The 54996-nt window shown below is 71.8% G+C and carries 48 protein-coding genes; 20 read left to right on the top strand and 28 right to left on the bottom strand.

Going from position 1 to position 54996, the window contains the following annotated elements:
• Positions 1-64: 64 nt before the first annotated feature.
• The 5 genes from IO29_RS23005 to IO29_RS23025 form a co-directional block, all read right to left on the bottom strand.
• Positions 65-988, bottom strand: a complete 924-nt coding sequence (locus IO29_RS23005) for an SCO1860 family LAETG-anchored protein (protein WP_030378982.1) — start codon at positions 986-988, stop codon at positions 65-67.
• A 133-nt stretch (positions 989-1121) separates the two neighbouring features.
• A complete protein-coding gene (locus IO29_RS23010) occupies positions 1122-2225 on the bottom strand; it encodes an amidohydrolase family protein (protein WP_030378983.1) in 1104 nt (367 codons plus the stop codon).
• A 47-nt stretch (positions 2226-2272) separates the two neighbouring features.
• Positions 2273-3148, bottom strand: a complete 876-nt coding sequence (locus IO29_RS23015) for an amino acid ABC transporter ATP-binding protein (protein WP_051707574.1) — start codon at positions 3146-3148, stop codon at positions 2273-2275.
• A gap of 31 nt (positions 3149-3179) precedes the next feature.
• Positions 3180-4019, bottom strand: coding sequence for an amino acid ABC transporter permease (locus tag IO29_RS23020; protein WP_030378985.1), 840 nt, complete (start codon positions 4017-4019; stop codon positions 3180-3182).
• Entirely contained in the window at positions 4016-4885 is an 870-nt protein-coding gene (locus tag IO29_RS23025; RefSeq protein WP_030378986.1) for a transporter substrate-binding domain-containing protein, read from the bottom strand. Before IO29_RS23025 ends, IO29_RS23020 begins: the two co-directional genes overlap by 4 nt.
• Before the next feature lie 318 nt (positions 4886-5203).
• Here IO29_RS23025 and IO29_RS23030 point away from each other — a divergent pair, with 318 nt between their 5' ends.
• The 5 genes from IO29_RS23030 (at position 5204) to thpD (ending at position 10163) form a co-directional block, all read left to right on the top strand.
• Positions 5204-6298 carry a pyridoxal-phosphate-dependent aminotransferase family protein gene (locus IO29_RS23030; RefSeq protein ID WP_030378987.1) on the top strand — a complete coding sequence of 365 codons (1095 nt, stop codon included), beginning with the start codon at positions 5204-5206 and terminating at the stop codon, positions 6296-6298.
• Between the two features lie 514 nt (positions 6299-6812).
• Positions 6813-7346 carry a diaminobutyrate acetyltransferase gene (ectA, locus tag IO29_RS23035; protein ID WP_030378988.1) on the top strand — a complete coding sequence of 178 codons (534 nt, stop codon included), beginning with the start codon at positions 6813-6815 and terminating at the stop codon, positions 7344-7346.
• A gap of 104 nt (positions 7347-7450) precedes the next feature.
• Positions 7451-8722, top strand: a complete 1272-nt coding sequence (gene ectB, locus IO29_RS23040; protein ID WP_030378989.1) for a diaminobutyrate--2-oxoglutarate transaminase — start codon at positions 7451-7453, stop codon at positions 8720-8722.
• 114 nt (positions 8723-8836) lie between these two features.
• Positions 8837-9238, top strand: a complete 402-nt coding sequence (locus IO29_RS23045; RefSeq protein WP_030378990.1) for an ectoine synthase — start codon at positions 8837-8839, stop codon at positions 9236-9238.
• Between the two features lie 7 nt (positions 9239-9245).
• The gene (gene thpD, locus IO29_RS23050) at positions 9246-10163 is read left to right on the top strand and encodes an ectoine hydroxylase (protein WP_030378991.1); all 918 of its coding nucleotides are present in this window, start codon (positions 9246-9248) and stop codon (positions 10161-10163) included.
• A gap of 63 nt (positions 10164-10226) precedes the next feature.
• Here thpD and IO29_RS23055 read toward each other — a convergent pair whose 3' ends face one another.
• The 4 genes from IO29_RS23055 to IO29_RS23070 form a co-directional block, all read right to left on the bottom strand.
• Positions 10227-11348 (bottom strand): aminotransferase class V-fold PLP-dependent enzyme, encoded by a 1122-nt coding sequence (locus tag IO29_RS23055; RefSeq protein WP_030378992.1) that lies wholly within the window; start codon positions 11346-11348, stop codon positions 10227-10229.
• Positions 11349-11409: 61 nt separating this feature from the next.
• Complete coding sequence (locus IO29_RS23060) at positions 11410-12135, bottom strand: DsbA family oxidoreductase (RefSeq protein WP_030378993.1); 726 nt, start codon at positions 12133-12135, stop codon at positions 11410-11412.
• Between the two features lie 101 nt (positions 12136-12236).
• Entirely contained in the window at positions 12237-12710 is a 474-nt protein-coding gene (locus IO29_RS23065) for a GNAT family N-acetyltransferase (RefSeq protein ID WP_030378994.1), read from the bottom strand.
• A 215-nt stretch (positions 12711-12925) separates the two neighbouring features.
• Entirely contained in the window at positions 12926-14455 is a 1530-nt protein-coding gene (locus tag IO29_RS23070) for an aldehyde dehydrogenase (NADP(+)) (protein WP_078618195.1), read from the bottom strand.
• 99 nt (positions 14456-14554) lie between these two features.
• Here IO29_RS23070 and IO29_RS23075 point away from each other — a divergent pair, with 99 nt between their 5' ends.
• Together IO29_RS23075 and IO29_RS23080 are read left to right on the top strand one after the other, a co-directional pair.
• Positions 14555-15328 carry an IclR family transcriptional regulator gene (locus tag IO29_RS23075; protein WP_030378996.1) on the top strand — a complete coding sequence of 258 codons (774 nt, stop codon included), beginning with the start codon at positions 14555-14557 and terminating at the stop codon, positions 15326-15328.
• A gap of 126 nt (positions 15329-15454) precedes the next feature.
• Positions 15455-16909: a peptidoglycan D,D-transpeptidase FtsI family protein gene (locus tag IO29_RS23080; protein ID WP_030378997.1), complete on the top strand. Its 1455-nt coding sequence runs from the start codon at positions 15455-15457 to the stop codon at positions 16907-16909.
• Between the two features lie 143 nt (positions 16910-17052).
• On the opposite strand, the gene IO29_RS23085 is transcribed toward IO29_RS23080, so the two are convergent.
• From IO29_RS23085 to IO29_RS23160, 16 genes are all read right to left on the bottom strand, one after another.
• Positions 17053-17847, bottom strand: coding sequence for an HAD family acid phosphatase (locus tag IO29_RS23085; RefSeq protein ID WP_030378998.1), 795 nt, complete (start codon positions 17845-17847; stop codon positions 17053-17055).
• Positions 17848-18021: 174 nt separating this feature from the next.
• Complete coding sequence (locus IO29_RS23090; protein ID WP_030378999.1) at positions 18022-19158, bottom strand: pectinesterase family protein; 1137 nt, start codon at positions 19156-19158, stop codon at positions 18022-18024.
• 2 nt (positions 19159-19160) lie between these two features.
• A complete protein-coding gene (locus IO29_RS23095) occupies positions 19161-20486 on the bottom strand; it encodes a pectate lyase family protein (RefSeq protein WP_030379000.1) in 1326 nt (441 codons plus the stop codon).
• 60 nt (positions 20487-20546) lie between these two features.
• Positions 20547-21350 (bottom strand): rhamnogalacturonan acetylesterase, encoded by an 804-nt coding sequence (locus tag IO29_RS23100; RefSeq protein WP_030379001.1) that lies wholly within the window; start codon positions 21348-21350, stop codon positions 20547-20549.
• 138 nt (positions 21351-21488) lie between these two features.
• A complete protein-coding gene (locus IO29_RS23105; RefSeq protein ID WP_030379002.1) occupies positions 21489-22823 on the bottom strand; it encodes an ABC transporter substrate-binding protein in 1335 nt (444 codons plus the stop codon).
• Positions 22824-22864: 41 nt separating this feature from the next.
• Positions 22865-24409, bottom strand: coding sequence for a glycoside hydrolase family 43 protein (locus tag IO29_RS23110; RefSeq protein WP_030379003.1), 1545 nt, complete (start codon positions 24407-24409; stop codon positions 22865-22867).
• Complete coding sequence (locus IO29_RS23115; protein WP_030379004.1) at positions 24406-25281, bottom strand: DUF6807 domain-containing protein; 876 nt, start codon at positions 25279-25281, stop codon at positions 24406-24408. The genes IO29_RS23110 and IO29_RS23115 overlap by 4 nt, the downstream gene beginning before the upstream one ends.
• Entirely contained in the window at positions 25281-26573 is a 1293-nt protein-coding gene (locus tag IO29_RS23120) for a Gfo/Idh/MocA family protein (RefSeq protein WP_078618196.1), read from the bottom strand. Before IO29_RS23120 ends, IO29_RS23115 begins: the two co-directional genes overlap by 1 nt.
• A gap of 1 nt (position 26574) precedes the next feature.
• Positions 26575-27456 carry a carbohydrate ABC transporter permease gene (locus IO29_RS23125; protein WP_030379006.1) on the bottom strand — a complete coding sequence of 294 codons (882 nt, stop codon included), beginning with the start codon at positions 27454-27456 and terminating at the stop codon, positions 26575-26577.
• A 41-nt stretch (positions 27457-27497) separates the two neighbouring features.
• Entirely contained in the window at positions 27498-28433 is a 936-nt protein-coding gene (locus IO29_RS23130) for a carbohydrate ABC transporter permease (RefSeq protein ID WP_030379007.1), read from the bottom strand.
• 113 nt (positions 28434-28546) lie between these two features.
• Positions 28547-30283: an L-arabinonate dehydratase gene (gene araD, locus IO29_RS23135; RefSeq protein WP_030379008.1), complete on the bottom strand. Its 1737-nt coding sequence runs from the start codon at positions 30281-30283 to the stop codon at positions 28547-28549.
• On the bottom strand, positions 30280-31197 hold the full coding sequence (locus IO29_RS23140; RefSeq protein WP_030379009.1) for a dihydrodipicolinate synthase family protein: 918 nt from the start codon (positions 31195-31197) through the stop codon (positions 30280-30282). The genes araD and IO29_RS23140 overlap by 4 nt, the downstream gene beginning before the upstream one ends.
• Positions 31194-31895 (bottom strand): GntR family transcriptional regulator, encoded by a 702-nt coding sequence (locus tag IO29_RS23145; protein ID WP_030993917.1) that lies wholly within the window; start codon positions 31893-31895, stop codon positions 31194-31196. The genes IO29_RS23140 and IO29_RS23145 overlap by 4 nt, the downstream gene beginning before the upstream one ends.
• Positions 31896-32022: 127 nt before the next feature.
• Positions 32023-32610, bottom strand: coding sequence for a TIGR03086 family metal-binding protein (locus tag IO29_RS23150; protein WP_030379011.1), 588 nt, complete (start codon positions 32608-32610; stop codon positions 32023-32025).
• Between the two features lie 358 nt (positions 32611-32968).
• Complete coding sequence (locus IO29_RS23155) at positions 32969-34132, bottom strand: hypothetical protein (protein ID WP_030379012.1); 1164 nt, start codon at positions 34130-34132, stop codon at positions 32969-32971.
• Positions 34129-35070 carry a 5-dehydro-4-deoxyglucarate dehydratase gene (locus tag IO29_RS23160; protein ID WP_030379013.1) on the bottom strand — a complete coding sequence of 314 codons (942 nt, stop codon included), beginning with the start codon at positions 35068-35070 and terminating at the stop codon, positions 34129-34131. Before IO29_RS23160 ends, IO29_RS23155 begins: the two co-directional genes overlap by 4 nt.
• A gap of 268 nt (positions 35071-35338) precedes the next feature.
• On the opposite strand from IO29_RS23160, the gene IO29_RS23165 reads away from it, so the two are divergent.
• Positions 35339-36136 (top strand): NAD-dependent epimerase/dehydratase family protein, encoded by a 798-nt coding sequence (locus IO29_RS23165; protein WP_030379014.1) that lies wholly within the window; start codon positions 35339-35341, stop codon positions 36134-36136.
• 73 nt (positions 36137-36209) lie between these two features.
• Here the strand turns inward: IO29_RS23165 and IO29_RS23170 are convergent, their stop codons facing one another.
• Positions 36210-37253, bottom strand: coding sequence for an NAD(P)-dependent alcohol dehydrogenase (locus tag IO29_RS23170; RefSeq protein ID WP_030379015.1), 1044 nt, complete (start codon positions 37251-37253; stop codon positions 36210-36212).
• Between the two features lie 86 nt (positions 37254-37339).
• Here IO29_RS23170 and IO29_RS23175 point away from each other — a divergent pair, with 86 nt between their 5' ends.
• The 11 genes from IO29_RS23175 to IO29_RS23225 all read left to right on the top strand — a co-directional run bounded on the left by IO29_RS23175 (position 37340) and on the right by IO29_RS23225 (position 49397).
• The gene (locus IO29_RS23175) at positions 37340-37918 is read left to right on the top strand and encodes a TetR/AcrR family transcriptional regulator (protein WP_030379016.1); all 579 of its coding nucleotides are present in this window, start codon (positions 37340-37342) and stop codon (positions 37916-37918) included.
• A gap of 388 nt (positions 37919-38306) precedes the next feature.
• Complete coding sequence (locus tag IO29_RS23180) at positions 38307-39077, top strand: DeoR/GlpR family DNA-binding transcription regulator (RefSeq protein ID WP_030379017.1); 771 nt, start codon at positions 38307-38309, stop codon at positions 39075-39077.
• Between the two features lie 107 nt (positions 39078-39184).
• Complete coding sequence (locus IO29_RS23185; RefSeq protein ID WP_030379018.1) at positions 39185-40555, top strand: ABC transporter substrate-binding protein; 1371 nt, start codon at positions 39185-39187, stop codon at positions 40553-40555.
• Positions 40552-41490: a carbohydrate ABC transporter permease gene (locus tag IO29_RS23190; protein WP_030379019.1), complete on the top strand. Its 939-nt coding sequence runs from the start codon at positions 40552-40554 to the stop codon at positions 41488-41490. Before IO29_RS23185 ends, IO29_RS23190 begins: the two co-directional genes overlap by 4 nt.
• Positions 41487-42377 carry a carbohydrate ABC transporter permease gene (locus IO29_RS23195; RefSeq protein WP_030379020.1) on the top strand — a complete coding sequence of 297 codons (891 nt, stop codon included), beginning with the start codon at positions 41487-41489 and terminating at the stop codon, positions 42375-42377. The genes IO29_RS23190 and IO29_RS23195 overlap by 4 nt, the downstream gene beginning before the upstream one ends.
• Positions 42374-43363 (top strand): zinc-dependent alcohol dehydrogenase family protein, encoded by a 990-nt coding sequence (locus tag IO29_RS23200; protein WP_030379021.1) that lies wholly within the window; start codon positions 42374-42376, stop codon positions 43361-43363. The genes IO29_RS23195 and IO29_RS23200 overlap by 4 nt, the downstream gene beginning before the upstream one ends.
• Positions 43364-43745: 382 nt before the next feature.
• Entirely contained in the window at positions 43746-44447 is a 702-nt protein-coding gene (locus IO29_RS23205; protein WP_158709326.1) for a class I SAM-dependent methyltransferase, read from the top strand.
• A gap of 2 nt (positions 44448-44449) precedes the next feature.
• The gene (locus tag IO29_RS23210; protein WP_158709327.1) at positions 44450-45592 is read left to right on the top strand and encodes a PLP-dependent transferase; all 1143 of its coding nucleotides are present in this window, start codon (positions 44450-44452) and stop codon (positions 45590-45592) included.
• A 70-nt stretch (positions 45593-45662) separates the two neighbouring features.
• Positions 45663-46889, top strand: coding sequence for an ATP-grasp domain-containing protein (locus IO29_RS23215; RefSeq protein ID WP_051707577.1), 1227 nt, complete (start codon positions 45663-45665; stop codon positions 46887-46889).
• On the top strand, positions 46886-48190 hold the full coding sequence (locus tag IO29_RS23220) for an MFS transporter (RefSeq protein WP_051707578.1): 1305 nt from the start codon (positions 46886-46888) through the stop codon (positions 48188-48190). The genes IO29_RS23215 and IO29_RS23220 overlap by 4 nt, the downstream gene beginning before the upstream one ends.
• 34 nt (positions 48191-48224) lie before the next feature.
• The gene (locus IO29_RS23225) at positions 48225-49397 is read left to right on the top strand and encodes a TerD family protein (protein WP_030379026.1); all 1173 of its coding nucleotides are present in this window, start codon (positions 48225-48227) and stop codon (positions 49395-49397) included.
• A 72-nt stretch (positions 49398-49469) separates the two neighbouring features.
• On the opposite strand, the gene IO29_RS23230 is transcribed toward IO29_RS23225, so the two are convergent.
• Together IO29_RS23230 and IO29_RS23235 are read right to left on the bottom strand one after the other, a co-directional pair.
• Positions 49470-50900, bottom strand: a complete 1431-nt coding sequence (locus tag IO29_RS23230; protein ID WP_030379027.1) for an alkaline phosphatase PhoX — start codon at positions 50898-50900, stop codon at positions 49470-49472.
• Positions 50901-51177: 277 nt separating this feature from the next.
• Positions 51178-52656 carry a hypothetical protein gene (locus tag IO29_RS23235; RefSeq protein WP_030379028.1) on the bottom strand — a complete coding sequence of 493 codons (1479 nt, stop codon included), beginning with the start codon at positions 52654-52656 and terminating at the stop codon, positions 51178-51180.
• Between the two features lie 313 nt (positions 52657-52969).
• Here IO29_RS23235 and IO29_RS23240 point away from each other — a divergent pair, with 313 nt between their 5' ends.
• Complete coding sequence (locus IO29_RS23240; RefSeq protein WP_030379029.1) at positions 52970-54796, top strand: endonuclease/exonuclease/phosphatase family protein; 1827 nt, start codon at positions 52970-52972, stop codon at positions 54794-54796.
• Positions 54797-54996: the final 200 nt, after the last annotated feature.

Below are 54996 nucleotides of genomic sequence, written 5' to 3' on the forward strand. Positions count from 1 at the left end.
GTTCCTGGCGGCGCTGCGGAAGGTACGGGGCGGGGGGTAGGGCATTTTCTCCGCCCCCGAACCGTCAGCTTCTCCTCCGCCGCACCGCGAACACACCCCCGCCCACCACCATCAGCACGACCGACCCGCCCGCGAGATACGGCGTCATCGAACCCCCGCCCGTCTCCGCGAGCCCCTCCTCCGCCCGCTCCCCCTGCGCCCGCACGTCCTCCGGGGCCCCCGCCCCACCACCACCCGCCGGCTCCGCGCCCCCCGGCGCCCCGCACTCCGCCGACGCCAGCGTCACCGTCCCCTCCACCTCGGCCACGTTCAGCTTCAGCGGATTGACGGACACCGTCAGTTCGAGCGCGGTCGCCGCGGCCGTACGGGAGGTGGTCGTCCGCTTGGAGAGATCCAGCCGCACCTCCCCCACCCCCGGCACCTTCACCTCGGTCGGCCCGCCCGCGCTCACGGTCACCTTCTTGCCGAGCACGGTCACCGGCCCGAGGACGTCGGCCGAGGCGACCGGCTCCTTCCCGGCCTCGCAGGTCGCCGTGGACGTGACCTGGGTCAGCTCGACCAGGGACAGCAGCGGCAGCCCGGGCACGTGCAGCCGGGCGTGCGCGAGCTCCGTGCGCGCCTCGGCCGTGCCCCCGGACACGGTCGCCTTCGCGCTCGCGGCATCGGCGTGCAGCACGTTGAACGGACGGCCGTGGTCGACGCCGTCGAGCCGTGCGGTGAGCGCGGTCTTCTCCGCGCTCCGCGGCGCCCGCACCTCGTTGAGCGTGACCGCGAGCGGCACGTTCACGGTCCTGGCGGCGAGCGAGACGTCGAGTCCGGTGCGCAGGACGACGGCGTGCGCACTGCCGGCCTCGCGCCCGTGCCCGGGCCCGCCGGTCGCGGCGGCGGACCCGGCCCCCGCGAGGACGACGGACCCCGCGACCAGCACCGTGGCGGCGGCGACGGCGCCGGGACGGCGTACGGGCAGGCGGAAAGTGATGCCGTTCACGGCGTGGGACCCCCATGGGAGACGTGGGACAGGTGGTGGGACCCGGTAAGAATTACCTACTGTCAGTGAACGGTCAGCAATCCTGGGTCACTTCACTCCATCGAGGGGTTTCCGCGAACGAGTTCGAATGTGCTCAGCCGACGACCCGCCCACCCAGCACGATCCGCCGGGGCGCCGCCAGGACCCGTACGTCCTGCCGCGGATCCGTCTCGTAGACGACCAGGTCGGCGGGGGCGCCCTCCTCCAGGCCGGGGCGGCCGAGCCACCGCCGGGCGCCCCAGGCCGTCGCGGAGAGGGCCTGGACCGGGGGGATGCCGGCGGTGACCAGCTCCGCGACCTCCGCCGCGACCAGACCGTGCGGGAGCGAGCCGCCCGCGTCCGTGCCGACGTAGACGGGGATGCCGGCGTCGTAGGCCGCGCGGACCGTGTCGTAGCGGCGTTCGTGCAGCCGGCGCATGTGCGCGGACCAGCGCGGGAACTTGGCCTCGCCGCCCTCGGCGAGCCGGGGGAACGTGGCGATGTTGACCAGCGTGGGGACGATCGCCACCCCGCGCGAGGCGAACAGGGGGATCGTCTCCTCGGTCAGCCCCGTGGCGTGCTCGACGCAGTCGATGCCCGCCTCGACCAGGTCGCGCAGAGAGTCCTCGGCGAAGCAGTGCGCGGTGACACGGGCGCCGAGCCGGTGGGCCTCGGCGATGGCCGACTCGACGGCGCCGCGCGGCCAGCACGCGGTCAGATCACCGGCGTCCCGGTCGATCCAGTCGCCGACCAGCTTGACCCAGCCGTCGCCGCGCCGTGCCTCCTGGGCGACGTAGGCGGCCAGGTCCTCCGGCTCGACCTCCCAGGCGTAGTTGCGGATGTAGCGGCGAGTGCGGGCGATGTGCCGGCCGGCCCGGACGATCCGCGGCAGGTCGTCGCGGTCGTCGATCCAGCGGGTGTCGGACGGCGAGCCCGCGTCCCGCAGCAGCAGCGCCCCGGCGTCGCGGTCGGCCAGCGCCTGCTTCTCGGAGACGTCGTCGGGCACCGGCCCGTGCGCGTCGAGCCCGACATGGCAGTGCGCGTCGACGAGCCCGGGCAGCGCCCAGCCCTCCACGGTACGGACGTCACGGCCCGCGGCGCCGGCCGGCCGGTCGTAGGTGATCCGCCCGCCGACCACCCACAACTCGTCCCGCACCTGCCCGTCGTCCGCCCCGACGAGTACCCGTCCCCTCACGTGCAGCACCACGTCATCGCTCATGCACGGCACCCTAGAGGGTGGCCCGGTCGCGGTGTGCGGTGCCTGTTTCAGGCCCCCCGCCCCGGCGGGGTCGGCGGGTGGTCCCGCTTGGTGACCGGCGGGGCCGGGGCGGCGTGGACCTGGTCCGACGTCTCCTCCTCCACCTCGGCCATCGCGGGGTCGAGGAGACGGGAGAGGAAGTGGCGGGTGCGGGTGTGCTGCGGGTCGGTGATGACCTGGTCGGGGGGGCCGTCCTCGACGATCACTCCGCCGTCCATGAAGACGACCCGGTCGGCGACCTCACGGGCGAACGTCATCTCATGGGTGACGACCATCATCGTCATGCCCTCGTGGGCGAGGCGGCGCATGACGGCGAGGACGTCGCCGACCAGCTCCGGGTCGAGCGCGGAGGTGGGCTCGTCGAAGAGCATCACCTCCGGGCCCATGGCCAGCGCGCGGGCGATGGCCACGCGCTGCTGCTGGCCGCCGGAAAGGGAGGACGGGTAGGCGTCCGCCTTCTCGGCGAGCCCCACCCGCTCCAGGTTCTCCGCCGCCACCCGGGCCGCCGTCGCCTTGTCCCGGCCGAGCACCCGGCGCTGCGGCAAGGTGAGGTTCTCGGTCACCGTCACGTGCGGGAACAGGTTGAACTGCTGGAAGACCATGCCGATCCGGCGGCGCACGGCGTCGATGTCGACGTCCGGGTCGGTCAGTTCGGTGCCGCCGACGAAGACCTGGCCCTTGGTGGGCTCCTCCAGCAGGTTCACGCAGCGCAGCAGCGTGGACTTGCCGGAGCCGGAGGGGCCGATGACGCAGACGACCTCGCCCTGGTGGATCTCCAGGTCGATGCCGCGCAGCACCTCGTTGTCCCCGAAGGACTTGTGCAGCGCGCGGACGCTGATCTCGGGCGCGCCGGACCCCGGGGCGCTGGTTTCGGGTGCGCTCACTGGACTGCCTCTTCGCTGCTCGCTCGGGTGCTCACTTGGTGGCCTCCCCGGCCTTGGCCTCGAGACGCCGGACGACGAAGCCGAGCGGCACGGTGACCAGCAGATAGCACAGGCCGGCGACCAGGATCGGCGTGGAGTTGGCGGTCTGGCTCGCCAGGTCTCGGCCGAACTTCGCCAGTTCGCGCTCCTCCAGCGTGACCCCGAGGAACAGCACCAGTGAGGAGTCCTTGAAGAGGAGGACCAGCTCGTTGGTGAGCGGCGGGATCACGATGCGGAACGCCTGCGGGATGATCACGGAGACCATCGCGCGGGCGTGCGAGAAGCCCAGCGAGCGGGCCGCCTCCATCTGTCCCTTGGGCACCGCCTGGATGCCGGCCCGGATCGTCTCCGCCATGTACGCGGCGGAGACCAGGCCGAGCGCGATGGCGACCTTGCCGTACGTGCCGCCGGGGATCTCCGTGCCGGGGAAGGCCAGCGGGACGGCCACCCCGACGAAGATGAAGATCAGCAGGGCGGGCAGGCCGCGGAAGATCTCGATGTAGATGCCGGAGACCCAGCGGTACGGACCCACGGACGACAGCCGCATCAGCGCGATCACCATGCCGAGCACGAGGCCGACGACGAAGCCGGACAGCGTGTAGAGCACGGTGTTCTTCAGGGCCAGCGTGATGATGTCCGGGAACAGCTGCTTGGCCAGGTCCGCCTGGGCGAACTGGTTCCGCAGCCGCCCCCAGTCGGCGCCCACCGCGAGCGCGACCACGGCGGCGACGAAGACGACGTACTGCGCACCGCGCGAGAGCGCGCGCTTCTGCCGCCGGGTCAGTCCGGATCTGCGGGGCTTCAGGGCGGTGTCGGTACCGGTGTCCGTCATGAGGCGGAGGCCGAGGCGGACGCGGCGGCCGACGGGGACGCGGCCGACTCGTCGTACGGGCCGATCCACTTCTCGTACAGCTTCTTGTACGTGCCGTCGGACTTGGCCTCGGCGAGCGCCTTGTTGATGGCGGCGAGCAGCTTGCTGTTGCCCTTCTTCACCGTGAAGCCGTACTGCTCACCGGTGTTGATGTTGTCGGCGACCTCGAAGGCGTCGGCGTTGGCCTTGTCCTTCAGCCAGCCCTGGACGACCGGGTAGTCGATGACGACGGCCTGGACCTGGCCGGTGCGCAGGCCGTTGAGGACGGCGTCGGAGGACTCGAAGGAGACCGCGTCGAAGCCCTTCTTCCGGGCGTAGTCCTCGCCGGTGGTCTGCGCCTGGGCGCCGAGCTTCTTGCCCTTGGCCTTGACGTCGGCGAGCGAGGTGAGGCCGCTCTTCTTGCTCACCAGGACGGCCTGGGTGGCCTCGAAGTACGGGTCGGAGAAGTCGACGTTCTTCTTGCGCTCGTCGGTGATCGTCATACCGGCGGCGGCGAGGTCGCACTGGCCGGAGTTGAGGAAGGCGCCGGTCTTGAAGTTCTCGAACGGCGTGTCGACGATCGCCTGCTTCACTCCGAGGTCGTCCGCGACCAGGTCGATGAGGGAGACGTCGAAGCCCTGCACCTTGCCGTCGATCTCGGACTGGAACGGGGGGTACGGCAGATGGGTGCAGGTGGTGATCTGGCCGGCCTTGACCAGCGGCACGCCCTTGGCGGTGGCCTTCTTCCCGCCGTCGTCGCCGGAGGAACAGCCGGCCGCGAGCAGCAGTCCGGCAACCGCGGCGGTGGCGGTCAGCACGCGGGTCCGGCGTCCGGGGACCGTGTTCACGACGGGGCCTCCTGTGGGGGCGTGTGGGGCGGTTGTGGTGCGGGGGCCGCGGGGTTGCTGCGGCTGTGGTCTGCCTGTGGGGCACGGACAGACTTCCGATTATAAGGAGATGTTTGGGGTTCTCAAACCAAACCGATGGTCGAAGCGGTTGTGCGACCTGCGGTTCGGAAGGGAGCGGCATGCGGTTCGGGCGGAGCGGGAGGGGTCGCGGGGGTGGGATTAGGCTCGTCGGGCGGAGCGATACGTGGGTGACACCGGTGTTCCCTACCCGTGTCGGCACCCGTTAAGTGACCTGTTGGAGAGAGAAGAGAGCGCGTCGTGACCCACCCCCTGCTGGACCTGCCCCCGCTGACCGCCGCGCGCTTCGCCGCCGTCGAGGACCGGGTGGCCCGGCTGCTCGGCACGCGGAACGACGTGGTGATCATGCAGGGCGAGGCGCTGCTGCCGCTGGAGGGCGCGATCCGCGGCTGCGCCGGGCCGGGCACCACCGCGCTGAACGTGATCACCGGTCCGTACGGGCAGACGTTCGGGGACTGGCTGCGCGACTGCGGGGCAACGGTGATCGATCTCGCGGTGCCGTTCCACACGGCGGTGACCGCGGAGCAGGTGCGGGCGGCGTTCGAGGAGCACCCGGAGATCGACTTCGTCTCGCTGGTGCACGCGGAGGCGGCCACCGGCAACACCAACCCGGTCGCGGAGATCGGCGAGGTCGTACGGGAGCGGGGTGCCCTGCTCTACCTGGACGCGGTGGCCTCGGTCGCGGCGGAGCCGGTGCGGGTGGACGCGTGGGGCGTCGATCTGTGCGTGATCGGCGGTCAGAAGGCGATGGGCGGCCCGGCGGGCGTGTCGGCGGTGTCGGTCAGCGAGCGGGCGTGGGCGCGGATGACGGCGAATCCGCGCGCGCCGCGGCGGTCGTATCTGTCGCTCCTCGACTGGAAGGAGCGGTGGATCGACGGGGGCCGGGTCGCGCTGCCGCACGCTCCGGCGCAGCTGGAGATGCTGGCGCTGGAGGCGTGTCTGGAGCGGATCGAGGAGCGGGGGCTCGATGCGGTGATGGCCGCGCACGCCGCCGCCGCGGCGGCGGTGCGGGCGGGGGTGCGGGCGCTGGGGGGCGGGCTGGAGCCGTATGTGCACGAGGCGCGGGAGGCGGCGCCGGTGGCGACGACTTTGCGGGTGCCGAGGGATGTGGACGCCTCGGAGCTCGTCGCGCGAGCGGTGGCGGTGGACGCGGGGGTGCCGTTGGTGGCCGGCGGGGGTGTGCTGGCGCGGGAGATGGTGCGGGTGAACCACTACGGCGCGGACGCGGAGGCGGATGTCGTGCGGCGGTGCCTTGTCGCGCTGGGCGCGGCGTTGGGGGAACTGGGTGTGGACGGGGTGGATGTGGAGGGGGCGGCGCGGGTGGTGGAGGGCTGAGGCCGAGGGGGTCCGCCCCCGCCGTCCCTGCCCTTCCCGTCCCCGGGGGCCGCGCCCCCGGGGCCCCTAGAAAGATTGCGCCCGCTCGGCGGAGCCGCACAGTGACACAGCGCCACACATCGACACAGCCCCGCGCCCCTTATCAGCCGGGATATTGCCGGTGACATTCCGGTGGCATTCTTCTCCTTATTGCCGAGCAGTTTCCCATATTCTCCTGCCCGCTTCTTCTTGGTCTAAACGCAACGATTTCGCGAACCCGTACCGGCATAATTCGGACGCCCGTCGCAAGGGTTACACGGTTGTGATGCGTTCCACAGGGTGAGTGTTTCGCCCGCCTTTGTACCCCGCTTACCAGGACATTTCGCCGCCGACTCGCCCGGACGCCCGCGCCCGCGTGATAACACACGGGACTTCCGCGCGTAACCCCGATCGGCGATGCAATTTTCAATTTACCTGGGTAAGTTCATTCTGCATGACCGCCGCACAAGCCGACCTGTCAGCGGAATTCACGGGAATGACCGGAAACACCGGAGAACCACGTACAGACCGTCCGGACGTGGCGGACGGCGCCGCACTCTGGCGCATCGCCAAGGACTCCGGAACCCTCGACCTCAACTCGTCCTACAGCTACCTGCTGTGGTGCCGTGACTTCGCCGGCACCTCGGTGGTGGCCCGTGCCGCCGACGGCACCCCCGTCGGATTCGTGACCGCCTATCTGCGCCCCGACCGCCCCAGCACCCTGCTGGTCTGGCAGGTCGCCGTCGACGCCTCCTACCGCGGCCGCGGCCTCGCCGCCCGGCTGCTCGACGACCTGGCCGCCCATGTCGTCGCCGAGTACGGCGTGACCGGACTCGAGACGACCATCAGCCCCGGCAACACCGCCTCCGAGCGCCTGTTCGCCTCGTTCGCCCGCCGCCACGGTGCGACCGTCGAGCGCGAGGTGCTGTTCGAGACGGAGCGGTTCCCCGACGGTCCGCACGACCCCGAGGTGCTGCACCGCATAGGCCCGCTGTCCGCCGACAGCGCCCCGGCCGTCCCCGCCGCCTGAGCCGTCCGCCGCCCCCTGCCCTTCCCTCTCGCCCCACCCGCACCAGGACTTCAGCCCGCTGCGTCCGAGTCCCACTCCCACCCCACCACCGAGGAGCGATTCGCGTGACCATCACCCAGCCCGACCTCAGCGTCTTCGAGACCCTCGAATCCGAGGTACGCAGTTACTGCCGCGGCTGGCCCGCCGTCTTCGACCGCGCCCGGGGCAGCCGTATGTACGACGAGGACGGCCACGGCTACCTCGACTTCTTCGCCGGCGCCGGCTCGCTCAACTACGGCCACAACAACCCCGTACTGAAACGCGCGCTGATCGACTACCTGGAGCGGGACGGCGTCACGCACGGGCTCGACATGTCGACCACCGCCAAGCGGCAGTTCCTGCAAACCTTCCAGGACCTGGTGCTGCGCCCGCGCGACCTGCCGTTCAAGGTGATGTTCCCCGGCCCGACCGGCACCAACGCCGTGGAGTCGGCGCTGAAGCTGGCCCGCAAGGTCAAGGGCCGCGAGGCGATCGTGTCGTTCACCAACGCCTTCCACGGCATGTCGCTGGGCTCGCTCGCCGTCACCGGCAACGCGTTCAAGCGGGCCGGCGCCGGGGTCCCGCTGGTGCACGGCACGCCGATGCCGTTCGACAACTACTTCGACGGCACGGTCGAGGACTTCCTCTGGTTCGAGCGGCTGCTCGAGGACCAGGGCTCCGGCCTCAACAAGCCCGCCGCCGTGATCGTCGAGACGGTGCAGGGCGAGGGCGGCATCAACGTCGCACGGCCCGAGTGGCTGCGTGCGCTGGCCGAGCTGTGCGAGCGGCAGGACATGCTGCTGATCGTCGACGACATCCAGATGGGCTGCGGCCGTACCGGCGCGTTCTTCTCCTTCGAGGAGGCCGGCATCACGCCCGACATCGTCACCGTCTCCAAGTCCATCAGCGGCTACGGGCTGCCGATGTCGCTGTGCCTGTTCAAGCCCGAGCTCGACGTGTGGGAGCCGGGCGAGCACAACGGGACCTTCCGCGGCAACAACCCGGCGTTCGTCACCGCCACCGCCGCGCTGGAGACGTACTGGACCGACGGCTCCGCCATGGAGAAGCAGACCCGCGCCCGCGGGGAGCAGGTCGAGCAGGCGCTCATCTCCATCACCGAGGAGAACCTGGCCGACGTCAAGGAGTACCGCGGCCGCGGCCTGGTGTGGGGCATGGAGTTCCACGACAAGGAGCGGGCCGGGCGCATCGCCCGCCGCGCCTTCGACCTCGGCCTGCTGATCGAGACCTCCGGTCCCCAGAGCGAGGTCGTCAAGCTGCTGCCCGCGCTCACCACGACCGGCGAGGAGCTGGACGAGGGTCTGCGGATCCTCGCCCGCGCGGTCCGCGAGACGGCCTGAGCCGCCGTCGCCGAAGCGGCACCGCGCCCACGGGGCGACAACTGAACACCGACACACAAACACACCGGCACACAGACACACCGGAGAACACCGAGAAGGAGGCGTCACCCCACCGTGATCGTCCGATCGTTCAAGGAAGTCGAAGGCACCGACCGGCACATCAAGTCCGAGTCCGGTACCTGGGAGAGCAAGCGCATCGTCCTCGCCAAGGAGAAGGTCGGCTTCTCCGTGCACGAGACGATTCTCTACGCGAACACGGAGACGTCGATGTGGTACGCCAACCACATCGAGGCCGTCGTCTGCACCGAGGGCGAGGCGGAGCTCACCGACCGCGAGACCGGGCAGACGTACACGATCACCCCCGGCACGATGTACCTCCTCAACGGCCACGAGCGGCACACGCTCAAGGTCAAGGAGAAGGACTTCCACTGCATCTGCGTGTTCAACCCGCCCGTGACCGGACGGGAGGACCACGACGAGAACGGCGTCTACCCCCTGATCACCGAGGAGGTGTGAGGAACCCATGACCGCTCCCACCACCACATCCGCCGCCGGCTCCGGCGTCACCGACCTCTACCCCACCCGCGGCGCCACCGAGGTGACCGTGGACCGGCAGGACCCGGTCGTCTGGGGCTCCCCGGACACGCCCGGACCGGTCTCCGCGGGCGATCTGCAAAGCCTCGACCGCGACGGCTTCCTCGCCATCGACCAGCTGATCAGCGAGGACGAGGCCGGGGCGTACCGCGCGGAGCTGGAGCGGCTGGTCGCCGACCCGGCGATCCGGGCCGACGAGCGGTCGATCGTCGAGCCGAAGTCGCAGGAAATCCGTTCCGTCTTCGAGGTGCACCGGATCAGCGAGGTGTTCGCCAACCTGGTGCGCGACGAGCGCGTCGTCGGCCGGGCGCGGCAGATCCTCGGCTCGGACGTGTACGTCCACCAGTCGCGGATCAACGTCAAGCCGGGGTTCGGCGCCAGCGGTTTCTACTGGCACTCGGACTTCGAGACCTGGCACGCCGAGGACGGTCTGCCGAACATGCGGACGGTGTCCGTCTCGATCGCGCTGACCGAGAACTACGACACCAACGGCGGCCTCATGATCATGCCGGGGTCGCACAAGACGTTCCTCGGGTGTGCGGGGGCCACGCCGAAGGACAACTACAAGAAGTCGCTTCAGATGCAGGACGCGGGCACGCCGTCGGACGAGGCGCTGACCTCGATGGCGAGCGAGTACGGCATCAAGCTGTTCACGGGCAGGCCGGGCTCGGCGACGTGGTTCGACTGCAACTGCATGCACGGTTCGGGCGACAACATCACGCCGTACCCGCGCAGCAACGTGTTCATCGTGTTCAACAGCGTGGAGAACGCGGCGGTGGAGCCGTTCGCGGCGCCGGTGCGCCGGCCGTCGTTCATCGGCGCGCAGGACTTCACGCCGGTGAAGTGAGCGCGCGGTAGCCCGTTTCCGGGGCCGTTCCCCACCTGTGGGGAACGGCCCCGGACGCGCGTACTACGCGGCCAGCGCGTCGAGGAGCCGGTCCACGTCCGCCGGGGTGTTGTAGAGGTGGAACGCGGCGCGCAGATTGCCCGCGCGGTCGGAGACCTCGATGCCGGCCTCGCTCAGCGCCGGCTGCCGGCTGCCGAGTCCGGGCACGGAGACGATCGGGGAGCCCGGCGCGGGTACCGGCTCGTGCCCGAGGGCGGCCAGTCCGGTGCGGAACCGCTCGGCGAGGGCCAGGTCGTGCGCGCGTACGGTGTCCACGCCCAGTTCCTCCAGGAGGGCGAGGGAGTGGCGGGCGCCGACGTAGGAGTAGAGGGCGGGGCTCTCGTCGAACCGCCGTGCGGAGTGGGCGAGTTCCTCGACGGGGCCGTAGCAGCTGTCCCACGGGCGCTCCCCCGCGACCCAGCCGGCGAACACCGGTTCGAGGCCGGCGGGCTCCTCCGGGACCACCAGGAACGCCGCGCCGCGCGGGCAGAGCAGCCACTTGAAGGCGACGGCGGAGACGTAGTCGTACGCGCCCGCGTCGAGGTCGAGCCAGCCGGCGGCCTGGGAGGCGTCGACGTAGGTGCGGGCGCCGTGCGCGTGGGCGGCGGCGCGGATCGCGGGGAGGTCGGCGATGCGGCCGTCCGCGGACTGGGCGGCGCTGACGGCGACGAGCGCGGTGCCGGGGCGCACGGAATCCGCGACCGCCTCCAGCGGCACCGCGCGGACCTTCAGGTCGCGGCGTACGTGGAAGGGGTTGACCACGGAGCTGAAGTCGCCCTCGACGGTGAGGACTTCCGCGCCCTCGGGGAGCGAGGCGGCGATCAGCCCGGTGTACGTGGCGACCGACGCCCCGGTGGCGACCCGGATGACGGGGACGCCGACGAGACGCGCGAAGGAGGCGCGGGCCGCCTCGACGTCCGCGAACATGTCGGTGGGCCGGCCCGCGGCCGCCGCCTCCAGGGCGGTGCGCATGGCGGCGATCGTGCGGGCCGGGGGCAGCGAGGTGCTCGCGGTGTTCAGATAGGTGGTGCCCGGCGCGAACTCGGCGCGGACGAGGTCGTCGAAGGTCCGGGGGCTCTCTGCGCTCTCGATGCTCTCGGTGGTCTCCATGGGACAACTGTGCGACCCGGCGGCCGCCCCGTCCATTGCCGGTTTCTGCGCGATACCCCCAAGAGACGCTTATGAGACGCCTCCGGCCTGCGGTTTCTCAGTTCTGCGGCACCGCGCAGCCGTCCGGGCCACAGGCGTCGGCACCGTCGCTGTCGGTGCCGTCGAGCAGCCGCAGCGGGGTGTGCGCCTCCCAGGCCTGGCTGAGGGCGCGGGTGAAGACCTCGGCGGGCTGGGCGCCGGAGACGCCGTACTTCCGGTCGAGGACGAAGAAGGGCACGCCGGTCGCGCCGAGCTCGGCCGCCTCGCGCTCGTCGGCGCGCACGGCGTCGGCGTACGCGTCCGGGTCGGCGAGGACCGTCCGTACGGCCGCCTCGTCGAGACCGGCCTCGACGGCCAGCGCGACGAGCCGTTCGTCGCCCTCGGAGAACACGGAGCGCTCCTCGGCGAAGTTGGCCCGGTACAGGATGCCCAGCAGCTCGGCCTGCCTGCCGTGCTCCTTGGCGAGGTGGAGCAGGCGGTGCATGTCGAAGGTGTTGCCGTTGTCGCGGTCCCGGGTGCGGTACGCCAGCCCCTCGGCGGCGGCCTGCGCGCCCAGGTTCTCCTCACCGGCCTGCGCCTGCGCCTCGCTCATCCCGTACTTCCGGGTGAGCATGGTCAGCACGGGCTCCACGTCCCCCTTGGCCCGCCCGGGGTCCAGCTCGAACGAGCGGTGCACGACCTCGACCCGCTCCCGCTGCGGAAACCCGGCCAGCGCCTTCTCGAACCGCGCCTTGCCCACGTAGCACCACGGGCAGGCCACGTCGCTCCAGATCTCCACACGCATGCTCGGCTCACTCCACTGCTCGTACCGGTACGGGGGCGGGACCGCTCCCCGCGGATCCCGTCCGGTACGTGAACCTTCAACAGCGCGCCTTCATTCCCTCTTCATTCCCCCGGTACCGCATACCGCAGATACAGATGGTGATCGCCTTCGGCGGGCGGGTTCTCCGGATCGGGGACCCAGCCCTGACGTGCGTAGAAGGCCTGCGCCCGCGCGTTGTCGACATGCACGTCGAGCACGGCGGTCCGCTTCCCCGCGGCTCGCCACTCCTCGACGCACGCCGCGTGCAGCGCGGTCCCGCGACCGCCGCGCCAGTGCCCGGGATCGACGTGGAACTGGAACAGCTTGACGGTGTCGCCGGGGGCGCCCTCCGGGGTACGGAAGGAGGCGAGGGCGACGAGCCGCTCCCCCTCGACCATGCCCAGGACCCGCCCGTCCTGCCGCGCGATGGCCTCCCGCCAGACGGCGCCCCAGTCGGTCCCGTCCTCGGGAATCCCGTCCGGGTAATAGGTCTCCCGCGCCCGCCGATGCAACGCGGCCACGACCGCGCTCTCCTCAACCGACACCTCACGAATCACACGCTCACCCGTCACACGGTCAGTGACGCCCACGTTCGACCACCGGTTCCGGGAACGCCCCGTAAGGGGCGCGGGGCTGTGACATGTGCGGCTCCGCCGCGCGCGAGCAGCCACAGCCCACCCGCGCCCGCCGACGAACCCGCCCCAGCGGCGAACAGGCGAAGGGGGCGCGGGGCCCCGGGCCCCGCGCCCCCCACCGCGACCCAGCGGCAGCGCTACCGCTCCAGGCGCCCGTCATACCGTCGCGGCACACCCAGCTCGTTCGCGTCCCGCAACTCCACCGGAAGCAACGCCTCCGGCACCCCCTGGTACGCCACCGGTCGCAGCCACCGCTCGATCGCCGTCCCACCCACCGACGTGGACGTCGACGTCGTGGCCGGGTACGGCCCGCCGTGGTGCTGGGACGGCGCCACGGCGACCCCCGTCGGCCAGCCGTTCACCAGCACGCGCCCCGCCAGCGGCGTCAGCTCCGCGAGGAGCTCGGCGCCCCGGCCCTCGCCGGCCCCCTCCCCCTCGGAGAGGTGCAGCGTGGCGGTGAGGTTGCCCGGGAGCCGGGACAGCACCGCGGTGACCTCGTCCGCGCTCTCGTAGCGCGCGACGACCGTCACCGGCCCGAAGCACTCCTCGATCAGCACGTCGTACTCGCCCCCGGCCGCCAGCCGGCTCGCCGGCACCGTGAGGAACCCGGCGCTGACCGTGTGCTCGCCGCCCGCGCCCGGCGTCACGGGGCTCTCCACGCCGTCGAGCCGTGTGCGCTCCTCGATGCCGGCGAGGAAGTGGTCCCGCATCCGGTGGTCGAGCAGCACCCCGGCATCCGTGTCGCTGACGCCCGCGACGAGCGACTTCAGCAGCCGGTCGCCCGCCTCGCCGGCCGGGGCGAGGACGAACCCCGGCTTGGTGCAGAACTGGCCCACGCCCATCGTCATCGAGCCGGCCAGCCCGGTGCCGATCGCCTCGGCCCGCTCCTCGGCCGCCGCCTCGGTGACGACGACGGGGTTGAGGGAGCCGAGCTCGCCGTGGAACGGGATCGGCACGGGGCGCGCGGCCGCCGCGTCGAACAGGGCCCGCCCACCGCGTACGGAACCGGTGAACCCGGCGGCGGCGACCAGCGGGTGCTTGACCAGCTCGACGCCGGCCTCGAAGCCGTGCACCAGGCCGAGCACGCCCTCGGGGACGCCGTGCTCGCCGGCGGCCCGGCGCAGCACCTTGGCGACCAGCTCGGACAGGGCCGGGTGGTCGGGGTGGGACTTGACCACCACGGGGCATCCGGCGGCGAGCGCGCTCGCGGTGTCGCCGCCGGCGACGGAGAACGCGAAGGGGAAGTTGGACGCCGAGTAGACGGCGACGACACCCAGCGGCACCTTGTAGCGGCGCAGGTCGGGCGTGGGCGGGACGGTCGTGTCGTCGGGGTGGTTGATCACCACGTCGAGGAAGGCGCCCTCGTCGACGATGCCGGCGAAGGCCCGCAGCTGGAAGCAGGTGCGGGCGAGCTCACCGGTGAGCCGGACCGGGCCGAGCGCGCTCTCCGCGTCGGCGACCTCGACGAGCGTGTCCTTGGCCTCTTCGAGCCGCTGGGCCGCGGTACGCAGGAACGCCGCGCGCACGGCACGGTCGGCCAGGGCGCCACGCGCGTCGTGCGCGGCGCGGACGGCGGCGTCCACCTCCTGGGCTGTGGCCTCCACCGCAACCTGCTCGCGCTGCTTCCCGGTACGGGGGTCGACACTCCAGACTGGTGCTGCTGCCACCGCGGGTCACTCCACTTCCCGTTCGATATACTGAACGCTGTCTCTGATGGTGAATATGCTGTCGAGACTATTTCGCGTCCAACGAAGGGGTCAAGGGCGATGTCGGCAGGCGAGACGGGCGGCGGGGCGCAGGTCAAGTCCGCGGTACGGACGGTGGAACTGCTGGAGTACTTCGCCGGGCGGCCCGGCATGCACTCCCTGGCCGCCGTGCAGGAGGCGGTGGGGTACCCCAAGTCGAGCCTCTACATGCTGCTGCGCACCCTGGTGGAGCTCGGCTGGGTGGAGACGGACGCGACCGGCACGCGGTACGGCATCGGCGTACGGGCGCTGCTGGTCGGCACGTCGTACATCGACGGCGACGAGGTGGTGGCGCTGGCCCGCCCCACCCTGGACCGGCTCTCGGACGACACCACGGAGACCATCCACCTGGCCCGCCTGGACGGCACCAACGTGGTCTACCTCGCCACCCGGCAGTCGCAGCACTATCTGCGCCCGTTCACCCGGGTCGGCCGCCGGCTGCCCGCGCACTCCACCTCGCTCGGCAAGGCGCTGCTGTCCACGTACACCGACGAGCAGGTGCGGGGGCTCCTCCCGGAGACGCTGCCGGCGCTGACCGAGCACACGATCACGGACCGGGAGAAGCTCATCGAGGAGCTGCACCAGATCCGCGAGCAGGGCATCTCGGTGGACCGCGAGGAGAACACGCTGGGCCTGCGCTGCTTCGGCGTGGCGATCCCCTACCGCACGCCCGCCCGGGACGCGATCAGCTGCTCGGTGCCGGTGGCGCGGCTGACGCCCGCGCACGAGCAGTTGGTACAGGACGCGCTGTTCGACGCGCGCGACCGGCTGACCCTGGCGACACGTCGCCTCTGACCGATTCCGACCGGCTCCACCCGGTTCCGTCCGTCTTCGATCGTTTCATGAACGCCGGATGAGAATTCTGGCCAAGGAGCGCGGGGCGGGAACGATCAGGTCCGTTCCGTTCGTCGTCCATGTGCGATGAATACGACGATCAGGCGGGCCTCCGTCTTCACCCTGCTGCTGGTCATCGCCCTGCTGGTGCGGGCGACCTGGGTGCAGTTCTACGAAGGCAAGGCGCTCGCGGACGACAAGAACAACCGGCGGAACGTCATGGAGCGGTACGCGGCGCCGCTCGGGAACATCATCGTGGCCGGGGACGCGATCACCGGCTCGAAACGGACCTCGGGCGGCGACCTCGCGTACGAACGCACGTACACGGACGGCAAGCTGTACGCCCCGGTGACGGGCTACAGCTCGCAGGTCTACGGGGCGACGCAGCTGGAGGGCATCTACCAGGACCTCCTGGACGGCACGGACGACCGGCTGAAGACGGTGATGGACACGGTCACCGGCGAGCGCCCGGACCCGGGCAACGTGCTCACGACCATCGACCCGGCCGTGCAGAAGGCGGGCTACGAGGCGCTGGGCGACAAGAAGGGCGCCGCCGTCGCCATCGACCCGTCCACCGGCAGGATCCTCGCCGTCGTCTCCACCCCCTCCTACGACCCGACGTCGATCAGCGGCACGGACGACGGGGCGGCCTGGAAGCGGCTCACCAAGGACGCCGACAAGCCGATGACGAACCGGGCGCTGCGCCAGCCGCTGCCGCCGGGCTCGACGTTCAAGCTGGTGGTCGCGGCGGCGGCCCTGGAGGACGGCCTCTACTCGTCGGTGGACGAGAAGACGGACAGCCCGGACCCGTACCGGCTCCCCGGCACCGTGACCGACATGACCAACGAGAACCGCTCCGCGCCCTGCGAGGACGCCACGATCCGGGTGGCGCTGCAATACTCCTGCAACACGGTCTTCGCGAAGATGGCCGTCGATCTGGGGCAGGACAAACTGCGGGCGATGGCCGAGAAGTTCGGCTTCAACGACGAGTCGCTGGACGTGCCGGTGCGGGCGTACACGAGCGTGTACCCCGAGGACATGAACAAGTCGCAGACCGGCCTGACCGGCATGGGCCAGTTCGACGTGACGGCGACGCCCTTGCAGATGGCCATGGTGTCGGCCGCGATAGCCAACGACGGTGAGCTGGTCTCGCCGCACATGGTCGCGAAGATCACCGACGCCGACGGCGACGTGCTCAAGGACTACGGGGACAGCACGAGCACGGACCGGATCGTGAGCAAGTCCACCGCCGAGCAGCTGCGGTCGGCGATGCGGACGGTCGTGGAGGACGGCACGGGTGTGAACGCGCGGATATCCGGGGCCACCGTCGGCGGCAAGACGGGTACGGCGCAGCACGGCGAGAACAACAGCAAGACGCCGTACGCGTGGTTCACGGCCTACGGCACGTCCGACTCCAGTGACAAGGAGATCGCCGTGGCGGTGGTCGTCGAGCAGTCGGACGCGGCGCGCTCGGAGGTCAGCGGCAACGGTCTGGCGGCGCCGGTCGCCGCGGCGATGATGAAGAAGGCGCTGAGGAGCTGAGCGGGGCGCGGCGCACACGGGCGGTGTTCGCCGCACTCCGCCGCGGCGCGAAGCGGGGCCGGAGGGGCCGTCGTCCGGCCCCGCTTCTGCTCACCTGTCACCGCCGCCCCCGGAGCGGTTGGTGCCGCGCGCGACCGAGGCGTTCAGCTCACGAAGTACGTCGGGTTCGGGAGCTTGTATTTCTTGTCGGCGTGGCCGCCCTCGAGGTCGGAGTACTGGTCGCCGAAGTTGGCGACGATGTCGTACCCGAGCGACTCGATGTGCTTGCGCGTGCCGGACTTGTACTCGACGGTCGTGCACTTCCAGGTGCCCGGCGTGGCACAGCCGCTCAGGTACGCCGGCGGGTTGGCCGCGTCCTTGAGGAACATGTGGGCGGCGTCCAGATTGACGTCGGCGCCGACCTTCTTCAGGTTCTGCACGGCGGCGGTGCGCTGCGCCTCGCTCAGGCCCGAGTTGTAGAAGACCTCGATGCCCTTCTTCTCGGCGTACCGCACCAGCGCCGGGCTGCCGAAGACCTCCGGGCGGTCGGCCCGGTTGACGTAGTCGGCCCAGGTGGCGCTGTTGTAGCCGTAGTTGTTCTTCTTCTCGTAGTCGAGGCTGAGCAGCAGCGTGTCGTCGATGTCGAAGACGACGGCCGGCTTGGCGTGCTTGTGCTTCGCCTGGTGGGCCACCTTGTCGAGGTACCGCTTCGCCGCCGCGTCGATGCGGGCGAGGTCCTTGGCGTACGGGCTGTCCGGCGAGGCCTGGTAGACACCGTCGGCGTCGGCCGCGGTGCCGTAGTAGGTGTCGATGTCCTTGGTCAGGAGCCCGATGTTGTAGGGCTCGTGGGTGGAATTGGCCGTGGACTGCCCGGCGGTGGCGGCGCCGGCACCGTAGAGCGCGGCGGCGGCGACGGTGCAGGCGGCGGCGACGGCCGTGGTGCGCAGTGGCTTATTCATGACAGGTTTCTACGCGCGTCACCCCGCCGAGCGCGAGGCCCGTTGCCCGATCGATACCTGGACGGCGGACAAAACGGGCCCCGCCGCCCCGGGCCGCCGCGGGGACGGCCGGGGGGCCGCTCGCCGCGGCCACCAGTGACCCGGTGACCGCGGCGAGCGGCGTACGGCGGCGCATCAGCCCCCCGCCCTTTTCTCCTTCTCCCGCCACGGCGTCCAGTCCCCCAGGTACGCCCGCCGGGTCGCGGCGGCGGCCTGGGCGCGGGTGAGCTGTGGCCGGTTCGCGGGCACGGTGATCCGCGCGCCGGGCCCGGAGTTGCGGTACTCCGCGAACCGCTGCTCCTGCCACGGGTAGGAGTCGGACATGTTGGCGTAGGGCGCCACCGCGTCGATGCCGGGGCCGAGCCAGGTGTCGCGGACGGTGAGCATGGGCCGGGCGGTGGTGTCGGAGCTGGGCACCCAGGGGCGGGCCAGCTTGTAGGAGCCGTCGGGTGCCTCGCTGGTGATGCGGCTGTCGAGCACGAGGTAGCCGTGCGGGTCGGCGCCCGCGGTGGAGGGCGCGAAGACGAAGCCGTACGGGGCGGCCGTGAGGTCGGTGCGGTTCAGGGTGCGGAAGTGGCAGCGCTCGTAGACGGCGGTGGCGCGGCCGAAGACGAAGTCGACGTCGCCCTCGGCGTAGCAGTCGCGGAAGTACTGCCGGGCGAAGACGGTGAGCGCCATGGTGTCGGCGTACAGGGTGTCCTGGTGGCCGAGGAAGCGGCAGCCGAGGAAGGCCGAGCGGTCGCCCTGCACCTTGAGGGCGACGGCCTGGGTGCCGGTGATCCCGGGGTGGTCGGCGCGCAGCCAGTCGTTGGCGAAGGTGACCGCGCGGGCGGTGAAACCGTCGGCCTGCACGGTGGTGGTGGCCGATCCGGTGGTGCCGTAGGTGCCGGAACCGTCGGGCTTCGGGGTGCCGTTGGCGTGGTCGTAGACGATCACCACGTCCCGGGGGTCGCCGGAGGCGCCGAGCCAGGTCATCTCCGTACGGGTGCTGTCGACGGCGACGGTCTCGCGGTAGGTGCCGGGGGCGAGGACGAGGGTCCAGCCGCTGCCGGCCGCGGCGGCGACGGCGTCCCGCACGGTGGTGTGGTCGCCGGCGCCGCCCGGGTGGACGTAGAGGGTACGGGCGGTGAGCCGGTCGGCGGGCGAGCCGTACCGGCCGAACGGGGAACGGCGGCCGGTGGCCCGGGCGGACCCGGCCGCGAGGACGGACGCCGCCACGGCGCCGGCCCCCGCGGCCAGGAACCCCCGGCGGCCGAGGGAAGGGGTCTCCACGGTCAGCGCACCTTCCCGGCGCCCGCGCCGCGGTCGACGAGGTGGGGCACGGCCCTGGGCGAGTCCACCTTGGTGCGCAGGGTGGGCGTCCAGCCCGCGCCGGACCGGAGGACCTCGTCGGGGACGCCCGCGTTGTGCACGGCGATCAGATCGGTCCGCCTGCCGTTGACGTAGTTGTCGCCGGCGGTGAGCGAGGACTCCGACCACTTCTTCAGGATCGTCGCCTCGTCCACCCCGTCGGCCAGCGTGAACGCGTTGTGTTCGGCGACGAGTCGGGACTCCTTGCCGATGCCGTAGCTGTAGCCGTACCCGTCACCGGCCACGAAGTGGTTGTTGTACGAGTCGACCTGGCCGAACCGGACCCGGGGCGCGCGCTCGACCAGGTTGGTGAACAGGTTGTGGTGGAAGGTCGCCTTGAGGTGGCCTCGGTCGAGCGCGGCCGTGGACTCGCTGTCGCTGTTGCCGATGAGGATCGTCTTGTCGTGGTCCTCGAAGACGTTCCAGGAGGCGGTGACGTAGTCGGCGCCCTTGACGATGTCCAGCTCGCCGTCGTGCTGTTCGAAGATGCGGCCGTAGTAGAAGGGCAGCGTGCTGTCCGGGTGGTCGCCGTCGGTGAAGGTGTTGTGGTCCAGCCAGACATGGGTGGCGCCGTGGACGACCGCGCTGTCGTACTCGGAGTTCCAGTTGCCGTCGGCGGTGTCGGTCGGGTCCCACTGCGGGAAGCAGTCCAGCGGGCTCTCGAAGGTGAGGTTGCGGACGATGACGTTGTCGACGGCGGTGATCTGGAGGCTGGCGCCCTTGAAGCCGGCGTGTCCGCCGACGCCGATGAGAGTCGTGTTGGCGGGCACGGACGCCTTGATCGCCTTGGCCTGGTTGTCGGCGGAGACCCGGCGCAGCCCCTCGGGGCTGTCGTCGGGCTCGGCCGAGAGGTCGGTGTCGCGGCCCCAGTTCTCGGGCGAGTAGGTGTCCAGGTAGGTGGCGAAGTCGTAGCCGTCGGCGGCGAAGGCGTCGCAGCCCTCGGCGACCGCGTCGATGACGCCCTCGACCTTGATGATCTTCGGCGCGTTGCCGCCGTCGGCGAGGGCGGACGTGAACTCGGCCCAGGTGCGCACGGTGTACACGTGCGCGGCGTCGGCGGCGGCACCGCCGGTGGTGCCGGTGCCGTACGCGGCCCAGCCGTCGTGGGCGCCCAGTGTCTGCCGCGCCGGGTCGTGGTGGCGGGAGTGGGCGTCGGCGGTGGTGGCCGTCACTGAGAGGACCAGGGCGGTGCAGCCGGCCAGCGCGGCGGCCTTCACTATGGCATGCCCATGCCATACCTGTGCGTACATTGTGCGGCTCCTCATTCGGAAAGGTTCGGGGGGTGGCGGTATCGCGTGGGGGCGGTGGTGTTACGCGGGGGTCGTGCCCTCGGACCAGGTGATCCAGGACTCGGGGATCCCGGCGTCGAGCCGACGCACGTCACGCCGCCCGAGCACCCGCCGGCGCACCAGCTCACCGGCGACCAGCCGGGCCACGGCGATGGCGCCGGGCGGGTTGAAGTGCGTGTTGTCCTGCTCGGTGTCCGTCCAGTTGAAGTACGTCTTGGTCTCCTCGGCACCGAGCCGCTGCCACAGCGCGAGCGACAGCGCCTCGATGTCGAGCAGCGGCACGCGCTCCTCGACGGCGAGCGCGCGCATCGCCGCCGGGTAGTCGCCATGGGTCGGCACGGCGTTGCCGTCCGCGTCGAACCGGCGCCGCTCGACGGGCGTCGCGAGCACGGGCCGCGCACCGCGCCTGCGCGCACCGTCGAGGTAGAGCCGCAGATACTCCTGGTACGTGCTCCAGGGCTCGGTGTACCGCACCGGATCGGCGGACTTCTCGTCATTGTGCGCGAACTGTACGAGCAGCAGATCCCCGGGCCGAATCGACGCGAGAATGACGTCGAGCCGGCCCTCGTCCACAAAACTCTTCGAACTACGCCCGTTCACGGCGTGATTGGCCACGTCCACACCCTTCCCGAGAAAGAAGGGCAACGCCGTCCCCCACCCGGTCTCGGGCTCGGCGTCGACGTATTTCTGGGCGGCGGTGGAATCGCCGGCGATGTGGAGAGTGCGATCGCGGCGTTCATGAGCCTGCCCCGTACCGGCGGCGCCGACAACCAGCGGAACAGCGGCAACTCCGGCGAAAGCAACCTGCCTGCGACTAAGAGACACTTACGTCCACCTCTCTGACAGGGAGTGGGGGCCGCGCCCCGAAGGGGCGCGGGACTGTATCGACTGCGGCTCCGCCGCGGGGCGCGACCAGCCGCATCCGGCCCGCAGTCAACGCACGAACAGAACCATCCGCCCCCCTCAGTGATTCTCCTTCCAATCCCCCTGCGCAGCGTTGAGCTGATCCGCCAACGTGTCGAGGAACGACTTCGCCGACATCTTTCCCAGAAGCACCTTCTGGAAATTCGCCTCATTGTCGGACTTGGAAATCGTGTTCCAGTCGGGCAAGTAGTACGGGAGCTGCACGATCTTCGTGTTGCCCCCCAGCGCCTCCGCCGCCAGCTTCGTCGGCTCGGACTTCTGGACCCACGCGTCCCGCGCCGCCTCCTTGTTGGCCGGCACCTGCCCCGCCGACTCGTTCCATGTGCTGTTGGACTCGTGGGACGCGGCGAACTCGATGAACTTCCAGGCCGCCGCCTTGTTCTTGCCGGACTTGAACATCGCGAGTCCGTCGACGGGGTTGGAGACCTGCACCCGCGAGCCGTCGTCGAGCGTCGGGTTGGGGATGCCCTTGAACTTGCCCTCGCCCAGCGCCTTGAGATGGTCCTCGTAGGAGCCGAGGTTGTGGCTCAGTATCCCGATCGTGCCGTTGTCCCACTGGGCGACCATCTTGGTGAAGTCGTTGTTGACGTCGGCGGACGGCGTGTCCTTCTTGTACAGGCCGGTGTACTTCTCCAGCGCCTGGACGTTCTTCGGGTCGTTGACGGTGGTCTTGTCGCCGTTCCAGAAGCTGGTGATGCCGCTCTGCCCGTACATGGCGTCCAGCGCCTGGGCGATCGAGCCCTCGCCGCCGCGGATCGTGTAGCCGAACCTGTTCTTGCCCGCGTCGGTGAGCTTGTCGGCCGCCTTGTAGAAGTCGGTCCAGGTGGACGGCTCGTCGAGGCCGGCCGCCTTGAACAGGTCGGTCCGGTACCACAGGGTGCCGTTGTTCGCGGAGGTCGGCACCGTGTACGTCTTGCCGTCGGTGCCGGCGGCCTTGACGCCCTGGAGGAAGTTGTCGTTGAGCTTGCCGTTGAGGGAGCTCTTGGAGAGCCGGCCGTCCAGCGGTTCGAGGGCGCCCTGCGCGGCGACCTCGGCCAGCATCGAGGTGGCGAGCCCCCCGACGTCCGGCAGGCCCCCGCCCTGGATGGCGGTGTCGTACTTGGACTGGATGCTCGCGGCCGGGACGCCGACGTACTTGACCTGGATGTCGGGGTACTTCTTCTCGAAGTCGGCGATGATCTGTTTCCAGACGTCGGTCCGGACGCCGCCGTTGTTGTCCCAGAAGGTGATGCTGCCCTTGCCGGAGCCCTCGTCGCCCTTGTCCCCCGCGCCGCCGCTGCCGTCGTCGCCGCAGGCGGTGGCGGTCAGCGCGAGGACGGAGCCCAGGGCGACGGCCGTGGCGGCGCGCCGGCTTCTGTGATTGCTGCTCTTCATTGAACGGCTCTCTTCTGCTGGATCTGCTGGATCTGCTGGATCTACGGGTTCTTCCGGTGGTGCTCTTGGGGGGTCATGACCCGGAACCGGGTGAACGTCGCCGCCCCGGCGTGCCCCTGGCCCTCGGGGGCCAGGGCGAACAGTCCGAGCAGCGCGCCGACCCAGCGCCAGGGGGTGGCGGCGAAGACGGGGCCGGACGGCCGGGGTCCCGCGCCGAGGTCGTAGGAGAAGCGGCAGCGCGCCCCGGCGCCGATCTCGACGCGCAGCCGGGCCCGGGCGCCGGGCACCGGCACCGGGTGCGCGGCGTCCCGTTCGCGCTCGGCGACGGGTTCGGCGAACCGGTGCACCAGGCGGGCGGTCCCGTCGGCGCCCCGCTCCAGGCCGATCCAGCCGTACGCGTCGCCGAGGACGGCGAGTCCGGCCCGTGCCCCGGGTTCCTCGCTGTGCAGCCGCAGGTCGACCTCGACGGTGCGGGGTTCGCCCGGCAGCCGCTGGGTCAGGAGGTGCGGCACGGTGCGCAGGTCGTGCGCGCCGGTGGTGCGGACGCAGGCCGTGCGCAGTCCGTCGGCGGAGTGCTGGGTGGCCCAGCCGGCCTGGGGGTTGGCGGCCCACTGCCACTGGCGGCCGTACCGTCCGCCGGGGAAGTCGTCGTCGGTGGCGGGTGCGGCGGCCGGCTGCGGCGGCAGTGCGGGCCGCCGGTGGACGGCGACGGGGGCGCCGTTGTCCCCGAGCACCGGCCAGCCGTCGTCGTCCCAACGCATCGGCTGGAGGTGGACGACCCTGCCGTAGGGGCCGCGCTGCTGGAAGTGCAGGAACCAGTCCTCGCCGGCCGGGGTGCGTACCCAGCCGCCCTGGTGCGGGCCGTTGACGTCGGTGTCCTTCTGCTCCAGGACGATCCGTTCCTCGTACGGGCCGAAGAAGCCGCGCGAGCGGAAGGCGCCCTGCCAGCCGGTCTCCACGCTCCCGGCGGGCGCGAGGATCCAGAACCAGCCGTCGTGCCGGTAGGCCTTGGGCCCTTCCAGGGTGAACCAGCCGGGGATGCGGTCGCCGTCGACGATCACCTTGCCCTCGTCGAGGAGTCCGGTGCCGTCGGGGTGCATACGGTGGCCGGTGAGGCGGTTCTTGATGCCGGAGCGGGACTTGGACCAGGCGTGCACGAGGTATGCCTCGCCGGTCTCGTCGTCCCACAGCGGGCAGGGGTCGATCAGGCCCTTGCCCCCCTTGACCAGGTGCGGGCGGGTCCAGGGGCCGCGGATCGCGGGGGCGTTGACCTGGTGGATGCCGTGGTCGGGGTCGCCCCAGAAGATCCAGAACCGGTCGTCGTGATGGCGCAGGGAAGGCGCCCAGACGCCGCAGTCGTGCCGGGGGGAGGCGAACTCCTCCTCGGGTTCGAGGCGTTCGAGGGCGTGGCCGACCAGGGTCCAGCTGACGAGGTCGCGGGAGTGCAGCAGCGGCAGTCCGGGGGCGCGGCCGAAGCTGGAGGCGGTGAGGTAGAAGTCGTCGCCGACGCGGACGACGTCCGGGTCGGACCAGTCGGCGTTCAGCACCGGGTTGCGGTAGGTGCCCGGGGCGGGCGCGGCGGTCATGGGCTCACCGCCCGGCGGACGAGGGCGGCGGCCTCGGCGCGGGAGAGCCGGCCGTCGGCGACGACGGTGACGATCCGCCGTACGACGGTGTCTCCGGCGGGGACCGGGAGCCGTGCGGCGTGGGCGAGGGAGGAGCCGACGCCGGGGTACTCCTCGGCGCGCACGAACCAGGGGTCGCGGCGGGTGTCGGCGGTGGCCCCGGCGAAGACCAGCGTCCAGTCGGCGCCGGCCAGCGCGAGCCAGTCGGCGCACCGGCCGTGCACCCGCGCCTCGCCCTCGGCCTCCGCGGTGAAGGCGTGCGGGGCGGTGGCCTCCTTGCGGGCCCGCCAGAAGAAGCCGCCGTAGGCCGCGCCGGGGCGGCCGTTGGTCGCGGGGCTGCCGAACGACAGGGGTCCTGGGGTGGTGTTGGTGAGCGAGAAGGTGAAGTCCAGTGCCCAGGCGGTGTCGGTGAGCGCGGTGGCGGCCACGGTCCGGCGTTCGCGCAGGAGTTCGCGGCCGTCGGCGGTCCAGCTCAGTTCCTCGACGAAGCCGTCGGGGTCGATGAGCCGGAAGGCGCGGTGGCGCTGGACGCCGTGGTTGTCGAGCTCGGTGGAGCCCCGGTCGCGGACGAAGGTGCGGCCGCCCCAGAAGTTGTGCCCCTCGACGTCGGGGACGGCGACACCGACGCCGAGGTGGTGGAGGTGGTCGGCGGGGCGCAGTTCGGTGACCGCCGTGCCGGCCAGGGTGGTGACGGGGTGGAGGTAGGGGCGCGGGGAGAGCCGGCCGGGGAGTTCGGGGCGGGTGACGTAGCGGCCGACGGGGCGGCCCGCCACGCGCAGCACGGGGGTGTCGTGCGGTGTGGCCGGTGCGCCGGTCCTGCTCGGCGTGGTCATCAGGTGCTCGCCTGCCTTTCGGGAGCGGCGGCGGACGCGGGTGTCCCGGTGGACGCGGGCGTCTCTGTGAACGCGGGGGCCCCGGTGGACGCGTGGGCGGGGGCCGCCCAGGGGGCGCCCAGTTCGGAGTAGAGCGCGAGGGTGTCGGCGGCGGCCGCGACCAGCCCGTCGATCCCGGGCACCACCCGGCGGTCCTCGCCGGGCGGCCGGTGCCAGGCACCGGCGGGCAGCGGGGCCGGGTCGGGGGCGCTGCGGATCGCCTCGACGACCCGCATGAACGCGCCGGTCGCCTCCGGCGCCACCAGCAGCCGGGCGCCCTCGGTGAGGTGGGCGACGAGGTTCTCCAGCAGGTCGGTGCGGCCGTAGCTCAGTTCCTCGGGGCCGCGCCCCGCCCGCTGGAGCAGGACGCGGTCCTGCTTGTACCAGAAGGTGATCCGGCCCCGGTCGCCGTGGACCAGGACGTACGGTTCGTCGGCCCGTTCGGCGCAGAGCGTGGCGGCGACGGTGACCCGGCGGCCCGTCGCGGTGGCGACGCGGACGCAGGAGGTGTCGTCGGACTCGATGGCGTTGGCGCGCAGCAGTTCGGTCTCGATGCCGGTGACGTCCTCGGCGCGGTCGGTGCCGTTGAGTGCGAGGGCGGTGGCGACGGCGTGCGCGAGGGGGTTGGTGAGCGCCCCGTCGACGACGTCGGCGCCGTGCAGCCGCCGTCTGCCCGCCCAGGGCGCCCGCCGGTAGTAGGCCTCGTCGCGCACCCAGGCACCGGCGCCGCCGACGCCCCGGATCTCACCGATCAGCCCCTCGCCGGCCATCCGGCGGATCGCGGGCACGGCGTGCGAGCCCAGCGACTGGAAGCCGATCTGGCAGGCCACCCCGGCCGCCGCGACTCCGTCGGCCATGCGCCGGAACTCCGCGTACGAGGGGGCCGGCGGCTTCTCCAGGAGCAGGTGCGTCCCGCGCGCGGCGGCGGCCAGGGCGAGGTCGGTGTGGGTGGGGATCGGGGTGCAGATCACCGCGATCCGGGCGCCGGTGGCGTCGAGCAGCGCGCCGAGGTCGGAGGACTGCGCGGGGGTGCCGAGGCCGTCGGGGATCTCGTCGGGGGTGAGGGGCTTCAGCTCGCAGATCCCGGCGAGCCGGACGAGTCCCTTGTCCTGGAGGCGGCCGATGTTGGCGAGGTGCCACCCGCCGTGGCCGCGGGCCCCGGCGAGCACGACGGGGATCGGGGTGGGGAGCGGCACGGTGGCGGCCGCGACGGGTTCGGCGGCGGTGGCGGCGAGGGGGTCGGCGGCGGTCATGTCAGCCCTTCACCGCCCCCGCGCTGAAGCCGGTGATCAGCCACTTCTGGATGAACGCGAAGACGATCACCACGGGCACGGCGGCGATGATGCCGCCCGCGGCGAGCGCGCCGAGGTCGACGCTGTCCGCGTTCATCAGGGTGTTGAGACCGACGGGGATGGTCTGCTTGCTCTGGTCGGAGAGGAACATCAGCGCGAACAGGAAGTGGTTCCAGGCGTGCACGAAGGCGAAGGAACCGACCGCGATCAGTCCGGGCCGCAGCAGCGGCAGGACGACGATGCGGAACGCGGTGAGCCGGCCGCAGCCGTCGACCCAGGCGGCCTCCTCCAGGGAGTAGGGCACGTTCCGGATGAACCCGCTGATCAGGATCATCGACAGCGGCAGCTGGAAGACGGTCTCGGCGATGATGACACTGCCCAGCGAGTTGATCATCTGGAGCTTGGCGAAGATCTGGAACAGCGGCACGAGCAGCAGCGCCCCGGGCACGAACTGCGAGCAGAGCAGGGCGAGCAGGAAGCCCCGCTTGACCTTGAAGTCGAACCGGGCGAGGGCGTACCCGCCGGCGAGCGCGACCAGGGTGGTCATCACCAGGGTGGCGACGCCGATCAGGACGCTGTTCTGGAAGTAGGTGCCGAACGCCCGCTCGGTCCACACCTTCTCGAAGTGCTCGGTGGTCATCGGCCAGGGCGCCAGCGAGGTGGAGCCGGCCGGGCGGACCGCGAAGAGCAGGATCCAGTAGAAGGGGACGAGGGTGAAGACCAGGTAGAGCGAGAGCGGGACGTAGATCTGCCAGCGGGGCACCTCGTCCCAGGCGCGCCGCCGGCCGCGGCGGGGCGGCGCGGGCCGCTCGGGGCCGGGGGCGGGCGCGGCGACGGCGTCGATGTCCGTGCCGTGCGCTTCGTCCTTCGTACCGTATCCGGTGATCACTTGCCCTCCCCTCCGAACTTGCTCAGCCGCAGATAGACGATCGAGCAGAAGAGCAGGATCACGAAGGCGACGGTGGTCAGGGCCGAGGCGTAACCGAAGTTGTGCGCGTCGACGCTGGTGTTGGCGATGTACAGCGGGAGCGTGGTGGTCTCGCCGGCTGGGCCGCCGCCGGTGAGGGTGTAGAGCAGGTCGACGTTGTTGAACTCCCACACCGCGCGCAGCAGCGTGGAGAGCACGATGGCGTCCTTCAGATGCGGCAGCGTGATGTGCCAGAACTGCTGGAGCCTGCTCGCCCCGTCCACCTCGGCGGCCTCGTACAGATCGCGGGAGACGGACTGGAGGTCGGCGAGGATGAGGATGGCGAAGAAGGGCACCCCGCGCCACAGATCGGCGACGACGGCCGCCGGGAAGACGGTGGAGGTGTCGGAGAGCCAGCTGGTGCCGTACTCGCCGACGCCCAGGTCGGCGAGGTAACGGCTGACGCCGGTCTGGGAGTTGTAGAGCAGCACCCAGATGGCCGAGGTCAGCACACCGGAGACGGCCCACGGGGAGAAGACCAGCGCGCGGCCGAAGGCCCGGCCGGCGAAGGTCTGGTTGACGATGAGGGCGAGCGCGAGGCCGAGGAGGAGCTGCAACCCGACCTCCACCACGACCCACTTGGCGCTGAAGGTGAGCGTGTCCCAGAACTGCGGGTCGTCGGTGAAGGCGTGGACGAAGTTGTCGAAGCCCGCGAAGCCGTTCCGCCACGGCTTGGTGGGGTTGTAGTTCTGAAGGCTGTAGTAGAAGACGCTGATCACCGGGTAGGCGATGAAACCCAGCATGAGCAGGACGGCCGGGGCGATCAGCAGATACGGCAGCCTGCGCGGCGTCGCGGAGGCACGGCGCCGCCGGGGTGGCGCGGGGGGCTTCGCCACGGCTGCGGCTTGGGCCATGACTCTTCTCCGTTCGCTTGCGAGGGGTCGTGTACGGACGGTGCAGGAAGCGCTTGCTACATGCACATGAGTCATGGCTGAAGCGCTTCGGCGATCTCTTTCGGAGGTGGGCGTCAGCCCGCGTACGGGTCCGGCACGGTGCCCTTGCGGGCCAGGAAGGTGAAGTCGCAGCCGGTGTCGGCCTGGGTGATCTGTTCGGAGTAGAGCGCGCCGTAGCCCCGCTCGTACCGCACGGGCGGCGGCGTCCACTCCGCCCGCCGACGCGCCAACTCCTCGTCACTGACGTTGAGTTGAAGTGTCCGCGCGTCCACGTCGAGGGTGATCGTGTCGCCGGTGCGCACCAGGGCGAGCGGTCCGCCGATGTACGACTCGGGCGCCACGTGCAGCACGCAGGCGCCGTAACTGGTGCCGCTCATCCGGGCGTCGGAGATCCGCACCATGTCCCGCACGCCCTGCTTGAGCAGGTGGTCCGGGATCGGCAGCATGCCGTACTCGGGCATGCCGGGTCCGCCCTTGGGGCCCGCGTTGCGCAGCACGAGGACGCTGTCGGCGGTGATGCCGAGCGAGGGGGCGTTGATGGTGCGCTGGAGCTGCTTGTAGTCGTCGAAGACGACGGCGGGTCCGGTGTGCTTGAGCAGACGCGGTTCGGCGGCGATGTGCTTGATGACGGCGCCGTCCGGGCAGAGGTTGCCGCGCAGGACGGCGACCCCGCCCTCGTCCGCGACCGGGTTGTCGCGGGGGCGGATCACGTCGTCGTGGTGCACCTGAGCGCCGGCGAGCTGCTCGCGCAGGGTGTCGTGGCAGACGGTGGGGCGGTCCAGGTGGAGCAGGTCCGGGATGCGGGAGAGGAAGCCGGGCAGTCCGCCGGCGAAGTGGAAGTCCTCCATCAGATGGGTCTGTCCGCCGGGGCGGACGTTGGCGAGGACCGGGACGGTGCGGGCGATGCGGTCGAAGTCGTCGAGCGTGAGGGTGACGCCCGCGCGGCCCGCCATGGCGATCAGATGGATCACCGCGTTGGTGGAGCCGCCGAGGCCGAGCACGGTGGTGACGGCGTCCTCGAAGGCGTCGGCGGTGAGGATGTCGCTCGGTTTCCGGTCCCGGTGGACCAGGTCCACGATCGTCATGCCCGCCCGGGCCGCCATGCGGTCGTGCCCGGAGTCGACGGCCGGGATGCTGGAGGCGCCGGGAACCGTGACGCCGAGCGCCTCGGCGGCGGCGGTCAGGGTGGAGGCGGTGCCCATGGTCATGCAGTGGCCGGGCGAACGGGCCAGGCCGCTCTCCAGCTCCTGCATCTCGCAGTCGCCGATGAGGCCGGCCCGCCTGTCGTCCCAGTACTTCCACATGTCGGTGCCGGAGCCGAGCACTTCGTCGCGCCAGTGGCCCGGCAGCATCGGCCCGGCGGGCACGAACACGGCCGGCAGGTCGACGCTGGCGGCGCCCATCAGCAGCGCGGGGGTGGACTTGTCGCAACCGCCCATCAGCACCGCCCCGTCGACCGGGTAGGAGCGCAGCAGCTCCTCGGTCTCCATGGCGAGCATGTTGCGGTAGAGCATGGGGGTCGGCTTCTGGAAGGTCTCGCTGAGGGTGGAGACCGGGAATTCGAGGGGGAAGCCGCCGGCCTGCCAGACCCCCCGCTTGACCGCCTGGGCGCGGTCGCGCAGATGGACGTGGCAGGGGTTGATGTCGGACCAGGTGTTGAGGACGGCGACGACCGGCTTGCCCAGGTGCTCCTCGGGGAGGTAGCCGAGCTGACGGGTGCGGGCGCGGTGGCTGAAGGAGCGCAGCCCGTCCGTGCCGTACCACTGGTGGCTGCGCAGCTCCTCCGGGCGCTTGGGGGCGGGGGCGTTCATATCGACCACCCCGCGGCGATCGCGGCGACCTCGGCCCGCTCGTCCTCGGGCAGCGGCTTGCTCGGCGGGCGTACGTCGCGCCGGCACAGGCCGAGCGAGGCGAGGGCCTCCTTGACGACGGTGACGTTGTTGGCGGAGCCGTTGGCCGCGCGCAGTTCCTCGAAGCGGCGGATCTGCTCCCAGATCTTCATGGCCGCCGGATAGTCGCCCGATCGAAGCGCTTCGATCATGTTCAGCGAGACGGCCGGGGCGACGTTGACGAGCCCGGAGGTGAAGCCGGTGGCGCCCGCGGAGAAGTACGAGGGGGCGTACGGCTCGGCGAGCCCCGCGACCCAGACGAACCGTTCGAGCCCCGCGTCGCGCGCGAAGCCGGCGAAGCGGGCGGCGTCCGGGACGGCGTACTTCACGCCGATCACATTGGGGCAGGCGTCGGCGAGTTCGGCGAGCCGGGCGCCGGGCAGCAGCGCGTTGCGGATGTAGGGGACGACACCCAGTTCGGGCACGGCCTCGGCGACCGCCCGGTGGTAGTCGACCCAGCCGCCCTGGGAGACGTAGGGGTGCACGGGCTGGTGCACCATCACCATCTGGGCGCCGAGTTCGCGGGCGTGCCGGGCGGAGGCGACGGCGGTCGGCACGTCGTGGCCGACGCCGACGAGGACGCTGGCCCGGTCGCCCGCCTCGTCGATGGTCGACTCGGTGACCAGGCGCCGCTCGTCGGGGGTGAGGGCGTAGAACTCGCCGGTGTTGCCGTTGGGGGTGAGGATGCCGACGCCGCCGTCGAGCAGCCGGCGCAGCAGTGCCCGGTGGGTGTCCCGGTCGATGGTGCCGTCCTCGGCGAACGGGGTCACCGGGATCGCCACCACGTCGGCCAGGGCGGTCCGTTGTGCCTCGAACGCCACGCTGCTGCCGCTCATCGCCGGCCTTCCTCCTCACGGGGCCGGGGCACCTGGGGGAGGGTGCCCTCGGGGGTCTCGTCCGCCGCGTCCGGGAAGGCCCGCCGTACGAAGTCCGCGATGTGGGCGTGCAGGGCGCGGGCCGCGCCGTCCGCGTCGCCGGCCAGGGCGAGCCGCAGGATCTCGCGGTGCTCGGCGGCCTCCTGCTCCCAGGAGGGGTGGGTCGACCAGACGACGGCGGAGACGAGGGCGGCCTGGTCGCGCACCTCGTCGAGCATCCGGCCGAGCAGGGGGTTGCCGCAGCTGACGTAGAGGGCGCGGTGGAACTCCCGGTTGGCCAGGGAGCGTTCGGCGGTGTCGGCGGCCCGGTCGGCGCGGGCGAGGGCGTCGCGGGCGGCGTCCAGGGCGGAGCCGCGCCGGACGGAGCGGCGCAGGGCCTCCGGTTCCAGCAGGAGGCGTACGTCGTAGACCTCGCGCGCCATGTCCGCGTCCACCGTGCGCACCGTGACGCCCTTGTACTGGTTCATCACGACGAGCCCGGTGCCGGCCAGCGTCTTGAGCGCCTCGCGGACGGGGGTCTTGGAGACCCCGAACTGTGCGGCGAGTTCGGTCTCGACGAGGGGGTGGCCGGGGCTGAGCTGTCCGGTGAGGATGCGGTGTTTGATCCCTTCCAGCACGAATTGCGTGCGGGAAGGGATCGGCGTGGGCACAGAGGTCATGCGCGCCTCTCGGATATCGCGTCTCATATATGACGTACGAAGTACGACGCGATGAAGGTAGGCGCGCGGTGACGGGGCGTCAATGGTTCCGACGGGATTGTCTCGACCCCGCAGGGCCGGGACGTGGCTACGGGCGGCGCCAGGCCGGGTCGCGGCCGCTGAGGCCGAGCGCCCGGTCGAGCAGCGGCGCGCTCTCCTCCACGCGGACGACCGGCCCGAAGACGCCCTCGCCCCGTTCCTTGTCCTCCGCCGCCGCCAGGAAGCCGTGTGCCATGCGCAGGGCGCCCTCGTCCGGTGCGTACTCCTGCCCCGTCGCCCGCGCCAGGTCCCATCCGTGGATCACCAGCTCGTCCGCCACGACCGCCCCGGCGACCGCACCCGGCAGGTCCACCCCGCCCGCCCGGGTCGTGCCGCTCCACGACTCCGGCTCGCGCCACACCGACGCGAGTTCCTCCAGCGCCTTCGGCAGTTCCGTCCGCCAGCCGGGCGGGAGGTCCGTGCCGGCGACGTCCGGGGCCGTGTCCGTCGTGGCGCCGAGCCGTTTGCGGCCGGCGTCGCGGAAGGCGACGGACAGTCCGAACAGGTGGCCGATCATGCTTCCCACGGAGCAGCCGGGGCAGGGGGTGGGGTCCGTGAGCTGTGCGTCCCGGACGGTGTCCGCGAGCCGGGCGACGATGAGGGTTTGCGGGCCCAGGTCGACGGCGGTGGTGTCCATGCGTGTCTCCTCGCTCGGGGGGCGGGATACGGAGTTCGCCCCTCGAAGGTTGGACGGCCCGGGCCCCCGAAACTCATCGCCACCGCCCAAGCGGTTTTCGCCCCCGCCGCCCCTGCCCTCCCCCAAGCTCTCGGCTTCTCCCCCAAGCTCTCGACTGCGCTCGAGCAGGGGGGACCCCCATGAGCAGGGGGACCCCCATCGTCCCTTCAAGGGGCCCCGCCCCTTGCACCCCGGCGCGGGAGAGCTCGGGTGGGTGGGTTCGTCGGCGGGCGCGGGTGGGCCGTGGCTGGTCGCGCGGTTCCCCGCGCCCCTGAAGGGGCACCACGCGAGAAGCCCCACCGGCGGTCAGCCGAGAGAATCAGTGGTGCAGCTCCGCGAGAGCGGTCCGTACCGCCGCCAGGTCCGCGTCCGACGCCAACCCGGCGTGGTACAGGCGCAACTCCGTCGCGCCCAGTTCCGCCGCCCCCCGCGCGTCCGCCGCCAGCGTGCCCGGGCTGCCGCCCATCCCGGACACCACGGTGAGGTTCGCGGCCAGTACGGAACCTCCGTCCCCCGCCCGCTCCGCGAACGGAACCAGCGCCCCCGCCCCGCCCGTGCACGGCACGACCACCCCGTCCGCCACCCCGAGAACATGCCCGGGGTCGACGCCCGCGTTGGCCCCGACGTGGTACCAGACCGGATCCGCGTGCAGCAGCACCTGGAAGCCCTCAGGCGCCACCCCCCGCACCGCCGCGACCGCCTCCTCCCGCAAGGACCGCGCCACCGGCTCCCGCCACGCCCGCGTGAGCGCCGCCCGCTCCGCGCCGAGCAGCTTCTCCACCGCCGGCCATCCCCCGCCGGAGGGCGCCCCCCGCCACACCGGCTCCAGCGCGTCCCGTACGGCCGCCGCCAGCTCGTCCGCGTCGGTGCCGTACCCCGCCCGGCACGTCCCGCAGAAGCACAGCGACATCAGGTACTGCCCGGCGTCGCCGAGCCCGACCCCGCCGGTCTTGTCGTGGGCGTGCAGATGCGCGAACCCGTACCAGCCGAGCGACTCCAGCTCGGTACCGGCCGCGCCCGGCCGCACGGCCGCCTCCGCCGCGAGGTCCACGAGGTATGTACGCGTGGCGGGCTGCGCGATGCAGGGTGCCCACGGGTAGCGGTCCCCGTACGCGTTGACGACGGAGGTCTCCGGATGCTCGGCGCCCAGCCGGGAGTTGTGCGCGAGCACGACCCAGGTGTGCACCTCGAGACCGGCGTCCGTGAGCGCGGCGGCGGCCTCGCCGAAGGCGTCCCCCGGCGCCCAGTCCCCGGCGGCGTACGGCCGCAGCGCGCGCCCCTGCCACCGCTCCCCCGCCGGGTACAGCACGGCGGCGTGCTCGGCCGTCACGATCCGGTGCCGGGGGTGGCGCGGGGTCAGTGCGCGCGTGGAGTGGTACGCGGAGGCCAGGGTCGCCTGCCGCACCCCGAGCCCGGCGATGCGCCCGGGCGCCTCCGGGTCCCCGTTGACGTCCCAGGGGTAGACGAACGCCGACGCCTTCACCGGTCCTCCTCCAGCAGTGCGCAGCCGCGGTCGACGAGCGCCGCGAGCTGCTTGACGTGGTCCTCGGACGGTTCGTGCAGCGGCGGCCGCACCTCGCCCACATCGAGCCCGCGCAGCCGTACGCCCGCCTTGACCAGGGAGACAGCGTAGCCGCGGCCCCGGTCGCGCAGTTCGACGAAGGGCCGGTAGAAGCCGTCGAGCAGGCGCCGCACGGTCGCGTCGTCGCCGTCGCGCAGCGCGTGGTGGAAGGCGACGGCGATCTCGGGGACGAAACAGAACACGGCCGAGGAGTACAGGGAGACGCCGAGCGCCCGGTAGGCGAGCTGGGTCTGTTCGGCGGTGGGCAGGCCGTTGAAGTAGAGGAAGTCGCCGGGCACCTCGCCGCGCACGGCGCTGATCGTGCGCTGCATCAGGTCGAGGTCGCCGTGGCCGTCCTTGAGGCCGACGATGCCCTCGGTGCGGGCCAGTTCGACGACGGTCCGCGGAGTGAAGACGGCGTTGTCGCGCTGGTAGACGACGACCGGGAGCGTGGTGGCGGCGGCCAGTTCCCGGTAGTGCCGCAGCAGGCCCTCCTGGCCGGCTTTCACCAGGTAGGGCGGCATGGCGAGCAGACCGTCGGCGCCCGCGGCCTCCGCGCGGCGCGCGAGTCGCGTGGCGAGCGCGGTGCCGTAGCCCGCGCCCGCGACGACGGGCACGCGCCCGGCGGTCTCGGCCACGGCCGCCCGTACGCACTCCTCGTACTCCTCCGGCGTCAGCGCGTGGAACTCGCCGGTGCCGCAGCAGGCGAAGACGGCCGCGGCCCCGGCCTCGACGCCCCGGCGCACATGCGCGCGATAGGCGGTCGGGTCCACGGCGCCGTCGGGGCCGTACGCGGTGACGGGGAAGAACAGCGGCCCGCTGGGCACACTGAGACGAGCGGCGAGAGGGGACGAGGTCACGGGCTCTCCCTGGGCAGGGGCGCACGGGTGGTCGCGCCCCCGACACGCCTTCCATGTTTCTGATTCACGTACACACTCATGAACGACGCCACGCTAAGCGGCGGCCCTGGCACGGGTCAAGCGTGCACGACGACGCGATGGGGGCGGGGCGAGGGGTACTTGACGCGGGAGAACGTCCCTTCGTAGCGTGTCCACGCATGTGAATGGATGAGGCGCGCGTTTCCCGTGCCCGCACATGCTCGTACCGGCCGACTCAAGGAGACCGCGGATGCCCGCTCCCCGCACCGTTCTGCTCACCGGCGCCGCCGGCGGACTCGGCACGCTGATGCGGGAGTTGCTGCCCTCGTACGGCTACGAGCTGCGGCTGTTCGACGTCCGGCCGGTCGAGGGCGAGCCGGACGCGATCGTCGGCGACCTCGCCGACCGGGGGGCCGTGCGGGAGGCGGTGCGCGGGGTCGACGCGGTGCTGCACCTCGCGGGGATCTCCGTGGAGTCCACGTTCGAGAAGATCCTCGCGGCCAACATCGAGGGGACGTACCACCTGTACGAGGCGGTGCGGGAGGAGGGCGTGGAGCGGGTCGTCTTCGCGTCGTCCAACCACGCGGTGGGGTACACGCCGGTGCCGGGGAGCGGTGATCCGCTCATCCCCGTCGACACCCCGCGCCGCCCCGACACCTTCTACGGACTGTCCAAGTCCTTCGGCGAGGACCTCGCGCAGCTGTACTGGGACAAGCACGGCGTGGAGACGGTCTCCGTCCGTATCGGCTCCTGTTTCCCCGAGCCGGTGGACGTGCGGATGCTGTCCCTGTGGATGAGCCCGGAGGACGGTGCGCGGCTCTTCCACGCGGCGCTGACGGCGCCGGACGTCGGCCACACGGTGGTCTACGGCTCCTCCGCGAACACGCGGCTGTGGTGGGACCTCACCGGCGCGCGGGCGCTGGGCTACGCCCCGCAGGACGACTCCGAGAGGTTCGCCCCCGCGCTGCTGGCCGCACAGGGCGAAGCCCCCGCGACCACCCACGTGGGCGGCCGCTTCCTGACCGACCCGCCGCTCTGGCCGTACTAGGACCTGCCGTTCGGATCAGCGAGGCGGGGCCCGGGGACGCCCGGCGCACCGGGCCCGGCCTCGTGAAGGACGGCTACGTGTCGAGGTCGGACATGTCGAGTACGAACCGGTAGCGGACATCGCCGTCGGCGAGGCGGTTCAACGCCGTTTCGACCTCGCTCGAGGGAAGGATCTCGACGTCGGCCGTGATGCCGTGCGCGGCGCAGAAGTCCAGCATTTCCACGGTCTGCCGCAGCCCTCCCGTGCCGGAGGAGGTGAGCTTCTTGCGGCCGGCCCCCAGCTCCCAGAGCTGTGGCCCGGACAGCAAGGGGTTCCCGAGGACGCACAGGGTTCCGTCGAGTCCCAGCATGCCGATGAGCGGCGTGAGCGCGTGATCGGCGGAGACGGTGTCGAGGACGAAATCGAAGCGGCCCCGTGCCGCGGCGACCCGGGCTTCGTCGGTGGTCACCAGCAGTCCGGTCGCCCCCAGGCTCAGCGCGTCCCGCTCCTTGGCGGCGCTGCGGCTGAGGACGGTCACCTCGGCTCCGAGCGCGACGGCGAGCTTCACCGCGAGGTGGCCGAGCCCTCCCAGGCCGACGACGGCAACGTGGCTGCCCGGGCCGACCCCGGCGGCCCGCAGGGGCTCCCAGACGCTGACGCCGGCGCACATGAGCGGTGCCGCGGCGGCCGGGTCGAGCCCGTCGGGCAAGGGGAGGGCGAACTTCTCACGCAGGACGTACTCACGGCTGTAGGCCCCCTTGGTCGGGGTGCCGTCGACACGGTCGGTTCCGCCATAGGTGGTGGTCGGGCGGTTGTAACAGTAGTTCTCCTGCCCGGCCTCGCACATGGCGCACTCGCCGCACGAGTCGACGATCGTGCCGATGGCGACCCGCTCGCCCACGACGAAGCCGGTGACCGCCCGGCCGGTGGCGACGACGACGCCGGTGGCTTCGTGCCCCGGGACCAGCTCCGTCTCCCCGAGCATCCCGTGGATGCGGTGCAGGTCGCTGTGGCAGACACCGCAGTAGTCGATCCGCACGGCGATGTCGTCGGGGCGCGGGTCGCGCCGCTCGATGGTGACGCGCGTCAGCGCGTTGCTGTTCGGTGCAAGGCTCTGCCAGCCGGCCGTGGTCCTCATGAGCGGCTTCCCCTCATCGATCCGGAATCTGTATTCACCTTAACACGATACGGAATGCCAGTTCCGTTTCCGCGTACACTGGGGCCGTGAACCCACGTACCGGCCCCTCGCCCTCTCGCCGCGCTCCCCGCCGGGACGCGCTGCGCAATGACGCGATCGTCATCGACGCCGCCCGCGCGGTCTTCGCCGAGCAGGGACCGCAGGCGAGCATGGAGGCCATCGCCTCCCGCGCCGGTCTCGGCGTCGGCACGATCTACCGGCGGTTCGCCGGCAAGGACGCCCTCCTGGACGCCATCGCGCGGCTCTTCGTCGACGAGCTGGACCAGGCCGCCGCAGCCGCTCTCGCCCACCCCGACCCCGCCGCCGGCCTGGAGGAATTCCTCGAATTCGTGGGGGCCTTCAACGCGGAGAAGCGCCGGTACGCGGCGGCCTTGGCCGACCGGGTCTCCGGCGACGACGAGACGAGCGCGCGAACGGCGGACCGAGTCCGGCAGCTCACCCGGAAGGCGGTCGACGCGGGGTATCTCGCGCAGGACGTGACAGCGGGCGACATGAAGGCGCTCATCGTCGCGATCCGGGCGGTGGTCGCCGCTTCCCCCGACGGCGACGACACTTCGTGGCGCCGCTTCCTCCGCCTCCACCTCGCCGGTCTTCGCGCCCACTGAGCACGCGGGCGGGGCCCGTCCGGTGGCGAGCCTCGCGACCCGGCGCCCCCTACGGGCAAGGCGCACCCGGGCGCACCGGGGCGCGCCCTCGCACGCCCCCCGGGCACGAAACAGACCCCCGTCCCCCGCCTCCCGGGCACGCCCACTGCCCGTTCCCACTCGCCGCGCCCCCACCCCGCAGGTCGTCGCTCGCCCCTCACCCCCCGAAGCGGGCACAAACGGGCCCACTCGGACCGGCAACAGACCTGGTCAGCACCGCGCCCCCGCTGTAGAACTCTCCCCAAGGCCCGACAGGGCCCGAACGGGCACAGCGATGCCACAGCGACAACCCGCGGCCACGAGCCGTACCGAACGGCATCCAGCGGCAGCGAGAGGGCAGGTACCAGCCATGACGACACGATCGGCCGAGGAACGGCAGCGCGAGATCGTCACGGCCGCCCGCCGCACCGGCTCCGTGGACGTCGCCGCCCTCGCCACCCAGCTCGGCGTCGCCAAGGAGACCGTCCGCCGCGACCTGCGCGCGCTGGAGGACCACGGCCTGGTCCGCCGCACCCACGGCGGCGCCTACCCCGTGGAGAGCGCCGGCTTCGAGACGACCCTCGCCTTCCGCGCCACCAGCCACGTCCCCGAGAAGCGCCGGATCGCGGCCGCCGCCGCGGAACTCCTCGGCGACGCGGAGACCGTCTTCGTCGACGAGGGCTTCACCCCGCAGCTCATCGCCGAGGCCCTGCCCCGCGACCGCCCGCTCACCGTGGTCACCGCCTCCCTGGCCACGGCCGGCACGCTCGCGGAGGCGGGCAACATCAGCGTCCTCCTCCTCGGCGGCAGGGTGCGCCCCGGCACCCTCGCCACCGTCGACCACTGGACGACGAAGATGCTGGCCGGATTCGTCATCGACCTGGCCTACATCGGCGCCAACGGCATCTCCCGCGAGTACGGACTGACCACGCCCGACCCGGCCGTCAGCGAGGTCAAGACCCAGGCGATCCGCGCCTCCCGGCGCACGGTGTTCACCGGGGTGCACACCAAGTTCGGCGCGGTGAGCTTCTGCCGGTTCGCGGAGGTCGGCTCGCTGGAGGCGATCGTCACCAGCACCCTGCTGCCCGCCTCCGAGGCCCACCGGTACTCCCTGCTGGGCCCGCAGGTCATCCGAGTCTGAGCCCACCCCACCCCGCCTACGCAAGCCCCAGTCATCCCCATATGCCCCTTATGCGCCCCATGTCCCTGCACACCCCTTCACCCATCCCCCTCCTCCAGGAGCGATCCATGCGCACCCAGAGCCGACGGAGGCCGCGAGTCACGCTCGCCATGGCCGCCGCGGGAACGCTGCTCGCACCGCTGCTCTCCGGCTGCTGGGTCGGAGCGGGCGGATCCGGTTCCGGCGGTGACTCCGTCAACGTCCTGATGGTCAACAACCCGCAGATGGTGGAGTTGCAGAAGCTCACCGCCGCCCACTTCACCAAGGAGACCGGCATCAAGGTGAACTTCACCGTGCTGCCGGAGAACGACGTCCGCGACAAGATCAGCCAGGACTTCGCCAACCAGGCCGGCCAGTACGACGTGGCGACACTGTCCAACTACGAGATCCCCATCTACGCCCGCAACGGCTGGCTGCACGAGATGAACAGCTACGTCGCGAAGGACCCGTCGTACGACGAGAAGGACGTCCTCAAGCCGATGCGCCAGTCGCTCACCGGCGACGACGGCAAGCTCTACGGCCAGCCCTTCTACGGCGAGTCGTCCTTCCTGATGTACCGCAAGGACGTGTTCGAGGAGAAGGGGCTGAAGATGCCCGCGCACCCCACCTGGGACCAGGTGGCGGACCTGGCCGCGAAGGTGGACGGCGCCAAGTCCGGGATGAAGGGCGTCTGTCTGCGCGGACTGCCCGGCTGGGGCGAGATCATGGCGCCGCTGACCACGGTGGTGAACACCTTCGGCGGCACCTGGTTCGACAAGGACTGGAAGGCCCGGCTCACCGACCCCGCCTTCGAGAAGGCGACCAAGTTCTACGTCGACCTGGTGCGCGCGCACGGCGAGTCCGGCGCCCCGCAGTCCGGCTTCGCGGAGTGCCTGAACAACCTCACCCAGGGCAAGGTCGCCATGTGGTACGACGCCACCTCCGCGGCCGGTTCCCTGGAGGCGGACAAGTCCCCGGTCAAGGGCAAAATCGGCTACGCCCCGGCGCCGGTGGAGAAGACCAAGTCCTCCGGCTGGCTCTACACCTGGGCGTGGGGCATACAGAAGGCCTCCCGCAACACCGACAAGGCGTGGAAGTTCGTCTCCTGGGCCTCCAGCAAGGAGTACGAGCAGCTGGTCGGCGACACCATCGGCTGGTCCAACGTGCCCGCCGGCAAGCGGGCGTCGACATACGAGAACCCCGACTACCGCGCGGAGGCGGGCGCCTTCCAGGAGATGACCCGCGAGGCCATCGAGAACGCCCGCCCCAATGATCCCGGCGTCCAGCCGCGGCCCGCGCCCGGCATCCAGTTCGTCGGCATCCCCGAGTTCACCGATCTCGGCACCAAGGTCTCGCAGGAGATCAGCGCGGCCATCGCCGGACGCCAGTCCGTCGAGTCGGCCCTGAAGAAGTCCCAGAAGCTCGCCGAGCAGATCTCCGAGGAGTACGAGGGACGATGACCGCCACCACCGCGGCCCCCGTGGCCGCCTCCCCCGCGCACGACGTGAAACAGCCCTCCGCGCGGCTGCGCGCCTGGGCCACCCGGGCACCGCTGCTGCCCGCCCTCATCTTCATGATCGCCGTGACCCAGTTGCCCTTCGTGGCCACGCTGGTGATCTCCTTCTTCGACTGGAACGCGCTCTACCCCAAGGCCCGCAAGTTCACCGGCGTCGACAACTACCAGCAGGTCCTCACCGACGCCGACCTGCGGCACTCGGTGTGGACGACGATCCTGCTGACCGTGGCCGTCGTCCTGGTCAGCCTGGTCCTCGGCCTCGCGCTCGCCCTGCTGCTGGACCGGAAGTTCCCCGGCCGGGGCGTGGTGCGCACGCTGCTGATCGCCCCCTTCCTGGTGGTTCCGGTGGCGGCGGCGCTGCTGTGGAAGCACGTGCTGTACAACCCCGAGTACGGCCTGCTCAACGGGTTGCTGCACTACGTGGGCGGCCCGCAGCCGGACTGGGTCTCGAACACGCCGCTGCTCGCCGTCGAGGCCTCGCTGGTGTGGCAGTGGACGCCCTTCATGATGCTGATCCTGCTGGCCGGGTTGCAGAGCCGCGACCACCAGCAGATCGAGGCCGCCAAGGTGGACGGCGCGAGCGACTGGCAGATCTTCGTCCATCTGACGCTGCCGCACCTGCGCCGCTACCTCGAACTGGGCGCCCTGCTCGGCTCGATCTACATCGTGCAGAACTTCGACGCGGTCTTCACGATCACGTCCGGCGGCCTGGGCACCGCCAACCTGCCGTACACCGTCTACCAGAGCTTCTACCAGGCGCACGAGAACGGGCTCGCCTCGGCGGCCGGCGTCCTGGTGGTCATCGGCTCCCTGATCATCGCCACCTTCGCGCTGCGCGTGGTGTCGTCCCTGTTCCGCGAGGAGGTGTCCCGCGCATGAGCGCCACCGCAAGTCGCGTACGACCGTCCCGGACCGCCGACGAGGCCGGCGGCGCCAAGCGCTCCGGCCGGACCCGGGGGGCGGGCCTGGGCCTGCTGGCCTGGGTGCTGGGAGTGCTGTTCTTCCTGCCCATCGCCTGGATGGCGCTGACCTCCTTCCACTCGGAGGCCGACGCAGCGACCAACCCGCCGTCCTTCGCCGCCGCGCTCACCCTCGACGGCTACCGGGACTTCTTTGGCGTCGGCGGCGGGGCCAGCCCCTGGCCCGCGCTGATCAACTCGGCGGTGGCGTCGATCGCCTCCACGCTCTTCGTCCTCCTGCTCTCCTTCCCGGCCGCGTACGCGCTCTCCATCAACCGGGTGCGCAAGTGGACCGACGTGCTGTTCTTCTTCCTGTCGACGAAGATGCTGCCGGCGGTGGCGGGCCTGCTGCCGGTCTATCTCTTCGCCAAGAACGCGGGCATGCTCGACAACATCTGGCTGCTCGTCATCCTCTACACCTCCATGAACCTGCCGATCGCGGTGTGGATGATGCAGTCCTTCCTCGCCGAGGTGCCGGTCGCGGTCATCGAGGCGGCCCGGGTGGACGGGGCGCGGCTGCCGACGGTCCTGGCCCGTGTGGTGGCCCCGATCGCCCTGCCGGGCATCGCCGCCACCGCCCTGATCTGCTTCATCTTCAGCTGGAACGAACTGCTCTTCGCCCGGGTGCTGACGGGTGTGGCCGCCGAGACCGCGCCCGTCTTCCTGACCGGCTTCATCACCAGCCAGGGTCTGTTCCTGGCCAAAGTGTGCGCCGCGTCGCTCGTCATCTCCCTGCCGGTGCTCGCCGCGGGGTTCGCCGCCCAGGACAAGCTGGTCCAGGGCCTGTCGTTGGGAGCCGTGAAATGAAGGCCGCCGTCATCGAGTCCGTGGGCCGCGCCGTCGTCACCGAGGTCCCGGACCCGACGCCGGGTCCGCGCGAGGTCGTCGTCGAGGTCGCCGCGTGCGGGCTGTGCGGCACCGATCTGCACATCCTCCAGGGCGAGTTCGCGCCCAAGCTGCCGATCGTGCCCGGGCACGAGTTCGCCGGCGAGGTGGTCGGGGTCGGGACGCAGGTCACCGAGGTCGCGGTCGGCGACCGGGTGGCGGTGGACCCGTCCCTGTACTGCTACGAGTGCCACTACTGCCGCAGCGGGCACAACAACATGTGCGAGCGGTGGGCGGCGATCGGTGTGACGACGGCGGGCGGCGCCGCGCAGTACGCGGTGGCGCCCGTGGCCAACTGTGTGAAGCTCCCCGAGCACGTCCGCACCCAGGACGCGGCCCTCATCGAACCGCTGTCCTGCGCGGTGCGCGGCTACGACGTCCTGAAGTCGCAGCTCGGCGCGCACGTCCTGATCTACGGGTCCGGGACGATGGGCCTGATGATGCTGGAACTGGCCAAGCGGACGGGCGCCGCGAGCGTGGACGTCGTCGACATCAACCCGGCGCGGCTGGAGACGGCGCGGCGGCTCGGGGTGTCGGGGACGGCCGGCAACGCGGACGAGCTGGACCGGCCGCGGGGCTGGGAGCTGGTGGTCGACGCGACGGGGAACGCGGCGGCGATCCAGGACGGGCTCGGACGGGTCGCGAAGGCGGGCACGTTCCTTCAGTTCGGGGTCGCGGACTATGCGACCCGGGTGGAGATCGACCCGTACCGGATCTACAACCAGGAGATCACCATCACCGGCTCGATGGCGGTGCTGCACAGCTACGAGCGGGCGGCGGAGCTGTTCGCCGGGGGCGTCCTGAACCCGGAGATCTTCATCAGCGACCGTCTTCCCCTGACGGAGTACCCGAAGGCGCTCGAACAGTTCGCGGCGGGCGTGGGCCGCAAGATCGTGGTGGTCCCGTAGGACCCACCGGGCGACGTTGCTTCCAGGCCACCGCCGCGGCGATGTTCCGGGTGCGCGAGCACCGGACCGCCGCGGCGGTCGGGGCCCGGGGGTTCCCGCGCGCTCCGAGAACCCCGGAGCGCGCGGGACACGCCCGCCCGGCCGAAACCGGGCGGTCCACCCGGTTCCGCACACCCGCCCCTGACCACGCATGATCCCAACAGAGCGCCCTCTCAAGGCAGTTGACGACGCCGGACCGATTGACGGATCCGTGCCGCGCCCCCCACAATCTCCCGGGATGTGGGAGCGCTCCCAACAGTCGACGAGCCGCACTCGGGCAGCCCTCGCACGTTCCACCGGGCGCCCGGGCATCTGTCCCACGGGACCGTGATCGGAGGAATGTGTGACGGCACCCTGGTGGAGTTCCAGCACGGAGGCGGAGACGTACGCGTCATTGGGCAATCCCCTCGAATGGCAGGTCGCGTATCCGGAACTCTTCGACCGGATGGGATTCGGTACGGACGTGTCCGGCCCGGTCCTGGACTACGGGTGCGGGCCCGGGGCCGTCGCCTCGTTCCTCGCCGAGCGGTACGCCTACGAGGTCGTCGGATGCGACATCTCCCCGGACATGATCGGCATGGCCGAGCGGTGGGCGACGCGGCCCGGAGTCCGGTTCGCGCACCTCACCGACGGACGGCTGCGGGACCTCGCCGACGGCCACTTCGGCGCGGCCATCTGCACCTTCGTCCTGTGCGTGCTCCAGGACCCGGAGCAGCATCTGGCGATCGGCAGGGAGATCCACCGTCTGCTGCGGCCGGACGCGCCCTTCGGGATCGTCGTTCCGCACCCGGACAGCGCGGGGGTCCAGTTCAGCACCTGCCGCAGCGGTGATCCCGGCGTCTCCTACGCCGCGGGCGACCCGATGACGACCTGGCTGAAGGGGCACGGGAAGACCCTGGAGATCGAGGACTGGTTCTGGCCGGTCGAGTGGTACGAGAAGTTCATGGTCGAGTGCGGCTTCCACTCCGTGGCCGCGCACGCCCCCCTGGCCGCGCCTGAGGAACCCCGGCACGCGCCCTTCCTCGTCGTCACCGGGAGGCGGTGACCGTGTACGAGGCACCCACCGTCGCCACCCCGCCGCCCCACGCCGGCAGTTTCGCCGTCCAGTCGGTGATGCCGCCCAAGGAGGCCGCCGGCCCGCTCGTCGCCCCGCTGGGCCTCTCCACCGCGTACCACCAGGATCTCGACGACATCGCGCCCACGCGGTACGGCCGTTGGGGCCACGAGTCCGCCTCCGCGCTCGAGGAGGTGCTCGGCGCCATGGACGGCGGTACGGCCGTCGTGTTCAACAGCGGCATGTCCGCCGTCTCCAGCGTGATGCTGAGTCTGCTGCGGCCGGGCGACACGGTGGTCGTCGGCGCCGACACCTACTACGAGACACGGCAGATCGCCGAGCAGCTCGGCGAGCGCGCGGTGACCGTGCGGCCGCTCACCGACGTGGCCCGGCAGCTGCCCGACGCCGTGGCCGGGGCCCGGCTGGTGCTCCTGGAGTCACCGACCAACCCGCTCCTGGGCATTCACGACCTGCGGGAGTGCGCGCGGCTCGCCCACGGTGCCGGGGCCCTGTTCGCGGTGGACAACTCGGTGTCGTCCCCGCTGGGCCAGCGTCCGCTCGAACTCGACGCCGATCTGGTCATCACCAGTGACGCCAAGGTCGTCGGCGGGCACAACGACATCATCCTGGGGCATGTGACCGCACGTGATCCGGAACTGGTCGGGCAGCTGCGGCACTGGAGGCACCTCCACGGATCGATCCCGTCGGCCTTCGACTGCTGGCTGGCGCGCCGGTCCATCGGCACGCTCGAACTGCGTCACGAGCGCCAGACGGCGAACGCCGCCGCACTCACGGAGCTGCTGCACGGGCGTCCGGAGGTGACCCGGCTGAGGTGGCCGGGCTGGGAACTCGACCCCGGTCACGCCGTCGCGTCCCGGCAGATGGTGTGCGGGGGCGGCGTCCTCGCCTTCCGGCTGCCGGACCGCGAGCATCTGCACCGCCTCCTCAAGGCGAGCGCGCTGATCGTGCCGGCCACCAGCTACGGCGGGTTGCAGACCATGGCCAACGACATCGCCACCTGGCCGCACATCAAGGTGCCTCCGGGATACGTCAGGATCTCCTGCGGCTGCGAGCCCACCGCGGAGCTGGTGGACGACGTCCGCCACGCGCTGGACGCCGCGCTGGGGACCCGTTGAGCCGCACACCGGATCCTGCCCGCGGACGGCGGGGCCCGCTCAAGACACCACAGCAGACTGGAGGACTCCCGTGGGCCACCATGCCCTCGCCATCGGTTCCCTGAAGCCCCTCCCGACGGAGGTGATGACGTCCCCGCTGCTCGATTCGGTCACCGTCGTCACCGAGCCCGGCTGCGCCGGCTACTACGGGCCCGGGACCGAGGTCGTGCTCGTCCCCGGTGTCGACGACTTCACCGCGGTACGGGACGCGGCACTCGGTGTGCTCGGGGACCGCCCGATCGACGCGATCCTGACCCCGACCGAGTTCGGCGTGGCGACCGGCGGCCTGCTGCGGTCGTACTTCGGCCTCCCGGGCGAGGGGTTCGAGACGGCGCACGCCTTCGCCAACAAGTACGTGATGAAGCGGAGGCTGGCGGCCGCGGGCGTGCCGGTGGCCCCCTTCCGGCAGGCGTTCCGGCTCGACGGTCTTCCGGCCGCCGCCGAGGACCTGGGCTGGCCCGTGGTGGTCAAGCCGGTCTTCGGCAGCGGGACCGTGGGGGTCGACGTGATCGAATCGCCGGTCCGCTTCCGGGAGTTCCGCGAGTCGCCGGCCGGTGCGGCCCTGCGGACGACGGGCTGCCCACTGATCGTGGAGCGGTACGTGGACATCGAGACCGAGTACCACTGCGACGGCGTCGTCACGGACGGCGAGCCCGTCTTCGTCTCGGTCTCGCGGTATCTGCGGCCGGTGCTCGACGGGGTCGGGCACATGCAGGGCTCCCACCACCTGCCCCCGGACCATCCGGACGCCGTGGCCGTCCGCGAACTGCACACCGCCGCGGTGCGGGCGCTGGGGATGCACGCCGGGGTGACCCATCTGGAGGTGCTCAGGACGTCCGAGGGCTTCCTCGTGGGCGAGATCGCGTGCAGACCGGGCGGCGGGGGCATCGTCCGCGGCGTCCGGCTCCAGTACGGAGTGGATCTGTGGCAGGCGTACACCGAGACGTCGCTGGGGCTGCGGCCGGCCCTGGCCCCGGTGGAGCGGGCGGACCTCGTGGTCAACGTGATGCTGCCGGCCAGGCCGGGCCGCATCACCCGGCTCAGCAGCGCCGAGGAACTGGCGGCCGTGCCCGGCGTCACCGAGGTGGACCTGGCGCACAAGCCGGGCGACGTCATCAGCGACGTCATGTACTCGACCAACCTCGCGGGTCTCGTGTACCTCGCCGCGCCCGCACTCGACGACGTCGATCCGCTCGTCAGGGGTGTCTCGGACGCGTACGTCTTCGACGTGTCCTCGGCGAGCCCGGTCTCGGTGTGAGCGACCGCCGGCCGTGGCCGCCCCCGTGGTGGGGGCTGCCGCGGCTCGCGGGACACCGGCGGTTCGTGGCGGCGATCCTCGTCGACAGCCTCGGTTCGGGGATGTTCCTGCCGTTCTCGGTGGTCTACTTCGTCAGGTCGACCACCCTGTCCCTCACCACGGTGGGCGCCTGCATGTCGGCCGCGGCGCTGATCGCCATGGCCGGTGTCCCCGCCTTCGGGCCGGTGATCGACAGGTTCGGCCCCGGGCGGGCGGTCGCGCTGAGCAGTCTGCTCCAGGCGGTGGGCTTCTTCGGCTACTTGGGGGTGGAGCACGCCTGGCAGCTCGTCGGGTGCGCCGTCCTCGCGGGGGTGGGCCAGAACCTCTACTGGACGGCGAGCGGCCCGGCGGTCCTGTCGATCGCGGCTCCGGGCGAACAGGACCGGTGGTTCAGCCTGGTGCGGGCGCTGCGCAACATCGGCATGGGCGCGGGTACGGTCCTCTTCGCCGCGGCGGAGGCGGCCGGCGGCGCGGCGGTCGGGCGCACGATGGTCCTGGCCGACGCCGTCAGCTTCGTCGTCGCGGGCGCGCTCGCCGTCTCCTCGCTCCCGGCGCCCCCGGTGCACGACGGGAAGCCGGAGGCAGGGGAGGGAGAAAGGGTACGGAGACAGTCGTGGCGGGGCTACGGGCGCGTCCTGCGGGACGCCCCCTTCACCGCCGCCGTCACCGCCAACCTCCTCCTGGCGCTCTGCACGATGGTGATGCCCGTGATCCTCGCCGTCTATCTGACCGGTGAACTGCGTCTGGCCGGCTGGTTCGCGGGGGCCGTGTTCACGGTGAACACCGTGCTCGTCGCGGGCACGCAGACCGTGTTCTCCCGGCTCCTGGACCGTGTGCCCGCGCTGACCACCCTGCGGCTGTCCGCGCTGCTCTGGGCGCTGTGCTTCGTCGGACTGTGGGCGGCTCCCGTGTCCGCGCCGGCCGTCGCCATGGCCGTCGTCGGCGCGGCGATCGTCTGTTTCACCGCGGCGGAGATGGCGCACGCGCCGGTCATGAGCGCCCTCGTCGGCCGGCTGGCGCCGCGGGCCGCGCGCGGCCGCTACTTCGCGCTCCACCAGCTCTCCTGGAGTATCGCCACCGCGCTGGCCCCCACCGTCTTCACCTGGCTCCTGCGGCTCGGGGCCGCGTGGCTGTGGACGGCCCTGCTGGCCGCGTGTCTGGTGAGCGCCGTCCTCCTGCGGCCACCACGCGGCCGTACGGCCGAAGGGGGCGCGCGGGCCGGCGTCCTGCCGGGCGATCCTGCCCAGGTAAGGGAACGGTAAAGCGCCCCCGCTCGTTACACCCCACATGACAGCTATGACCCCCGGCTCGAACATCCCTCTCCCCGTCACACAGGTGACGGTGGACGTCGCCGCCCCCGTGCGACTCGACGTATCGGGCCTGCTGCTCACTCCCGACGGCAAGGTCCGCACGGACGAGGACTTCATCTTCTACAACCAGCCCACCGGCCCCGGTGTGACCTACCGCTCCGGCGGCGGCACGACGCCCGACGCCATCGGCATCGACACCGCCGCCGTTCCCCCGGGCATCGAGAAGATCGTCGTCACCGCCAGCCCCGACGCCGCCGGCCAGACCTTCCAGGGCATCGAACCCACCGCCACCCTCCGCAGCGCGGCCGACGGCTCGGTGCTCGCCACGTTCACACCCCCGCGGCTCGGCGCGGAGACAGCCCTCGTGATCATGGAGATCTATCTGCGCAACGGCGCGTGGAAGGCCCGCGCCGTCGGCCAGGGCTACGCCGACGGCCTCGCCGGGATCGCCACGGACTTCGGCGTCTCGGTGGAGGAACCGGCCCCCGCCGCCGCCCCGCCGCAGCCGACGGCCCCGCCGCAGCCCACCGCGCCCGCGCCGGCCCCCGCGGCGCAGCCCCCGGCCCCCGCCCCCGGTGCCGGCAAGGTCAACCTGGACAAGGGCCGCGTCAGCCTCCAGAAGAACCAGACGGTGTCCCTGGTCAAGGGCGGCCGCCCGCTGCTCGCCCAGGTCAAGATGGGCCTCGGCTGGGAGCCGGCGTACCGCGGCAAGGACATCGACCTGGACGCCTCGGTCATCGCCTACGGCCCGCAGCGCGACCACGTCGACAGCTGCTACTTCGGCAAGCTGTCGATCCTGAACGGCGCGATCAAGCACTCCGGCGACAACCTCACCGGCGAGGGCGGCGGTGACGACGAGGTGATCGTGGTCGACCTCGGCCGCATCCCGCAGGAGGTCTCGGGCCTGGTCTTCACGGTGAACTCGTTCTCGGGCCAGAAGTTCACGGAGGTCGCCAAGGCGTACTGCCGCCTGATCGACGCCGCGACGGGCGAGGAACTGGTCCGCTTCGACCTCACCAACGCCGAGGCCCAGACCGGCGTGATGATGGCCAAGCTGGTCCGCCAGTTCTCCGGCGAGTGGGACATGACGGCCATGGGCGAGTTCGTGAAGTCCCGCACGGTGCGGGGGATGGTGAAGCCGGCCGCCAAGGCGCTGTGACGCACGGCCGGCCCGCGCGACCGCCGGCTCCGGGGCGCCTCCCACCGGGCGCCCCGAGCCGTGGGCCCTCGCCTACCGCTTCTGGCGCTTCCAGGGGCCGGTGATGGCGAGCATGATGCCCGGGGTCTGGATGTTGGCGTAGAGGGTGCGGCCGTCGGGCGAGAAGGTGACGCCGGTGAACTCGCTGTACTCCGGCTCCTCCTCCGTACCGATGTTGAGCTCGTTGCGGGCGATGGGGTACGTCCGGCCGCTGTCCGTCGCGCCGAACAGGTGCTGCACGCCCTCGCCGTCCTCGGCGATGACGAGGCCGCCGTAGGGGGAGACGGTGATGTTGTCGGGGCCGTCGAAGGCGCCGTCGGCGGCGGGGTCGGTGTTGACGCCGATGAGGACCTTCAGGGTGAGGGTGCGGCGCCGGGGGTCGTAGAACCAGACCTGGCCGTCGTGCTGGACGGGGCTCTCGTCGCGGGCGTAGGAGGAGACGACGTAGGCGCCGCCGTCCGCCCACCACATGCCCTCCAGCTTGCGGGCGCGGGTGACCTGGCCGTCGGTGAACTGCTTGCGGACGGGGGTGGACGTGGCGTCGCGGTCGGGGACGTCGACCCAGTCGACGCCGTACACCGTGCCGGTCCGCGTGGCGCGGGAGAGGTCGTCGACGAATCTGCCGCCGGAGTCGAAGCACTTGAAGGCCTGGAGGACACCGGCGTCGTCGGCGAGGGTGCGCAGCCGGCCGCGGCCGTGGCGGAAGCCGTGGGGCGGGGTCCAGCGGTAGAACAGCCCGTTGGGTCCGGAGGCGTCCTCGGTGAGGTAGAGCTGCCCGCGCTTGGGGTCGACGACGACGGCCTCGTGCGCATACCGGCCCAGCGCCTTGATCGGCCGGGGGTCGCGGTTGGCCCGGCGGTCGGCGGGGTCGACCTCGAAGACGTAGCCGTGGTCCTTGGTCATGCCGTTCTGGCCGGCCCGGTCCTCGGTCTCCTCACAGGTGAGCCAGGTGTCCCACGGGGTGTGGCCGCCCGCGCAGTTGGTGGAGGTCCCGGCGATGCCGACCCATTCGGCGACGTGGTCGTGGCGCACCTCGACGACGGTGCAGCCGCCGGACGCGGCCGGGTCGTACACCAGCCCCTCGGTGAGCGGCACGGGGTGCGGCCAGTCGGCGCGCGGGCCCTTCAGCTCGTGGTTGTTGACGAGGAGGGTGGCGCCGCGGGGGCCGTCGAAGGTGGCGGTGCCGTCGTGGTTGGAGGGCGTGTACTCGCCCGACTCCAGCCTGGTGCGGCCGCTGTAGGTGAGGACGCGGTAGGAGAACCCGGCGGGCAGCGCGAGGACGCCCTTGGGGTCGGCGATCAGCGGACCGTAGCCGACGCCGCCGTGGTGGTCCTCCGCGCTGTGGTGGTCGGTGGAGGCGAGCGCCTGCGGAGCGGTGGCGAGCGCGCCGACGCTGCCGGCCAGGGCGACCCCGACCCCGGTGAGCGCGGTTCGTCCGGTGAAGTCCCTGCGGGTGAGCGACATGCTGACTCCTGTGACGGAAGAGGCGACCGTGGAGGGTGGCGCACCGCGATTGCGGCGCCACGGTGCCGCGCTCGCGTGAACGCCGGCCCAACGGGGCATGGCGCCCCGTCAGGGGCGCGGGGAACTGCGCGAGAAGCTCCACCGGCGGCCGGCCGACAACGAACCCTCGGGGTCCAAGGGGCGGAGCCCCTTGAAAGGACGGGAAGTGTAAAGGACGGGAAGGGTAGGGGCGGCGGGGGCGAAAACCCTCACGCGCCGGAACCGGCGGGCCCCCCGCTCACTCCCCCCGCTGCGACCGCGCCTTGAACGCCGCCTTCCGCGCCTCCTTCGCCACCCTCTTGTCCGGATGCAGCCGTCCCATCGCCTCCAGCACCTCCGCCGTCGCCGGATGCTCCACCCGCCACGCCGCCGCGAAGAACCCGCTGTGGCCCGCCGCCAGCCCCTCCACCAGTTCCCGCAGCTCCGCCGAGTTCCCCTCGGCGGCCAGCTGCGCCGCAACCGTGTCGATGGTCAGCCAGAACACCATCGACTCCGGCGGCGCCGGCACATCCGCCGCCCCGTGCTCCGCGAGCCACACCCGCGCGAGCCCGCCCAGTTCCGCGTCGTCGAGGACCTCGCGCAGGGCCGGCTCCGCCGCCCCGCCCACCAGCGCCAGCGCCTGCTGACAGCACAGCCGGCGCAACGGCGCCCCCGCGTCCACGCCCCGGGCCGCGCTCAGCAACTCCCGCGCCGCCGCGAGCGGTTCACGCCGGGCGAGCCACTGCTCGGTCTCGGCCCGGGCGGCGGCCGGCGGGAAGCCGGCGGTGCCGTCGAGGAGCACATCGGCCCCCTTGTCGGCCAGTTCGCCCACCGCGGGCGCCTCGAACCCCGCTTCGAGGAGCCGGACACGCAGGCCGTACAGACCGAGCGGCGTCAGCCGCACCATGCCGTACCGGCTGACGTCGGCCTCGTCGACCGCGGCCCCCTCGCCGCCCCCGCCGGCGGGCTCGCCCTCGTCCGCCGCCTCGGCCAGCACGTCCTCGTCGACCGGCTGGAACTCGACCAGACCCACCGGTTCGAGCAGCCGGAACTGGTCGTCGAGCCGCATCAGCGCGTCGGAGACCTGTTCCAGCACGTCGTTCGTGGGCTCGCCCATGTCGTCCGGGACGATCATCGACGCGGCGAGCGCGGGCAGCGGCACCGGCCCCTCGCCGGGCCCGTCCTCGTCCACCGTCAGCAGATACAGATTGCCGAGCACCCCGTCGAGGAATGCGGCCTCCGCCTCCGGGTCCCAGTCGAGCGAGGACAGATCGACCTCGCCGTCCTCGCCCGCCTCCTCCAGCAGGGCGTCCACGTCGCGCAGGTCCGGCACGCTCGCGTCGGCCAGTACGGTCTCCAGGGCGCCGAGCCACACGTCCAGCACGTCGTGCGGCGACCCGGAGGTGAGCAGCCGCAGGCTCTCCCCCGCCTCGACGGTGCCCTGCTCCTCGTCCGTGACGGTGACGAGCCCGGTGTTGACGGCGACCTGCCAGGCCTCGTCGGCGAGCCCCTCGGCGTGCTCGGCGGCCTCGGTGCCTTCCGTGTCGAGCCCGAGCGCCTCGGCCGCCGCCGGCAACTGCTCCTCGACCAGTTCGCCACCGGCGTCGACACGGGTCTCCGGTCCGGCCCAGCGGGCCAGCCGGACGGCGCGCGTGAGCAGCGGCGTGGCGAGCGCGTCCCGCGCGAGCTCCGCTTCGGGGCGCAGCCGCACCGGCGGCAGGGGGGAGCTGTCTGACATCGGCTGGTTCTCCTCGTACGCCATGCGCCTGTGAGCGGTCCCGCGGGCAGCCGTACAACCGCCTGAACGTCGTACGACCCAACCGCTCAGCCTAGACGGATTTCCACCCATGCCGCCCGGTTCACGTTCCCGATGCCGGGCGTACATGGCCGAAACCTTGACAACCGGTCGGCCTTGGCAGGAGATTGACGCGCGTAGAAGCCGACGGACAGTGGTCCACCGAACACTCGCCGTCGCTCGCGTCATCGCCGTCGGCCGAACCCCCGCGTCCGGCCGGGCGCTTCCCAGTCAAGTGGTACCCGGAGGGATCCCCTTGCCGAGCAAGTCATCCGCGCGTCTCGCCGCGCTCACCGTCGCCGCCGTCTGCTCCACGGTCTCCGGCGTGGTCCTCACCTCGCCGGCGCACGCCGACGAGGTGCGCATCCATGACATCCAGGGCACGACCCGTATCTCCCCGTACGCCGGCCGGCAGATCACCGATGTGGCCGGAATCGTCACCGGCGTGCGCGGCTACGGTTCGTCGAAGGGCTTCTGGATCCAGGACCCGGCGCCGGACGCCGACCCGGCCACCAGCGAGGGCGTGTTCGTCTTCACCAGCTCGGCGCCGAAGGTCGCGGCCGGCGACGCGGTGACGGTGTCGGGCACGGTCTCGGAGTACGTGCCCGGCGGCACGTCCAGCGGCAACCAGTCGGTCACCGAGATCACCAGGCCGGTGATCACCACCGTCTCCACCGGCAACGCGCTCCCGGCGCCGACGACGGTCGACGCCCGCTCGGTGCCGGACGCGTACAGCCCGGCGGGTGACCCCGCCGCGCACGACTCGGTCAACGGGCTGACGCTGCGGCCGGAGAAGTACGCCCTGGACTACTACGAGTCCCTGGAGGGTATGAACGTCCAGGTCGCCGACACCCGTGTGGTCACGGCGACGGACCCGTACACCGAGCTGTGGGTCACCGTGAAGCCGCACGAGAACCCGACCCGGCGCGGCGGCACGGTCTACGGCTCCTACGCCTCCCAGAACACCGGCCGGCTCCAGATCCAGTCCCTCGGCTCCACCGCCGACTTCCCCGCGGCGACCGTCGGCGACACCCTCGCCGGGACCACCGCCGGGCCGCTGGACTACAACCAGTACGGCGGCTACACGCTGGTCGCGAGCGAGCTGGGCACGCTGCGGAAGGGCGGCCTGGAGCGGGAGTCGACGCACCGGCAGAGCGGCCGCGAACTCGCGGTGGCCACGTACAACGTCGAGAACCTCGACCCGTCGGACGACACGTTCGCCGACCACGCCGCCGCGATCGTGCACAACCTGAAGTCGCCCGACATCGTGTCCCTGGAGGAGATCCAGGACAACAACGGCGCCACGGACGACGGCACGGTCGCCGCCGACCGGACGCTCGGCAAGCTGATCGACGCCATCGTCGCGGCGGGCGGCCCGCGCTACGAGTGGCGGGGCATCGACCCGGTCGACGACCAGGACGGCGGCGAGCCCGGCGGCAACATCCGCCAGGTGTTCCTGTTCAACCCCGCGCGGGTGTCGTTCACCGACCGTGCCGGGGGGACGTCCACGACGGCCGTGGGTGTGGAGAAGGTGCGCGGCAAGGCCCGCCTGACGGCCTCTCCGGGGCGGATCGACCCGGCGAGCGCGGCGTGGAAGGACAGCCGCAAGCCGCTGGCCGGGGAGTTCGTCTTCCGCGGGAAGACGGTCTTCGTGATCGCCAACCACTTCGCCTCCAAGGGCGGCGACCAGGGGCTGACGGCCCAGTACCAGCCGCCGGTACGCAGCTCGGAGACCCAGCGGCACGCCCAGGCGACGGAGGTCAACGCGTTCGTCAAGGACATCCTCAAGGCCCAGAGGAACGCGCGGGTGATCGCCCTGGGCGACATCAACGACTTCGAGTTCTCCGGCACGGCCCGGCTGCTCGAGGACGACGGCGCCCTGTGGTCGGCGATCAAGTCACTGCCGAAGAGCGAGCGTTACACGTACGACTACCAGGGCAACAGCCAGGTCCTGGACCAGATCCTCCTCAGCCCGTCCCTCCGCCACCGCGGCGCGTACGCCTACGACAGCGTCCACATCAACGCGGAATTCCCCACCCAGATCAGCGACCACGACCCCCAGGTGGTCCGACTCCACCTGTAGCCGGTCCGCGACCGACGCGGGGGCGCCCTACTGCTTTCAGCAGGGGGCGCCCCACCGCTTCTCAGGGGCACGGGGAACCGCGCGACAAGCCACAGCAGACCCGCGCCCGCACCCGCCGACGAGTCGACCCGCCCGAGCCCTTCGTACCCACCCCGCCCCCGGAGGGGCCCCTACCGCCGCCGCCCCCACCACACCCCCGC

Origin of the sequence: Streptomyces sp. NRRL F-6676 (assembly GCF_000725625.1) — a bacterium.
In the GTDB taxonomy this organism is placed as follows: Bacteria; Actinomycetota; Actinomycetes; order Streptomycetales; family Streptomycetaceae; genus Streptomyces.

Coding starts and splice junctions, on each gene's coding strand:
- IO29_RS23130 (WP_030379007.1), bottom strand. CDS start 28,433: ATGGCCCAAGCCGCAGCCGTGGCGAAGCCCCCCGCGCCACCCCGGCGG.
- IO29_RS23200 (WP_030379021.1), top strand. CDS start 42,374: ATGAAGGCCGCCGTCATCGAGTCCGTGGGCCGCGCCGTCGTCACCGAG.
- IO29_RS23120 (WP_078618196.1), bottom strand. CDS start 26,573: ATGACCGCCGCCGACCCCCTCGCCGCCACCGCCGCCGAACCCGTCGCG.
- IO29_RS23145 (WP_030993917.1), bottom strand. CDS start 31,895: ATGACCTCTGTGCCCACGCCGATCCCTTCCCGCACGCAATTCGTGCTG.
- IO29_RS23170 (WP_030379015.1), bottom strand. CDS start 37,253: ATGAGGACCACGGCCGGCTGGCAGAGCCTTGCACCGAACAGCAACGCG.
- IO29_RS23195 (WP_030379020.1), top strand. CDS start 41,487: ATGAGCGCCACCGCAAGTCGCGTACGACCGTCCCGGACCGCCGACGAG.
- IO29_RS23185 (WP_030379018.1), top strand. CDS start 39,185: ATGCGCACCCAGAGCCGACGGAGGCCGCGAGTCACGCTCGCCATGGCC.
- IO29_RS23140 (WP_030379009.1), bottom strand. CDS start 31,197: ATGAGCGGCAGCAGCGTGGCGTTCGAGGCACAACGGACCGCCCTGGCC.
- thpD (WP_030378991.1), top strand. CDS start 9,246: ATGACCGCTCCCACCACCACATCCGCCGCCGGCTCCGGCGTCACCGAC.
- IO29_RS23235 (WP_030379028.1), bottom strand. CDS start 52,656: ATGTCAGACAGCTCCCCCCTGCCGCCGGTGCGGCTGCGCCCCGAAGCG.
- IO29_RS23080 (WP_030378997.1), top strand. CDS start 15,455: ATGAATACGACGATCAGGCGGGCCTCCGTCTTCACCCTGCTGCTGGTC.
- IO29_RS23190 (WP_030379019.1), top strand. CDS start 40,552: ATGACCGCCACCACCGCGGCCCCCGTGGCCGCCTCCCCCGCGCACGAC.
- IO29_RS23165 (WP_030379014.1), top strand. CDS start 35,339: ATGCCCGCTCCCCGCACCGTTCTGCTCACCGGCGCCGCCGGCGGACTC.
- IO29_RS23020 (WP_030378985.1), bottom strand. CDS start 4,019: ATGACGGACACCGGTACCGACACCGCCCTGAAGCCCCGCAGATCCGGA.
- IO29_RS23230 (WP_030379027.1), bottom strand. CDS start 50,900: ATGTCGCTCACCCGCAGGGACTTCACCGGACGAACCGCGCTCACCGGG.
- IO29_RS23150 (WP_030379011.1), bottom strand. CDS start 32,610: ATGGACACCACCGCCGTCGACCTGGGCCCGCAAACCCTCATCGTCGCC.
- IO29_RS23225 (WP_030379026.1), top strand. CDS start 48,225: ATGACCCCCGGCTCGAACATCCCTCTCCCCGTCACACAGGTGACGGTG.
- IO29_RS23055 (WP_030378992.1), bottom strand. CDS start 11,348: ATGGACGGGGCGGCCGCCGGGTCGCACAGTTGTCCCATGGAGACCACC.
- IO29_RS23010 (WP_030378983.1), bottom strand. CDS start 2,225: ATGAGCGATGACGTGGTGCTGCACGTGAGGGGACGGGTACTCGTCGGG.
- IO29_RS23115 (WP_030379004.1), bottom strand. CDS start 25,281: ATGACCACGCCGAGCAGGACCGGCGCACCGGCCACACCGCACGACACC.
- ectA (WP_030378988.1), top strand. CDS start 6,813: ATGACCGGAAACACCGGAGAACCACGTACAGACCGTCCGGACGTGGCG.
- IO29_RS23085 (WP_030378998.1), bottom strand. CDS start 17,847: ATGAATAAGCCACTGCGCACCACGGCCGTCGCCGCCGCCTGCACCGTC.
- IO29_RS23075 (WP_030378996.1), top strand. CDS start 14,555: ATGTCGGCAGGCGAGACGGGCGGCGGGGCGCAGGTCAAGTCCGCGGTA.
- araD (WP_030379008.1), bottom strand. CDS start 30,283: ATGAACGCCCCCGCCCCCAAGCGCCCGGAGGAGCTGCGCAGCCACCAG.
- IO29_RS23095 (WP_030379000.1), bottom strand. CDS start 20,486: ATGTACGCACAGGTATGGCATGGGCATGCCATAGTGAAGGCCGCCGCG.
- IO29_RS23180 (WP_030379017.1), top strand. CDS start 38,307: ATGACGACACGATCGGCCGAGGAACGGCAGCGCGAGATCGTCACGGCC.
- IO29_RS23110 (WP_030379003.1), bottom strand. CDS start 24,409: ATGACCGCCGCGCCCGCCCCGGGCACCTACCGCAACCCGGTGCTGAAC.
- IO29_RS23060 (WP_030378993.1), bottom strand. CDS start 12,135: ATGCGTGTGGAGATCTGGAGCGACGTGGCCTGCCCGTGGTGCTACGTG.
- IO29_RS23105 (WP_030379002.1), bottom strand. CDS start 22,823: ATGAAGAGCAGCAATCACAGAAGCCGGCGCGCCGCCACGGCCGTCGCC.